Source organism: Streptomyces sp. NPDC093149, assembly GCF_044754145.1.
Classification (GTDB): domain Bacteria; phylum Actinomycetota; class Actinomycetes; order Streptomycetales; family Streptomycetaceae; genus Streptomyces.
This window is the reverse complement of the sequence record NZ_JBIVON010000004.1, coordinates 1-57671: the sequence shown is the minus strand read 5'-3', so window position 1 is coordinate 57671 and position 57671 is coordinate 1. Positions and strand designations below refer to the sequence as shown.

The following is a 57671-nucleotide window of genomic DNA, read 5'->3' as shown; positions in this document are numbered from 1 at the left end:
CTCGCCGACGAGTCCGCGACGAGCCTCGGGGCCGAGACCGTCCCTGCCCACGGCGCGCAGGAGGTCCTGCCACCGCTCGAACCTCTCCACGGCTGCGGTCAGCGCGGCTGAGGCTCCGGGGGCTTCCCTTACTGTGTCGGCCACGTCGGTGACGAGAGGGTTGAACACCTCGCGGAGCTCGTCCGCGGTGAGGACCACCTGGAGCTCGTACTCGAGACGCGACACGGCGCTCAGGTTCATCTCCAGGCCGGCCGCGCTGGGCAGCCGGGTCACGGACCGCACGATGTGGTCCGCGGAGCGGGCGTCGGTCCTGAGCACTAGCATCCGCCGCTGTGCCGGGTGGGAGACGGACAGGAAGACGTCCAACGGTGCGTCAGGATGTAGGCGGAGACGGGAACGTCCTGGGGCGTCCTGAGGTGCCTCCAGATCACGCCACTCGGCCTCGGTTACCGTCACTCCCCACCCTCCTCGTCATCGAAGGCATCGTCTAGGCCCTCCTGCCTCCAGATGCTGTTGACCACGTACTCCGTGTCCGACTGGTGCTCGGAACGAGGAAAGTTCACCTGGAAGCCCACGAGCGGAAGTTGCTTCTCGCCTTCGCCGCCCTTCGGCTCGATCACGTAGATCAGGAGCAGCGCTTGGTCCGGCCGGCGCTTGAAGCGTAGCTGCTCACCGGAGGGCGATTCCGGGACCCTCTCCCGGCCCTTCTTCTTCGCGACCAACCGTGTTGCCTCGCGGGCGGCATCGACCTGGGCCGGGTCGAGGCCGATCTGCTCGTCCCGAGGGCTTACCACTCGGCGGATGATGTACCGGCCATCAGTCTTGTACCCCGGGTCGTTCAGCGGAGTCCGGGTCACGGGCCCCACCCCATGGCCCGCGACGTCGTGGGGTTTTGCCGTCGACTTGCCGATCAGGCACACCGTCCACTCCGCCAGCTCGTCCACGCTCGCGCACTGATCGATGTACTTCGCGATGAACCTCGGGCGGACCCTCTGGGCCAACCCATCCGTCAGGTAGACCGAGAGGAAGTCCGAGACCGCCTCGCGGGGCACACCGCTCCACTTCACCGTTCCGCCGGGAACCTCTGCCTTGCCCACAGTGATGCCGTCGAGACGCCGGACGAAGCCCTCGAGTGTCTTGAGGTTGTGTTCCCTCGCCCGCTGCGAGAAGTTGAAGAGAGTCGTCTCCGGCCCCTCCCCGGAGTAGCTGAGCTTTACAGGCGTTCCCTGCCTCATCTTGTTGGGGGCGGTGATCGTGAGTCCGAGCGAGGAAGCGCGCACCTTCAACCCGAAGTCCTTCGGTGTGAGATTGAGCGCTGCCATCTCCTCGATCTCACGCCTCAGTTCGTCGGTGGCGGAGGTCACTTCGACGTACTTCGCCTGAAGGTCGGGCGTGGTGTACAGGCGGCACAGGTCCTCGTGGCCTGGTCGGTACCCGAACCACCGCCCCATCTGGAGGAGGGTGTCGTACGTGCTCGAGGTGCGCAGGTAGTAGCTGACGGTCAAGCCCTCCAGCGTCAGCCCTCGGGACAACTTCTGGCCACCGATCGCGATGACCGAGAGACCGTTCCGGCGGTGATCGTAGTAGTCGAGCGCGTCGCGCGAGGCACCGTTCACCGTCTTGACGACGACCTTGCGTAGGGCTGGCAGGAGCTGGCTGGACACCTCGTCCCACGTGACGGGCTCGGTCTCGTCCACAGGGAAGTGGTCCGTGGTGGGGACGAAGTCGCGCTCCCAGAGAGCCTGGAACTCCGCCATACGCTCAGCGGCCTGCCCATAGCGGTCACGGAGCGAGTCAACGAGGAGTCGCAGGTGGTCGTCCACTTGGTCACGCACGATCCCCTGGACCGCGGTGAAGCGGGTGACGTGCACGAGCATTGAGTTGTGTACCCGCATCTGCCCCCGCGCTCTCCGAGCGGCGGAGGCCAGAACGAACGAGGCGATGGACTCGCGCAGGGACTCCGGAAGGTTGTCGGAGGGAACGAACGAGGACTTGTGCTTGGAGGGGATCCAACTCTCCGCATCGTCCACGGAGCGGACGAGTGGCAGCGGAGCGATGTCGTCCTCGTCTTCGCTGTCGACATGGAGCCCGAAGACGCGTTCCGGACCGAGGTAGTTGGAGGGTGAGGGAAGTGTGCGAATGAAGCTCTCGGGGAACAGGTCGGAGCCGAAGGTGGCGTGTTCGACGTCGGGATCGATGTAGATGTTGGCGAACGGCGTTGCGGTGTACCCGACGTACGCCGACTTCTCGAAGCTCCTCATCAGCTCGCGGATCGCACCGTTGGTCTTGGTCGGGTCCGCCTCGGGATCACGCTTGGTGTTGATCGTGGCGTTGTCGGCCTCGTCATCGATGACGAACAGAGGGATGTCACGTACGACCTTGCGGCCCGCTTCGTCCTCCGTTCCTTGGACGTCCGTCACCCAGTTACGCAGGTACTCGAGGATCTTCCAGTGCTTCTTCACCACGAGCACGACCGGGAAGTGCCCAAGGTGAACCGAGTTGAATGCGCTCGCCGTCTGGCGCCCGAAGTCACCCTTTTCAGAGCTGTTAGTCGGTGACGCGATGACCAGCCTTTTGCCAGGCATCCGCCCCGCCCCCATGCGACTGGACTTCCCCGCCTCGTTGGAACGCTGCTGATGCTGGGAGTCGAAACCGAGAAGACCCTCGTCCACACGTAGTTGCGTCTGACTCCGCAGATCGTTGTGGATGCCGGCGAGAATCACCACGAGCTGATACCCGGCATCCACTGCCTTCGAGGCCAGCCCGATGTACTGTCCCGTCTTGCCCGACTGGACCTGCCCGATCACCAGCCCCGTCCGGCGCCATGAACCTTCTCGGCGCGGGTCCTCAAGCTGGCTCAGTACCTCATCAGTGCTCTGGTCCAAGCGGCGTACGACGAGCGGAGGCAGGTTCTTGACATCCTCGAGGTAGCGGCGGTAGCGCTCCCAGAAATCCCACTCGCGGTCGTTCTTGGCCTCCGGCAGCCAGGGCTTGTGGTCCGTGTCGCTTTCCAATCCGGAGGAACCCTCCTGGAAAACGGCCGTCATGGCCTCGATCTCCTTGGCCAACCGTTCCCGGTCCACTACCTCGCCCTGGCCGGCCAGCATTCCGAAGATGACCGTGACCGCGGTCTGTACTTCCTCGGGGGAAGGCTGGCGGTCCTGGGAGAACATCGCGAGCACCAGGCGACGTGCCCTGGCAAGCGACTCGTCGGATTCCTCAGGGGTGATACTCACAGCGGACCTCCGGTTTGCGGGAGTGGTATCGGGCAGGCTAAAGGCGGCCTCTGACAACGGGTCACCCGCTCCAGAAGCCCTGCATCTGGTCGAAGGGCGGCATGTGCCGAAGACGTTCACGGGCGGCGGAGGGCGAACGGCCATCGGAGACCATCGCCTCGTAGATCCGCTGCGCAACCTCTGTCGCTCCGGCATCGGCCGGCCCGGAGCCGCCGAAGGGCTCGGGGTCGTCGCTGGTGTCCGTCTCGTGCATGACGCGGAGGGCGGTGACCGGCACGGTCTCCTCGAGTAGACGGATCAGGGCACGCATGTCATCCGAGCTCGCACCACCAGGACGCAGAGCTGCCTTCACCAGGGGGTGCCCCCGGTTGACCCTGCAGGTGACCCGGTCGTCGACACGGCGGACGTTCCAGGCGTAGAGGAGAGGGTCCCCGTGCGTGCGCGCCGCGATCTGCCCGCGGTACCGCAGCACGTCGGCGGCCCTTCTCCTGGCCTGCAGGGCGATGCGGCGGAGGTGGGAACGCAGGGCGACGGGCGGGACGACGCTGGACTTCCGGACGTCGACCCCCCACTCGACGTCTGTCTCGGCGGGGATGTCCACGGCGATCCGTGCCAGGTTGTACTTCTCCTCGCGGCGTAGCCCGCGCTGTCCGAGCCAGTCGCCCGCCAGGATCAGACGGTCCCGGCGGTACACGTAGAACCCCTGCTGGTCGAGCCAGCCACGGGGGCCGCCAGCCTTCTCGTACTCGTCCGGGGCGAGCCTCTGTGCGCTTGGGAGGACGAACGCCTCCACCCGCACGGAACCCGATCCCAGCGGCAGGCGCTCCACGGGAAGCGGTTGTACGGACGGGTGGCGGGACAGGAAGGGGTCCCAGGGCTCGACGGGGGTACCGGACACCCGGAGGTTGCGGCGCCGGCCTCCGGTGAGGAACCGTGCGAAGACCATCCCCAGATGGGACTCCGTGCGGGCGGCCTCCGCGTAGAACTGCTTCTGGGTCCGCTCGTCTTCCACAGTCACCGCGTCGACGTGGTAGCCGTTGAGGCGCCGCCACAACACGACCGTGCCGTGGTTCGCCTCACCCCGGATCCTGTCGAGCAACTCGCTGGTCGTCTCGTCCGCGCCGCGTAGCAGTCGCCATTCGCCCGACTTCTCGACGACGTCGAGGTCCCACGTGCGCACGTGCCATTCGCCGGCGGTCGCGGTGGCGACGGTGAGCTGCCGGGCCTGTGAGAACGAGGCCGACTTGAGGCCGACGCCGAAGCGCCCCAGGTCCGTAGCGCTTCGGGGCGTCGCAGGGCCTCGCGCGGCCACGGTCATGGCGGTCACGAGCTCGCTGGCGGTCATCCCGGCACCGTCGTCGGCAACGGCGATCCAGGAGTCCTGCCCGGCCCAGGTGAACTCGACGTCGATCGTGGACGCCCCCGCGGAGATGCTGTTGTCCACGAGATCCGCGATGGCGGCAGGCAGGGAGTACCCGAGCGAACTGAGCGAGGCGACCATGCCCGCCGGCTCCGGAGCTGCTATGTCGTACGTCACGCCGAATGTCCAGCCTGTTTCCGGGTTCTGATACTGGTTGCGATTATCCACGTATGCCGTTCGGGCCCTGGATGGGTAGTCGAGTTGGGGTGTGAACGTTCCATACGCCTCTCCGCGTGCTGCGGAAGTGGGCCTCGGCTCATGAGGCGACAGGGCGGCGGTGCCGTCCTACCGGAACCGTGGGTGCCAACCGACCGGCGACACCTGGAGCGCGTCCATGTGCACTTGGCACCGACCCACGGGAAACGTTCTCTTCACCACGTTGTAGTGCAGTCCCTCGGTGGGGAGGTCGGGTTGCGTCAGGGCTGTCACCAAGGTGTCGAGGCCAGGCGGGGTTCCCAGGGCCTGTACGTAGCGGAGAGAGGTGGCGTGCATGTCCGGCGCCGGGATAGGGCGAAGACCGAGTTGTTGGGGTGTGCCGACACACCAGGTCCAGTCGATCGCGTCGAACGGTGGCCAGCCGGCCGGCAGCTCGGCCGTGGCCGTGCCCGCCCGCAGCTCTCCCCTCACACGGTCCAGCTGCTGGGCTGCGGAGGTGACCCAGTTCTCGACCTTCATGACCTCATGCAGGGAAAGTGCTTCGATCGGCCACTTGATCTCGAGGCACAGACCGAGACGCCTGCCCGGGTCCACGACGACCACGTCCAGATCACCAGCAGACCTGCCGTCGGTCCTGACCACCGGGACCCGTTCCGCGACCGAGGTGCCGGGCGTCGTGCGCAGCCAGGCAGCCCACGCTGCTGCGCGCTCGCCCTGTTCCCTGCCTATGCGACCGAATCCTCGGGAGGCATGGGCGGCCGAGCGAAGCATGATCGGGTCCACGGCCCTCGGAGTCACGAGGGGCGGGCAGACGATGAGGACATCGCCGTGTCGGATCAGCGGGGAGGTCCGGCACGAGCGCCCGGTCCGGTAAGTGAGTCTTTCCACCACCAGAGCCTGGTGTGCCTCCGAGACGTCCGGGCACATCTCCGCGAGGACGGCCATCAGCTGGGTGTCTGCCAGGTGGAAGAGCGTCGTCTCCAGCCGGGAGAGCCTGTGCGCTGTCTGCTCGCACAGGGAGGCGAGCCCCGTGATCACGGCCAGGACGCTGATCATGTCGCCGGCGGTCATCCCCTCACCCAGGGGAAAGGAATCAGGCACCTGTCCTTCGGGCACCGACTGCCGGTATGCCTCGATCGTCGTGGAGGCGCGCTGGACGGCAGCACGCAGGACCTCTGGTGGCGGGCTGGTCCGGGAGTCGACAGGCCGAGTGGAGATCCATCGGCGCTCCGTCTCGGACAGCTCCGGTAGTCGTGTGGGACGTGCGTTGCGTTCGAGGAACATGTCGGCTACCTCGGCCGATGCGTTCCAGCGGTGGCGCATCCGGAAGTTTCCCCTGGTCATCCGTACCTGATAGGCCCCGCTCCGCACGCCGGTCTCCACCAGGTCCAGCCGCTGGGCCGCCGCCGCGGCAAGGACGATCTCGGCTGCGTCCTTCTCCGAGCACGTCCCCGTGCCGACGGGATAGTCGTGGTGCCAGACGACGAGCTGGGCGAGGACGCTTTCCCACGGCAGGTCCGTCATCATTCCTGCACTGATCTCCATCGCGCGGAGTTTCGTCGCCGTCCGGAGAAGGTCGTAGATCCGCTCCGGTCCGGAGTTCCAGCCACGCATTGAGCGGACCTGGTCACGAGCGCTGGCGATGGTGTCCAGCAGGTCCAGTTCGGGTTTCACGCAGGCTCCACTTGTGGACGATCGGTGTTCGACGGGCCCTGCGACGTCTGGCGGGGCTGGTGGTGGGGAGAGCAGAGCGGGCCCTCCCCACCGGGCATTCACAGGGTGGGGTCCCAGTACCCGACTTTCGAGCCGTCCGGGGAACCGAACAGGTGCCAGCGGGAGAGGTTCCGGTTCCAGGACTGACAGGCCGTCTCGGGGAGCTGGAGGCAACCGTGGTCCGCACCCTCGTTCGTGATCATGCAGTTGGGGTCGTACAGACAGGAGTCGTTGTCGACGGCCCGGCTCACGACCGCGTCGAGGTTCTGCTCGAGTACGGTCCGCATGGCTCCGAGGCTGAACTCGCTCCCGCCGTTGGGATAGATGGCGAAGGCCAGGTCGTACGGGAACAGGTACTCGGAGAGGCTGGTCTCGCTGTAGCCACTGTCGACTGCCAGTGCCCGCAGGAGCTGATGCGACAGGGAGTGGAGCAGACCGAACAGCTCGTGGACGGGCAGGTCGGGATGCCCCGGTGCCGGGCGGGTCTCGTGGGAGAGGGCCTTGCCGTCGCTCGGACCGAGCTGGTGCACCAGCCACTGGGCGACGCCGCCGGCGTCATCGAGGGCGCGTTGACTCACGAGCTCGTTGCGGACCAGCCAACGGCTCACCCGTTCCCTGTCCACCGGGAAGAGCAGTGCCTCCGCCTGTGTGGGGTGCGCGTAGAGCAGGGTCTTCTCAGGGGTGCCCCGTGAGGCACGCCCCCGGTAGGGCACGAGGTCCGCCTCCTCGGGGCTGAAACCCGTCCGGCTGTAGCCGATCGCGAGGTAGGTGATCGGGAGATCGCTCACCAGACAGGTGTCCCGGCCGAGGCCGGCAGCCGCAAGCACCTCGGGGTAGCGCACGTACAGGGCGCGGCGCTCGGCGTTGCGTGCCTCCCGCTGGAGGCGGGGGACGCCCAGGCGCTCCAGGTTGAGGACCCGACGGTAGGTGTGCAGCTCGGCTGCGAGCCCGCGGGCGTCGTCGCTTTCGGTGTCGAGCCCGAGAGCCTTGCCCACCCGCTCCCTCAGATGGTCCACCTCGACGGGCATGAAGCGCGCCCGCAGCGCACGCGCCTGGTCGTGCAGACCGGCCTCCTCCATCACACGGATGCTCTCGACGACCTCGTCGGGGACGTCCACCGTGTGTCCGTCCGTGAGTCGCCGGAACTCCTCCTCGGTGATCTCACCGAGCCACCAGCCGAGCACGGCAGCCGTGTAGAGGGGGTTGCTCTGACGGGTGGCCTCTTCGGTCGTCGTCACGTTCACGAGCGTCAGGCCCTGGCCGACATGCGCTGTTCCCGCCGTGTGGAGCAGGGGATGCATGAACTTGTCCGTGTAGCTGCACGAGGAGTTGCTGCAGCTCCACTGCACACCCAGCGGGAACCCGCATGTCATGCACTCCCACCGGAAGTCGCGGAACCGACTCGCACGGTCGTCCAGTCTGAACCGGGTGTGTCCCCTCGGGCACTTGCTCGGCGGGAACATGGGCGACATCTCGCCGCACCTGTGCGCGAACACGAACTGGAGCTGCCGGTTGCCGACGGCGTTGCCGCACGCGGGACAGGCCGGCGGCCAGTCGTCCGTTCCCGGCCGGGGGTCACCGGCCGACCAGACGTGTCCGCACCTGCCGCTGGCGCAGCGCACCACCCGGGGCCAGATGCGGCAGAAGACCTTGCCGGGGACCACGACCTCGTAGTGGCGATCAGCGAGACGGTCCTCGTCTCCGGGAAACTCGGGTGCGCGGTCGGAGCCGGCGGCGAACGCACGGCCGGCGGCCCGCCACCTGCGTACGAACCGCATGGCCTCCTGGACCAGGTGCTCGCGGTCGAGCGAGGGACCGTCGAACTCCTCGTCCCGTCCGAACTGCACTACCTGGGCGGTGTAGCCGCCGCGGTGGTCGAAGGTCTGACCGGGGCGGTACCGGTAGAGGACCTGGCCCCGGTCGCGGGCCATGTCGTCGTTCCTCGGGTTGAACGCCATCACGACCTCCTGCCGTCGGACACGATGTGGAACGGGATGCCCTCGGAGACATCCCGGAGACTCGTCATGGGCCGGTATTCGAGGCCCAGGTAGTCGCCTGTGGCGCGGTATCCGCGGTTGTTGCCACCGGAGAGGCCGGCAGAGGCCCCGGCGGAGCGGAGGCTGGCCAATGCATGCTCCACCATGTCCTCGAGATCACTGTGGAGCTCCTGGCCCTCCGGGCGATCCGACTGGAAGACAGTGTGAAGTGCCTCCAGCAGTTCGGTGAGCTGTACACCCTCGAGCCCTCCGATCGAAGGATCACGGAGCGCGGCCTGCATCTTCGAGAGGTCGTGCAAGTGCCCTGGCGCGTTACCCGCCCGCCACCAGTCCCGGTTGGCGATCTGGAGGAGATGGCCCATCAGTATCCCGGGGAGGGTCCTGCGCACGGCGAACCGGCTCCAGCGGTTGATGGCCACCGGCTCGACCATCCGGTCGAGGTACTCGTGGAACTTGCCGTGGTACCGGTAGTGCGACCGGTCCCGCTCCCGCACCGGGTTGAAGAGCATGAACACGAGGCCGTGGTAAGCACGGCCGACCCGTGACGACGCCTGGATGTACTCGGCCATGGACCTGGGCATCCCGTTGAACAGCATGAGGTTCAACCGGTCCACGTCGACCCCGTGGCTGACCATGCTCGTCGCGACGACCATGCCCGTGTTGCCGTTGGTGCTGCCCAGGTCGTCCAGGACGCCACGCACCTCGTCCAGGCGCGTCTCGCCCTTGAGCTCGGCCACGCGGAGATCGGGGAACCCCTCCCTGCGCAGGGCCTCGTTGACCTGGGTGTCCAGCGAGCGCCGGATACGGCCGAAGTCCACGAGGGTCGTCGCATACGTGAGGCTCGTGCGGTACAGGTCGACGACTGCGCGGAGCTCCTCCTTCGGCCATGCTTCGAGAGCCGGGGGAAGGTCCCGACGCTGGTCGAGCTTCCACAAGGCCCGGTGTGCGGACGTCAGGATCCTGACCAGCGTCATCTCCGCCGTACCCCGTGTCGGCATGACCCCGACGAAGCGGCGCAGGGGAAGGCCTCGGTCGAGACGCCAGTAGAAGCTCTCGTCGAGGTTGGGGCCGGGAAGAGGAACCACCACCGACCGCAGGCCGAAGAGGTGTTCGCTCTGGCGGTCCTCGCCACGGATGGTCGCGGTGGTCGCGACCACCTTCATCCGGACGCCCCGTCCGTCGGGGCGCTGCCGGGCTGTCAGGGTGCGCTGAACCTCCGCCAGGAGCCCCTCGTAGTGCCCCGAGAACGCACCGAGTTCCTCGTTGACCATATGAAGTTCGTCGATGATCTCCAATGACGGGGAGGGGTCGTAGAGGGGAGCCTTCAGGGGCCTGGGAGGCGACTTCGGATGGCCTGGGGCATGTCGCTCGTGGCACTTGCCGCCCCGACCGAATCCGTGTGGAGTGCACCAGCAGTCGACGTCCCCGAAGAGAGCGCCGAACCGGTCCGACAGCCCGATGTTCGCGAGTTTGTCCAGAGTGCCGACCACGACGGTAGGGAGGTAGCGGTAGATCTCCGTGTCCACCACGACGATCGGGAGGACCTTGCCGCACCGTTCGTTGCCGCAGACGTGTTGCAACCTGAGGCGCTGGGGGTCGGGCGGTGGGATGCGCACCGACCGCTCACCGCAGAAGGGGCAGTCGTGCACCAGCCGGAACGCGTGCCGCTCCGCCTCGCTCGACCGAAGGCGGTCGAGCGTGCGGTCGGCGGTCAGGGAGTTCGGCGTGTTGCCGCCGCCGGCGTAGAACCCGATGAAGAACGGCCACCCGGGGTCACCGCCGACCCCCTTGAGCCTGTCGGCGTTCCGGTCCCGGACGATGTCCGCGGCAGCGACGACGTCGAGTTGCCGCTGTGTCTGCTGCAGGGTGAGCAACCTGAGGGGGAATCGGCACCAGGCCGAGACACCGACTGTCTTGCCCCTGGCGCGGTCGTAGAACATACACACCAGCACCAGTCCGAGGTACGCCTCGGTCTTGCCGCCTCCGGTCGGGTACCAGACGACGGTGGCTGCCTCGGTCGGGTCCACGCCTTGGTCGTCACCCCAGAGCCCGGGGGAGAAGAGGTGCTGCGGGTGCTCCCGCCAGGCCAGGGCGCCGAGCTGGCTGACGATGGCCACGAGCTGGAACAGTCGCCATCCCCGACTCGGCCGCTTCCGACCCTGGTTGAGTTCCGCCATGGACTCGTTCGCGAGCTGGAACGCCACCAGCAGGCGCTCGTCCCGTCGCAACCACGCGATGCCGTCGCGGAGCCGAGAGACCTCAAGGGCGGCGGCCCGTCGGTCGGCTTCCTTCCGATCGGCCAGTCCGGGCCTGTCCTGGAGGTCTGCTGTGCTCCAGGCCGGCGAGTCCAGGTACGCCTCCATCTCGTCGGCGAGGTCGTCGAGAACTGGAAGCGGGTCGGTTGCGAGTGCCGCGTATCCCCATCGTTCGTCGGTCCGTGGCACGGCGCGGTGGGTGTCGTGTTGTGGAACGGGCACACTGCGCACAGCCACGAGTCGCCCGTCGTGCCATCGCGGCTCGACACCGCAGTTGTTCGCGTATGCCCCGAGCTCCCCGGAGTAGCGATAGGCGTCGGCACCGAGGTCCATCGTGATCGGCAGCAGACGGTCGCCCTCGACTTCCAGGCCCGCGCGGAACAGGGCGTTGTCCCTGGCCTCGTCACGGCGCGTACGGCCGGCGTTGCTACCCCGACCTTGGACGGTCACGACGGGGTCTTTGGCGAGGTTCTGGAGTGTCGCCGTCACCCGGAGCCTGCCGGAGGCAACCGGCCTCGACGTGACGATGACGCGCGCGGCGGGGGACGGCACCACGGGGTCCCCGCCCACCTCCCGGGCCAGCCACTGCTCGAAAGCCTCGTCGTCCTTCATCGCACCGGGAGGAACCAGCCGCTCTCGGCGGTCGCTCCCGACGCGACGGTCGATCCGCGGGTCGCGGAGAGCCAGCTTGACGGCCTCCGCGAAGGCATTCCGGAACTCGGCTTCCAGGGTTTCCCGCAGACCAGCCTCGTGCCCCAGGACGATCTCCACTGGCCCGACCGACACGGCCAGTCGTTTGAACAACGGAGCCAGCCGGTACGGCTCCTCGCGTTCGCCGGCCCATTCCAGCTGCTGGACTCGGGTCGGCAGTGCCGAGTAGTAGAACGAGGCTTTGGCCTTGACCGTGACGGAGCTGGCGTTCTCGGCCTCGAACTCGAACCCGAGGCTGTCCGGGGTGGTCCGTCCGTACCGTGGAGCGGTGCCGCCCGGCTCGACGGTGTGGGGGCCGAGGCTTTCCATGAAGTAGCGCGCGCTGGGAGGTTCGCCCAGGCATACGTCGCCTTGGGTCTCTCCCGTCGCATCGCTGACCACCGCGCTCACGAGGTGCTCGACTAGCGCTGTCTGCTGGGCGACACTCGGCTCGAACAGGGGAGTGGTCACGGCGTCTCCCCGAGAGGCTGGGCGTGTGCCGCCGGAAGGGGGGAGGGGCTGTAAGAGAACCTGACGAGGCAGGTGTCGTCGCTCGGGAACTGGCGACGGGGGAGCCGAATCGGCTCCGATGCGCGTGCCGGGGATGGTGAACATGCCGAACCGGCCCGCAGCACAGGGGTGTCCACGGGAACTCCAAGGTCCGCGAGTCAGAAGCCGCCATCGCACGACGCCATGGCCGGACATCTTCTGCTTCTCCGAACCCAAGCAGCATCGGCCGTGAGTCCCTGAAGCCACAAGCGAATACGCTAAGTTGATCAAGTTTGACCTGATCTAGACTATTCGTTGCCCGAATCTGGCGATGGGTCGGGACGTGAGCTCTTTCCAACTTAATGGTGCTGGCCGCGTGTTGGACGGATCTGCGGAACGACGAAGCTCCTGGTAGACGGGTTCTCGACCAAGATTGCCCGCAGCCGCCAGGAGCTTCGCGTGCTTGTCTACCCGTCATCGATCGACCTGTCCAGTCGCACCCTGCGGTGTTTGAACGGACACCTCACTGTGCGTCGAGGGGAGATCGGGACCTGATGGCGGCGTCTGACCGCCGGTCGCCAGGTTCTCCTGGCCCTGGCCCATCTGCGGTGCGGAGACATGTACGCCCAGCTCGCCGCCGGGTTCGGTGTCGGCATCGCGACCATGTATCGCTACATACGCGAAGCAGTCGAGGTCCTGGCGGCTCTCGCACCCACCCAGGCCGAGGCCATGAACATCGCGCGGACAAAGGCGTTCGTGATCCTGGAAGGCACCCTCCTGCCGATCGACCGGATCGCCGCCGACACCCCGTACTATTCCGGCAAACACAAACGTCACGGCATGAACGTCCAAGTCCTCACCGACACCTTCGGGACGGCTATTGTGGGCCTCGCCCGCGCTGCCCGGCTCCACTCACAACCTGACCACCGCCCGCGCCCACGGCATCGTCGACGCACTCACCGACGTCGGCCTTAAGTGCTGGGCCGACAAGGCGTACCAGGGCGGCTCTATCCGGGTGTCCTTCCGCGGCCGTCGCCTCAAGCGGTGGCAGCGGCGGCACAACAGCACGCACGCCAGATCCGCTGCCTCGGCGAACAGGCCATGGCCCCCCTGAAGGGCTGGCGTCTCCTACGGAAGCTCCGCTGCAGCACCAACCGCATCACAGCGATCGTCCAGGCTGTCGTCGTCCCTCATCACGCGTCAGTGTGAGGTTGGAGAAGGCTCAGGGGCTACGGGGGAAGTCCTCTAAGCTGGTGAACTGACCTGGGGGGTGGGAGCGTGAAACCGCGTCTTGTGTTTGTCCACGGCATCGGAGATCTGCGTGACGCCAAGGCTGAAGAGGACGAGTGGCTGCGGGCTTTGGCAAATGGAGCCCAGCGCGCCGGGCAGTCCCGACATGTATCTGCCCTAGTCAGCGGCTGGGACTCCACAACGAGCTTTGCCTACTACGGCGACCTCTTCAAGAAGGCGGGGGTCCAGGGGGGCGCCGACTCGCAAGGAGCAGACGACGCGGCCGTCGTCGGGGAACTGCTTCTTGAGGCCATCGGCGATCAACTCGATGCCCCGGGCCTCGCCGGCCACGAGAAGTGGGTGCTACTCCACGCCCAGGCTCAGCTCGCACCGCCTGGACAGAGCCAGGGACTCGGGAACATCGGCCGCCGAACTCTGAACGCGTTGACCACCCTCATGTCGGCTCCAGGTCTGCGTTGGTTCGGCGGCATCGCGAGCTCCCAACTGACACTGACGATTCTCGGGCAGGTCGCTCGCTACTTGAACCGTGGGGAATCGGATGCTAATGGCGTTCCCCTCGACCGGAGAATCCGGGAACGGGTGGCGGGCTACCTCGGCCACGACGGGCCCACCGTGGTTGTCGCACACTCTCTCGGCACGGTCGTTGCCCTGGAGGCACTCCATGAACACAAGGGAGATGTGCCGCTGTTGGTGACACTCGGCTCGCCCCTCGGGATGCGGACGACTGTCCTGCCCCGCACTCGGCCACAGCCGATGGGGACGCCGGAGACCGTCGGCCGCTGGCTCAACTTCTGGGACCGCGACGATGTGATCGCTGCCCGCCCCATGCTGGAGCACTTCGTCCGCCCCAATACCGCCGGGGTGGGCCCAGTGAGTGACCGCGTCGACTCGGACGGACTCTGGGTGCACTCCGCCGCCAAGTACCTCGCCCACCCCGCTGTTGCTGGCCCTGTTGTCGAGGCCCTGGACACCTTCACGGGTCAGTGACCGGCAGCCGTTACGCCCTGGTGATCGCGGCGCAATGCCCTGATATGGGCTTCTTGAGTGAACTCGAGGATGCGGCAAAGTCTTTCCACGCCGTACTTACCGAGCCGAACGGGGGCGCCTGCGCGATCTCATACCCGACGCGGAACTTGCTGTACGGGGAGATCGACCAGTCGGAGATCGAACAGGCGATCCGTACTTGCGCGCAGGCGGCTGGGGAGGCGGGCGCGGTGCTTGTCCTCGCCCTGCTCGGGCATGGGATCACCTCCGGTGGCAACCTTTACTTCATGGCCGGTAATTCAAGGCGTGGCGAACTCACCACCACCGTCGACGTGGCCTCCCTGCTAAGACAGGTCGTTGAGACGCCCGGCCTGTCAGGGCTCATCACCGTCATAGACACCTGTCATGCGGCCGGCGCTACTCCCGACGTTAAGGCCATCGCTACCGGCATCCGGCAGGGCAACACGCGGCTGTCCCTGCTCATGGGCGCGGGCGCAGCCGAAGAGGCATTCGAGCTGCGGTTTAGCAGAACAATCACCAAGATCGTCCAGAAGGGGGTCGAGCAGGCAGCGGAACGTCTATCCCCCGAAGCCGTCTTGGAGGCCGTCCGTCTGGACGGAGGCACCGTCGGTCAGGATGTCCACCGGATGGACTGGGACGGAGCCCAGTTTGCGGAGACTGGTCTATGGCTGGCGTACAACCGGCGGCACACGGTGCGCCGGGCATGGCGACTGCTGGGCCCCCTGGCTCATTCGGACTTGGCTCAAGTGCTCCCTACTTGGCTGACCGTCTCTGGCGGCCTTGATGACGTGCGGCAGCTTGACGACGTCGAGAAAGAGACGACCTCCCTTGAGCCTCAGCAGGGTGCACGGGCGCGTGCGCTGATCGAGGCCGTTCGGCACTGCATTCGCACCCGGGCTCTATTGGCCACCTGGCCAGGCAGTGAACTGACCTCGAAAGTGCTGAGGCGGTCCCTCGTCGCTGCCATTCCGCAGACCGACAGACTGCCTACCGCCGCAGGCAACGATTTGCTGCGCGACGCGGTTGAGTACGTTCGACTGCGGGCGCCACGCGTGGGCCAACGTCCGGTGGTCCCCTTGGTGCACTTCGTGACATCCCTTGCCGTGGCGACGGGCGTGCCAGCCGGCCATCCGGACCTCCAGCAGTGGGCCGCTGATGTAGGAGCGGACATCGACCTCAATGACGCCTGGGAGCAGTGGGGGGAGCGTACTCGCGACATGCGGCTGCGGCTCATCGTCTCCCTGCACGCTGCCGTGAGCGACGAGTGGCCTGAATCCCTCACAGCATGGCTGCTCGATGGCAACATCCACCATCAGCACCGAGAGTTCCCCTGCCGACCTGACCGAAGTGGAGTTGAACAGCAGATCGGCTCGGCCCTGCGCTGGGCGTCCGCTCTCGCCGAGTCACTTGACGTCCCACTGAAGCGGGTCGAGATCGCGGCACCGGCCCCACTGCTCGTGCAGTGGCGACCTGAGGAGACCTACTACGGCAGGCGACTCGGCGACCGGCACGATGTGGTCCTGCGCTGGAGCGACCGAATGCAGCCACCCGAGCACCTCTTTTGGATCAACGACGAGGCCCGGGAGAATCTGCGTGCGATGGAAGCTGCGGAAGGCGGGCAGCGTGTCCACTGGCTCGAGGAGAGCGACACTCGCCTCGATGGAGAGCTGCAGTTCTGTCTCGACAGCCGTCCGCAGGGTCAAGCGGTGGCCCTTAGTCACCGTCCTGCGAAGCTCGGCGACATCATGGTGACCTTGTTGGCCTCCTCGCCAATCGTGTTGTGGCCGGAGGGAGGCAGCGGTCAGGTATCCGAGGACACACGCCGCTACATCGACGAAAGTTGGCACCACCTGCCGGGGAACTTCTCCACGGCGTACCGCGAGAGACGGCAGTCCGGGGCCGAGCAAGCCAGCGAAGGCTCCAGTCGGCCAGGCCAGGATGACCTACACCGGCTGCGCGCCGTCTGGGACGACCTGGATTATCTCGACTTCTGCCGCTGGTTCAAAAAGTACACGACCGAGGGGGAGACACCCTGATGACCTGGCAGCCCTTCTACGCGGGGCACGGCCGCGCTCCCGAGCAGGCCCGTCGGCTCGACCCGGCTCCGCCTTGGCGGGAGTTCCCCCGCCGACCTATGCACAAAGAGTTCGTGCCGCTGCCCGGACTGGTAGAGGCCGTGAACGCCGCGCTGTTGTTGCGCCGTCCGCTGCTGCTGACAGGCCCGGCCGGATCCGGCAAGTCGACCGTTATCGAGCAGGTCGCCGTCGAGCTCGGTCTGGGACCAGTGCTGAGGTGGCACATCACCTCGCGCTCCACCCTGAGCGAGGCCCTTTATCGGTATGACGCGCTCGGCAGGATCCACGCCCAGCGGCTGGAAGGCCGGAATGGTAGCGACGACATCGCCCCCTTCCTTCGCATGGGCCCGCTGGGCACCGCCCTATTGCCCTCGAAACACTCAAGGGCCCTGCTAGTGGACGAGATTGACAAGAGCGACCTCGATCTCCCCAGCGACCTGCTGGATGCGCTGGAACGTGGGGAGTTTGAGATCCCTGAGCTCGCCCGCTACACAGAGGACGTGGTCGCGATCCGCGAGTGGGACGGCGACCAACTGCACCCGATCGCGCGGGGCAGGGTGCAATGCACTGAATTCCCGTTCATCGTGATGACCAGTAACGGCGAACGCGAATTCCCCGCCGCGTTCCTGCGACGCTGCGTCCGCTTCACCATGCCGCGACCCACGGTCGAAACGCTGACAAGGGTCGTTGCCGCGCACCTCGACGAGGGCACCGCTGGGTCGGTCAGCTCGCAGCAGCTGATCGCCACCTTCGTCGCCCGTCTGGAACTGGGCGAGAACCTGGCGGTCGATCAGCTGCTGAATGCGGTCCATCTGTTGAGCACGGACAACGCCCCCGATGAGGACCGACGGCGGGACATCGAGGAGCTGCTGCTGCGCGAGCTGTCCCGTGCCTGAGATGCCTGGGGGCCTGACCCGGGTGCTTGCAGCGCTGCGGACGGTCGCGCCGGACTTGGACGGCACTGCCTTGGCAGAAGTGCTGTGGCTCGCCTCGCGTATGGCCAGCGATGCGGCCGCAGGCCTGGACCTGGCGGAGCCGCGGGGCCTCCTGCCAGCGACCGCGCCGGTCGCGCCGGCTCCTACACCCGCCGGTGCCGGACCAGCCCCCACGGCTGCCAATCCTGTCGTGCGGTCTGGCACCCTTCACCCGGATACCGCGGAAACCTCCCGGGTCGCCGACCACGCCCTGCATGTACGCCGCGCTGGCGGGCCGGACCGGCTCCGCGGTACCGCAGTCTCGGCCCCCCGTGCTGCAGCGCTGCCGCACGCCCTTGACCTGACCCATGCGCTGCGGCCATGGAAGCGGCGGTGGCAGGAAGGGCGAAGGACCGAGCTCGACGTCGATCTAACCGTCGCTGGCTACGCGCGCAGCGGGCACCTGATCCCCGCGTTCGCTCCTGCCCCCGAGCGGTGGTTCGACTTGACGTTTGTTGTTGACCGTTCCCCCGGCATGCGGGTCTGGCTAGAGGCGGTAACCGAGTTCGCTGCGCTCGTTTCCCGAACCGGTGCTTTCCGTACGCTGCGGATTCGCGACCTCTCGTTTCGGCGGGATGGCAGCCCCATCTCGCCGGGCCGACTCGGCTCCCCTGACGGCCGAACCCTCGTGGTCCTCGTTTCCGACTGTGCGGCCAGCGCCTGGCGGCGGCCCGAGGTGTGGCAGCTTGTGCACACCTGGGCGGGCACGACACCGATCGCCCTGCTCAACCCGCTGCCCACCCGGTTGTGGCGTGGCACCGGACTCGACCTTCCACTTGTAAGGGTCACCCCGACTGTCCCTGGCCCGTATGGCGCCAGGCTCCCATATGACGTCCCGCCGCTGCTCGATCAAGAAGCGTCCGGCGGTCCCAGCTCCTGGCAGCCGGTCCCCGTCCTGTCCATGTCACCCCACTCCATCGGGCGCTGGTCACGCGCAATGATGCGTAACGATCCGGCGGGCTGCACGGCCGTCCTCGTACCGCCTACGGGGCGCCTGCCTGTGCAATCCGTTCCAGCCACCAAACCCGTACCGCCCGAGGTCCTCGCACACGGGTTCCTCCGCACCGCGAGCAGGGCGGCGGTGCGGCTCGCAGTTCTGTGCTCCGCATTCGATCGGCTGCCCTTGGCCGTGCTGCACCTTGTCCGGGAGGCCCTCGTGGAGGACGCTGCCACGGCGGACGTGGCAGAGCTGGTAACCAGCGGGCTGTTCGAGATCACGGGTGAGGGCGACACGACCGAACTGTCACTCATCAGGGCTGCGCAGGAGGTTCTGCGGGAACGACTGGCTGTGGACGACGTGTGGCAGATGAAGGATGCACTCGACCGCCGTATCGCCAAGCGCTTCGGCGGGCAGGGGCTGACCTCTGTGCTGCCTGACCCGTCTGCTTCCCGGGAACTGCACGCAGAGCTCCTCCCGTTCGCCCGCGCCTCGCGGCAGACCCTGGAGCTGCTGGGTGTGTCCGCGCCGGAGCGGGTCGCCCCGTCGGAGACGGCCCCGCACCACGCGGACCCGGACCCGCATGGACTGACTCCGACCACATATGACGTCCAGTCTGGGACGAAGCTTGCGCTGCGACTTGTTCTTGCTCTGCTGCCCACTGACCGTCAACCAACTCCACAGGAAGTTACGGCTTGCGTGGACACCGTCGAGAGGATGCTGGTTGATCAGGGCACGAGCGTAGACCGTAAGGCCCTGCTGAGGGAACTTGAGGCCCAGGTGGCCGTATTTCAGGAGTCTTCGGCGGTTTTGGAGAACGCTCAGGGGCATCTGCCGTGGTTGGAGCGCTATACAGACAACCGTCAGTGGGACTTCTGGGAGCGGTATGAAAGATTTCTTCGCGAGATCCGGGGCGTGCCGCCTCTCGTGGCCCGGCGTCTCGACGAGAGTACGCATGACGTAATGGCCCTCCTTGAGGATCCACGGCGCCCCGGGGATTGGCGGCGTACCGGCCTGGTCATCGGGCAGCCTCAGTCAGGAAAGACCAGCCATTACATCGGTCTCGCCGCCAAGGCCGTCGACGCCGGCTACCGCCTGATCGTGATCATCACCAGCCCTCACAACGCGCTGCGGGCGCAAACGCAATTGCGCGTTGACGAGGGTCTATTGGGCTTCGACACGCAATATCAAATGCGTTCTGAAATGCGGAACGATGCCATCGGACGCAGGCTCGGCGTCGGCGCCCTGCCTCACGCTAAAGCGCTGAGTATTGCCTGCATGACTAACAGTAGCGAGAAGGGGGATTTTAATCCGAGGTTTCCTTGGAAAGTCGACCTTCGTGAGGGATGGTTCCCTGTCGTATTCGTGGTAAAGCGGAACCCGCGAGTCATGGAGAACCTCAGGGTGTGGCTGACTGATCAGTACGGAACGATTGACCCTGCTTCGGGGGAAGCTTCCATCTTGGATGTCCCCATCTTCATCGTGGATGACGACGTAGATAGGTCTTACGGACCTTTGACTAAAGCCCCGGATGACAGCCTCTCAGTCACAGGGCGGAGCATTCGCAAGATTCTGGCAACTTTCAAAAGGTCTGCGTACATCGGATATGCCTCCACCCCGCTCGCCGGAATGTATCTTGAAACCGACGAGCACGGTAAAGAGGTTGGTCCGAGTCTCTTTCCGGATAGCTTTTTGTATAGCCTTCGTGCACCGTCGAACTATCTAGGTCCGGAGCGCTTGTTCAGTACGCGGGCTGAGGATGGGCGCACGACGCCGACCGAAGCGCTACCCCTCGTGCGACATGTCACAGACTATGAAGGCTGGGTGTCATCACAGCACTCGGCGAAGCATGTGCTGGGTGTAGAACTGCCCGACTCGCTGAGCGAAGCGATTGACGCCTTCATCCTTTCCTGCGCCGCGCGTCGCGCGCGGGGCCAGATCTCGGTGCACAACTCCATGCTCGTGACGGTCAGCCGCTTTGTCCGCGTGCAGGACCAGGTGCGCGACCAGGTCGAGGCCCGCGTGCGCTTCCTCACAGACATTCTGCAGGACGGGCGCAGCCCCGCAGCGGTTCGACAGATGGCTTCCTTCCGCGACCTGTGGCTGTCAGACTTCTCACCTACGAGTGAAGCCTTCCCTTCTGCCGAGGCCGCGAGGATTTCATGGGAGGAAGTTGCGGAAAACCTGGGTCCTGCAATTAGGAAGATCCAAATCGGCGCGGTCAATGGCGGGTCTCGTGAGGTCCTCTCGTATTTTGAGAATAGATCCACGGGCTTGAGCGTCATCGTGATCGCTGGCACCCAACTTCCACTGGGTCTTACGCTTGAAGGCCTCACAGTCGGCTACGTCCTCCGCTCCTCACGCACATACGATTCCCTGCTCCACCTGGGTAGGTGGTTCGGATTTCGCGTTGGGTACGAGGACCTCTGCCGCCTCTATACAACTCCCGAGCTCGAGAGCGCCTACGTAGAGGTCGCCATTGCGGCTGACGAGCTGCATCAGAGCATCGAGGAGACGGCACGTCTCGGGCTTACACCCCGGCAGTTCGGGCTCCGGGTCCGCTCCCAGCTGTCGCCCGGTGGGTGAACGCGACCAACAATCGACACGCGCACGCTCGGACCCTGGCTGGCAGGGTCCCGCTCCTGCAGGGAACCAATCGATCAGACCGCGAGGTCGGCCGGTTTGACCATCTGGGCCGCAACCTAGCCTCGCGCTTTCATGAGCGGGCTGTCCGGCAGGCGGTCAGGGAAGCAGAAAGTGCCTCTGACCAGCAAGAATGAGGATTGTCGAGGTCCTTGTTCCTGCCGCTGCCGGAGGCACTTCCTAGGTGAAGCGCTCTATCGGGTCCTATCCCTGTGTCCGCGTCCAGGACAACGGCCGCCAGGTCGTCTCCCAGGCCGGGTCGGTCCTGCTGGTCGAAACGGTCCGCAAGACCGGCCTTGACCAGGTCGTATCGGCAGCGCTGGCGCCGTGGCGCAAGCCGCGGGCCGTTCACGATCCCGGCAAGGTGCTCCTGGACGTCGCTCTGGCGGTCGCGCTGGGCGGGGACTGCCTGGCGGACGTCGCGATGCTGCGGTGCGAGCTGGCCCTCTTCGGTCCGGCCGCCTCCGACCCGACCGTCTCCCGCCTGATCGACACCCTCGCCGCCTCCGGCGAGAAAGCTCCGCAGGCGATCCGGTCCGCACGCTCCGAAGTCCGCACTCGTGTCTGGTCGTTGGCCGGCGAGAACGCCCCCGACACCGATGGTCAGGTCGTCGTCGTCGACGTCGACGGCGTCCTCGTGATTGCCCACTCCGACAAACAGGATGCGGCCGCGACCTGGAAGAAGACCTACGGCCACCACCCCCTGACGGCCTTCGGCGACCACGGACCGGGCGGAACCGGTGAGCCCGTCGCGGCCCTCCTCCGGCCGGGCAACGCGGGTTCCAACACGGCCGCTGACCACATCACCACCGCCCAGCTCGCCTTGGCCCAACTGCCGAAGAAGTACCGGCGCGGGCGGCAGACGCTGATCCGCACGGACTCCGCGGGTGGCACCCACGACTTCGTATCCTGGCTCGCCAGGCGAGGACGATGGCTGTCCTACTCGGTCGGCATGACGGTCACTGAAGCGATCCGCGAACACGAACTGAAGGTCCCCGCCTCAGCTTGGACGGCGACCGTCGAGACCGGCGGTGAGGTCCGTGACGGGGCCTGGGGCGCCGAGTTTCACCGGCAAGCTGATGGACGGCTGGCCCATGGGCATGCGACTGATCGTCCGAATGGAACGGCTCCACCCCGGAGCTCAGTTGAGGATCACGGACGCGAACGGCATACGGATCACCTGCTTCACGACCAACACCGTCGGCCGGTCGATCGCCGAGCTCGAGCTCCGTAACCGGCTGCGGGCCCGCGCCGAGGACCGGATCCGGGCCGCCCGCGCGACCGGTCTGCGCAACCTGCCCCTGCACCACACCACGCAGAGCAGGGTCTGGCTGGAGGTCGTTCAGATCGCTCTCGACCTCCTGGCCTGGATGCCCATGCTCGCCCTGACTGGCACCGCACGGCTCTGGCAACCTCGTCGCCTGCGGTTTTGCCTGTTCTCCGCGGCCGCCCAACTCGTCACCACCACCCGCCGCAGGATCCTCCGACTCGCCCGGCATTGGCCCTGGACCGGCGAGAGCACCACCGCCCTCGGACGACTCGCGCTCCTGCCCAACCCCGGCTGACCAGCAATGGCCACCGTCCCGACCACAGCACCACCCGTCCCGGGAGTGGAACCCGGCGCCCACCCGACGCGACAGCCGGGCCACCGGCCTGCCCATCATCAGCTCCGGAAAGCGAAAGGGCCCACCGACTCCGTCGGCGGACCCTCAAGAAAGATCGAGCCTAGAACAGGGACGTCAGAGGGACTTTCATGTCTGTCCCAGGGGATTCCAGAGACTTTCCGCTGTGCAAGCAGGGAAGGCCCTGGCAGCGCTGAAAGTTGGAAACGCACCGGTCGGTGCCCAGAGCCTCAGCAATTGATGATGCTCACCGCGAGACCGCCCCGGGCGGTCTCCTTGTGCTTGACATTTATGGCATCATTCGGCACCGCTTTTCCAGCCATTGACGAACCTCTGACGGAGAGAACCGGAGCTGCTGGCCTACGCGGAAGCTTGGCACTTCTTCCTTGAGATGGTTGTCGTACACCCAAGAAGCCGGCTTCCCGAGATAGGCGGCAAGCGCCTTGACGTCCCACATCGGCTCACTCACAAACAGTTCCTCTACGCTTGCTTCAGCTGCTCGCGAGGACGGTAGTGAGGAATGGCGGCCGCACCAAGCGGGTGGAGGTCTGGCGGGTGATGAAGGCCCCAGAGTCAGCACCGATCCAGCACGACGCACCCGAACGGACCGGAACGGACGCTAGCGGAAGTCAGCACCAGGTCAGCACCAGCGCATCTGCGCTCGAATTGCCTCGCGCGATCCGCGTCTCTGACCTGCATGTTTGCGCGAGAGGGCGCCGCGTGGTATGCGACGCCCTCCCATTTGGAGAACATCTGGCTCCGGACCAAGCGCTACGACGCGAACGGTCAGGTCAGAAGCGGTACGGGCGGGGTCTGCTACCTGGACTGGCCTGCTACTGAGGTTGAACTCGTGATGTCGCTGGGTTACTCAGGTGGGTTTGATGGTCAGGCCGGTCTCGGCGGGGCAGCCGTCCATGAGGTCGCTGCGGTACTGGATGTGGCGTAGACCGCGTCGGATGCGCTGGACGAGGTGGTCGGGGGTGCTGAAGGCGACGTTGGAGAGCCGGCCGCGCCGCAGGAGTGACCAGGTCCCTTCTACGGGGTTGAGGTCGGGTGCGTAGGGCGGCGGGTAGTAGATGGTCGGCCGGTCCCGGGAGGCGGCGAACTTCCGCAGGCCGGCGGCCTTGTGGACGTTGAGGTTGTCCCGGACGAGCACGATCGGGCCGCCGAGCTGTTGGTGGGCGGCGATCAGCAGGTCACGGTAGTCACGCCAGGAGAAGCTCTTGCGGCCGTCACGTTGGCCGTCGTCTCTGCGTGGCCGGTAGATCAGCCGGGACCGGTGGCCGGGTCTGTAGTAGGTCGGCGCCGCGATCGATATCCGTCTGCGGGACCGGCCCCGCACCCGCACCACCGGGGTTCGGCCGCGCTGTGACCAGGTCTTGGCCTGCGGCGGCGTCATGGAGAATCCGGCCTCGTCCTCGAAGACCAGCCAGGCTCCACGGGCCGCCGCGAGCCTTCCGCGCACGGCCACACCTCCTTGACCCACCCGGCCACCGCCTCGTCGTCCCGCTCCATCGTGCGCCGGGCCGGGACCTGGCAGGACCAGCCGTTACGAACCAGCAGCTTCCGCACACCCTGGACCATGTAGGTCAGGCGGAAGCGCCGACCGATCACCGTCTTCACGCGGCTCAGGGTCCAGCGTCGGTCCTCCCAGCCGTGCACGGCCGGGCCCTTGGCCGGCTCTGCCTCCAGCCGGGCGTACTGCTTCTCGCTCAACCTCGGCAGAGACGCCGGCCCCTGCGACCGCAGGGCCCGTGGACCGTCCTTGCCCCACATCCGCCGCCACCGCTGCACCGAACGCACGCTGACCCGCAGGTCCTTGGCGATCACCGAGCTCGCCTCGCCCCGGGCGAACCCCTCGGCCGCCTTCAGTCGTAACTCCTCGCGGAACTACTGCCGTTCGGCGGTCAGCCCGCCCCCTTGTGGATACCGCATGCCCCGGTGATACCGCACGGACGGCCAGCCGTCAGCCCCTGCGACACCACGAGTTCAATCTCAGTAGCCCGCTTGAGTTCGGTGTTCTCCCTCTTCAGGCGCTCCAGCTCGTTCGTGTTCTACCAGAGGAACCCGGCTGCCACAAACCGCGATCCCTGCGGATCCTCGGAGCAGCTCGGTACCTGGGGCCAGTGATGCCCATGTCATGCTGCGATTTGGTGTGCCCGTCGCAGCACATGGATCACATGTCCCCGTAAATCACGGCTGCCCGAATGGCGAGGACTCAGTGGACACGACGACCGAAGAGCGTTGCTGGAATGACTTCTGGGAGGTGGTGGGCAGGGCAGCCCACCGTATCTGGAAAGAAGAGCGCACTGCTCAGGTGGTGCGGCAGGGCGAGTCAGACGCGGCCTGAGCGCAGACCCATCTACGCCGCCACCTCCCAGCGGGGGACGATGGAGATCCGGTTGTACTGCTTTCCTGGGGTTTTCTCGATCTCGATGTAGGCCACGACCCGGCTAAGGGCTGCGCGCTGCTCATCGGAATTCATCTGTGGCCACAGGGCGAGCAGATTTCCGAAGTCGGCGGCTGTCGGGATGATTCCTTCACCGGAATCTATTTCCAGGACGGCCAGCCGGTTCTCCAAGGTCGCGAGAGAAGTTGCCAATTGCTCCATGGCCTCGCGATAGTCATCCTCCGAGACCAGGTCCTTGAGGTACAGGTCGAGAAGCTTTTTCTTCTTGGACTGTGTCGCGATGATGTCCGCGCGGACCGACGGTATATCCGACTCGGCCTGGGCGCGACGGGCGCTGCGCTTCATCGCCATGAGGCCCATGTCCGCGCCCTTGGCGAACTCCTCCAGCCACACGAGCGTTGCCGCGTCCAGCCGTTTGAGTGTGATCGTGACTCCGGAGCACTCCTTCATCGCTATGCCCGGACAACGGAAGAGCTTCATTCCGGCGCCACCGTTGGACCGGATCAGCGCCGACGCGGTCATCCGACGGTTGCACTTGGCGCCTGTTTTGTCGGCAGCCCCACATCGCAGCAGCCCGGAGTACGCGTACTTTGCCTCAGTTGACCAGGGGATCGTCGCGGGGTTCTGACGAAGCTTCTTGTACCCCTCCCAGATTTCCATCGATATGATCGCTGCGTGCTTGCCTGGCGCCCAGTTGTCGTAGGTCTCCGGCCTTTTCGCGGCACGCCCGTGGAGTCGGCGGAAATCCGGGCCGCGCCAGCGGATCAGTCCGGCGGCGAAACCGGAGTCCATCACGATCTGCCACGCAGTCGGTTTCATCACCGCCCCGTTGAGCGATCGAATGCCGCGTTCCTTCATATCCCGTGCAATGCCTGAGATCGAAGCGCCGGCTACGTAGCGCTCGTACGCTTCGCTCAGGGCAGGCCCTCGAACAGGATCGACGACCAGGACACCCTCACAGGACTTGCAGTGGTGGAACTGGTTTGGGGAGTCCTCCTTCCGGCGACAGTCCGGGCACCGCATATACCCGAAGCGGGCCTGCCCTGTGTGGGGAAGTCCGGCGCGATGCCTGCGATCGTGTGCCTCCTGCCACGTCGCGCCGATGATGCCGGCCTGGAGATCGGCGACCAGGAGCATGTTGTCGCGACTGAAACGGCCGTGATACGTGTCGGTGTCGTAGTCTTCGGTGGCTGCAATGAGCCTCCCGCCGGCCTTCTCGAGTTCGTGCAGATTGACCTGTGATTCGCGGATATTGCGCCCGAAACGCGACCACTTCCACACCAGCACAATGTTGGCTTCACCGCTGCGGACACGCGCGATGATCGCAGAGATCTGCCGCCTGCTGGATGAGGTGCCCGAGAGATCGAGGTCTTCGACCGGTTCGCCAACGATCTTGATGCCGTTCCGTTGGGCGTACTGCTCGCAGCTGTAACGCTGTTGCTCGGGGCTCTGCATCTCCTCGCGTTCAGTGCTGACGCGGATGTAGATGATTGCCCGCTGGAGTGACTTGAAACTGGCAGGTATAGCCACGACGGGCAGGCCCCCTCCTATGTGGCAGCCGTGAAGGCGTGCGATCCGATCCCTACCGATGTATGTGTTTTATCATGAGCGACATGGGTCGGCATGGCCCACAACATCCCGTCGTGGCTGCTCGCCTCCGGTCTGGTGGCGCTCGGCATGGACTGGAAGCAGGCCGTCCTCACCATCGCCCTCGCCAACCTGATCGTGCTCGGCCCGATGCTCCTCACCGGGCACGCGGGACCCAAGTACGGCATCCCGTTCCCCGTGCTGGCCCGCGCCTCCTTCGGTCTGCGCGGAGCCAACCTGCCCGCGCTGATCCGGGCGGCGGTGGCCTGTGCCTGGTTCGGCATCCAGACCTGGATCGGCGGCGTCGGCATCTTCACCCTGCTCGGGAAGGTCTTCGGGGGCTGGGCGACGGCGTCCGGGATCGGCGGTCAGCCGTGGACGCTCTGGCTCTGCTTCATCCTCTTCTGGGCCCTCGAACTCGCCATCATCCACCGGGGGATGGACGCCCTGCGCCGGTTCGAGAACTGGGCGGCCCCCTTCGTCATCGTCGGCGCGGTGGTTCTGCTGGTCTGGGTCGCGGTCAAGGCGGGCGGGTTCGGCCCGCTGCTCGACCAGCCCTCCCGGCTCGGCTGGGGCAAGGAGTTCTGGCCGGTCTTCTTCCCCTCCCTGATGGGCATGATCGCCTTCTGGGCCACGCTCTCGCTGAACATCCCCGACTTCACCCGCTTCGGGGCCGGCCAGCGCGCCCAGATCCGGGGTCAGTCGCTCGGCCTGCCGACCACGATGACGCTCTTCGCGCTGCTCTCGGTCCTGGTCACCTCCGGCTCGCAGGCCGTGTACGGGGAGGCGATCTGGGACCCGGTCCAGCTCGTCGCCAGGACCGACAACGTCTTCGGGCTGCTGTACGCCCTGGTGACCGTGCTCGTCGCGACGGTCTCCGTGAACATCGCGGCGAACGTCGTGTCACCCGCGTACGACCTGGCGAACCTCGCCCCCAAGCTCATCGACTTCCGTACCGGAGCGCTGATCACCGGTGTCGTCGGCGTCGTCATCATGCCGTGGAAACTCACCGGGACCCCCGAGCTGTACATCTTCACCTGGCTCGGACTGGTCGGCGGGCTGCTCGGTACGGTCGCGGGCATCCTCATCGCCGACTACTGGATCGTCCGCCGCACCGTGCTCGACCTTGCGGATCTCTACCGTCCCGGCGGCCGGTACTGGTACGTCAACGGCTGGAACTGGCGGGCGGTCCTCGCGTTCGCCGTCGGCGGTGTCCTGGCGATCGGCGGCTCGCACTCGGCCCCCGGCACGGGCCCGTTCCCGTCCGGCGGACTGATCCCGTTCCTGAAGCCGCTCGCGGACTACGGCTGGGCGGTCGGGCTGGCCTCCTCGCTGGTGCTGTACGTGGTGCTCAGCGGACGGGCCGACGTCACAGCGGCGCCGACGTCGTACGGTTCAGCAGAGCACTGATGTCGTACGTCTGATCGGGCGGCGGCGTGGCCGTGGGCACCGGCTTGTCGAAGGCCGAGAGGTCCACCGCCGCGTTCGCCCCGCCGCCCCGCACCGTGATCCTCAGCGGGTAGGGCTTACCCGTGTCCGCGACGTACAGCGTCAGTGTCCGGCCGTCCCTGATCCTGGTCAGGGGCACCACCGGAGCCCCGTTCAGCGTGGTTTTCCTGCCCTTGTTCAGCGTTCCCCGGTCGTTGTCCGCGTTGTCGCCGACCAGCTTCTGGAAGGTGGTCAGATCGCATCCGGCGGCCACGTCGCGCAGCCTCGGGTCGGTGGCCGAGCCCTTCATGTAACGCCCGTTGAGGATCGCGGCGAAGGCCGAGCCGCCGTTGGGAACCTGGTTCTTCCAGAAGTCCGCGTCCGGCTTGACCCAGATGTCGTCGCCGCGCTTCACGATCCGGACCGATCCCTGTTGGTTGCCGAGATCCACCGAACCGTTGCAGTTGCCCTCCCGGTCCAGCGTGAGACTCAGGACCATCGACGGGTTGCCGCCGTCGAGGTCGCCACGCGCGCCGAGGTGCAGGGACCGGGCGCTCAGGAGGGCGTCGCGCGAGCGGTCGGCGATCTGCTGGGCGGAGAGCGTGTCGATGCCGTTGTCCGCGTGCGCCACACCGCCGCCGACGAGGCCGCCGCTCGTGATTCCCAGCACGAACACCGCCGTCAGGACGGTCCCGCGTGTGCCGATGGTTTGGCCGGTCACGGCGCCTCCCTCGAAGGGCCCGTCGGGCCTGCTCAGGTGTGCGATCCGATCCCCTTGAGCGTACGTCGGGGCGTGGTGGGCCGCGCGACGGAGGACCACCGGTGATGCGCATGCACAGTGTGATGTTCTGCGCTGTGTGCGTCATGGGTCGTGCGGCCGTCCCCGGCCGCCCTCCTCCCAACGGTTGAGCGGACCGCCCGTAACTCGTTACCCTCCGGTAAGTTCGTTCTCGCGTACAGGTGCGGGCGCGCGCACCTGCCATTCGAGGAAGGCGGGCAGCCCATGTCCTCAACGGAAGCCGTGGAAACCGGCGAACCGGCCGGCGCGATCGGGCTGACCGAGAGCGCACGTGAGCTGGCCGAAGGCCGAACCACCTCTGTCGAACAGGTACGTGCCGCCCTGGGCCGGATCGAAGCCAGCCAGGGCATCCTCAACGCCTTCCGGCACCTGCGGGCCGAGGCCGCGCTCGCCGAGGCCGCCGAGGCCGATCGCCGGCTCGCCGCGGGGGAGCGGCTGCCGCTGCTCGGCGTACCGGTCGCAGTCAAGGACGACACGGATGTCTTCGGGATGCCGACCTACTTCGGCTGCGACGGCGACCTGCCCGCCGCCACCGCCGACAGCGAGGCCGTGCGCAGACTGCGGGCCGCCGGGGCGGTGATCGTCGGGAAGACCAACTCCTGCGAGCTGGGCCAGTGGCCCTTCACCGAGGGCCATGCCTTCGGCGCCACCCGCAACCCCTGGAACACCGGACACACCCCCGGCGGCTCGTCCGGCGGTTCCGCGGCGGCCGTGGCGGCCGGGCTCGTCCCCGCCGCACTCGGCTCGGACGGCGCCGGATCCGTCCGTATCCCCGCGGCCTGGACCCACCTCGTCGGCATCAAACCGCAGCGGGGCCGGATCTCCGTCCACCCGCAGAGCGACGCCTTCCAGGGCCTGACCGTCAACGGGCCGCTGGCCAGGACCGTCGCCGATGCCGCCCTGCTCCTCGACGCGGTCGCCGGACCGCACCCCGACGATCCGCACCGGCCGCCTGCCGTCGAGGCCTCGGCCGCCGCCCGCCGCGACCCCGGCCGACTGCGTATCGCCCTCGCCTGGCGTCCCCCGCTCACGCTCACGGGCTCCGCGCCCCACCCCGAGGTGCGACGGGCCGTCACCGCGCTGGCCGAGGCCCTCGCCCGGCTCGGCCACGAGGTGGAGGAGGCCAGGCCCCGCTACGGGCTGATCGGCCTCGGCTTCGTCCCCCGCGCCACCGTCGGCATCGCCGAGCTCGCCGCCCGCCACCCCGACCCCGCTCTCCTCGATCCGCGCACCCGCAGCGCCCTGCGCACCGGCACCCGGCTCGGCGGCCGGGTGGTGCGGGCGGCCAGGGAGCGGGAGGTGCGTCAGCACCGCCGGATCGGTGCGTTCTTCCACACGTCCGGGACCCGCGCCGGATACGACGTGCTGCTCACCCCGACGACCGCCCTGCCGCCGCCCCCGATCGGCAGGTTCGACGGGCTGAGCGCCTGGCGCACCGATGTCACGATGGCCGAGGCCTGCCCGTACGCATGGCCCTGGAACGTACTGGGCTGGCCCGGCATCAACGTACCGGCCGGGTTCACCGCCGACGGGCTGCCCGTCGGCGCCCAGTTGCTCGGCCCCTCCCGCAGCGAGGAACGGCTGATCTCCCTGGCCGCCCAACTGGAGGCCGACCGGCGCTGGTACGAGCACCGGCCCCCCGAGCCGTCCCTCTCCGTCAGGCCGGGCGGCGGGCGCTGACGGACCCGTGCCGCGCGGTCGGCCGGAGGCCGCGTGCCGTGTGACGCGTGCGTCACACGGACACCACCCGACTGGAGCACCGCGCCCGGTTTCGAGAACCCCGTCCGCCCGGGGCGCCGGATCGCCGCCCGCCGCCCGCCGTCCCGCCTGCGAGGGGATCGGCGCACACAGGGTGATCGGCCGGTTCCGTGCGAAGGCCCGCATCAGCCGCGCCATGACGCAGCCGGGTCGCCCGCGACCGGGTCACAGCCCGTCGTTCCCGTGTCCGGGCCGTGGCTGATCCAGGGCCTCCCCTTCGGATGGCGCCGTGTCCCGCTCGGTGGGCCGGCGTGATCCGGACGAGGGCGCCGGGCCCGGGGGAATCCCGCCCGGGATGATCCGCCCCTGTGGTTGCGCCCCCGGAACAGCGGTCGCGGACATTCGCACCGGAGCGCCGCAGGCGGGAACATGGACTGGGACCGGAGTGGATGGGTGGTGACCAGTATGGCGTCCGCAGGCCCCCCGTCGACGCCCGGAGCCGAACCGCCGCGGTCCGGCACCGCCCCGCACTCCTTCGACACGGCGAACGACGCGACCGCGGTGGTCGCCGGGACCGGAACGGTCGTCGGCTGGACGCAGAGCGCGCAGGACCTGCTGGGGTACCGCGCGGCCGAGGTGGTCGGGCGCCCTGCCGGCTTTCTCCTCGCGATGCCCGGGGACCCGGTGCGCGTGGCGGGGATCGCCGAGCGGTGCCGCGCCGGTGTGGGGTGGAGCGGCGCCGCGACCGTGCGGCGGCGCGACGGCCGGGAGATCGATGTGGATCTGCGGGTCTCGGCCTCGTTCCACCTGGACGGCCGGGAGTGCTTCCTCGTCTCGGGACGCGAACGACGGCCGGAATGGACGGTCGGGCAGTCCGTGCTGGACGCCTTTCTGACCAGCTCACCGATCGGGATGGCGGTGTTGAGTCCGCAACTGCGCTACGTATGGGTGAACGACACCCTGGAACGCTTCGGCGGCGTCCCGCGCGAGCAGCGCGTGGGCCACCGGATGAGCGAAGTGCTCCCGGGACTGGAGGCCGACGCCATAGAGACCCTGATGCGCAGCGTGCTGGAGACCGGCGTCCCCGTCATCGACTACGAGTACCGGGGCTGGAGCTGGGCCGATCCGCACCGTCAGCGCGCCTACTCCACGTCGTTCTTCCCCCTGACCGACGGCGAAGACACCATCACCGGCATCTGCTACATGGTCCTGGACGTCACCGACCGGTGGAAGGCCCAGCAGCGCCTGGCCCTGGTCAATGACGCAGGAGTCAGCATCGGCTCCACGCTGGACGTGATGCGCACGGCTCAGGAACTGGCCGACTTCGCGGTACCGCGGTTCGCGGATCTCGTCCTCGTCGATCTGCTGGAGCCGGTCGCCAGCCCCGAGGAGCCGGGACCGTGGCCCGCCGGCACGGGGCTCTCCGGTACGGGGCTCCCCGACGCGGGCACCGCGCGTCCCGGCGCGAGCGGCGCGTCGTCGTCCCGGCCGAGGATGCGCCGCGCCGGGTTGCGTTCCGTACGGGAGGGCTGCCCGGAGGCGATCGCCCGGATCGGCGAACCGGTGGACTTCGTGCCCCCGCCCAACGACTTCCGCTTCCTCGTGGACGGCGAACCCGTCCTGATCCCGGTTCTCGACTCCGTGCGCCAGCTGTGGGCGGTCGAACAGCCCGCCAGGGCGGCGCGCATCCGGGAGTTCGGTCTCCACTCCCTCATCTGCGTGCCCATGCGGGCCCGGGACACGGTGCTCGGCCTGACCACCTTCATACGATCGGTGAACCTGGTCCCCTTCGAACCGGAGGATGTGCTCCCGGCCCGGGAACTGGTGGCACGGGCGGCGGTCTGCGTGGACAACGCCCGCCGCTACACCCGTGAGCACGCGGCGGCGCTGACACTCCAGCGCAGCCTGCTCCCGCACACGCTGCCCGGCGGAATGGCCCTGGACGTGGCCTCCTCGTACCTTCCGGCGGACGCCAAGGACGGTGTCGGGGGCGACTGGTTCGACGTGATCCCGCTGTCCGGCGCCCGGGTCGCCCTGGTCGTGGGCGATGTCGTCGGCCACGGCATAAGCGCCGCCGCGACCATGGGCAGGCTCCGCACCGCGGTGCACACCCTCGCCGACATGGATCTTCCCCCCGACGAACTGCTGGCCCACGTCGACGACCTCGTACTGCGTCTGAGCGAGGAGGAACCCGAGGGCGAGGCGAGCGGCACGACCGTGCTCGGTGCCACCTGCCTGTACGCCGTCTACGACCCGGTCACCCAGCTCTGCACGATGGCACGCGCCGGCCACCCGCCCCCCGTCGTCGTCTCCCAGGACGGGCGCGTCAGTTTCCCGGAGCTGCCCGCGGGCCCCCCGCTGGGCCTGGGCGGGATGCCTTTCGAGACGGCGGAGATCGAGCTGCCGGAAGGCAGCCTGATCGGCCTCTACACCAACGGCCTCATCGAAGGCAGGGACCGGGACGCCGAACTCGGGATGTCCCGGCTCGGTGGCGCCCTGTCCCAGCGCGGACTCTCCCTCGACACCCTGTGCGCGACGGTCGTGGATCAGCTCCTCCCCGTCCCGCAGCCCGACGACGTCGCCCTGCTGCTCGCCCGCACCCACGAGCTGAGCCCCGACCACGTCGTCTCGTGGGACGTGCCGTCCGACCCCGCCGCCGTCGCGGGCGTCCGGGCCCGGACGGCCCGTCTGCTGAGGACGTGGGGCCTGGAGGAGCTGGAGATGACCACCGAGCTGATCGTCAGCGAACTGGTCACCAACGCGGTGCGCTACGCCACGGGCCCGATCCGCCTGCGCCTGCTGCGTCAGTCCGTCCTGATCTGCGAGGTCTCCGACACCAGCAGCACTTCTCCCCGGCTGCGCCACGCGAGGACGACCGACGAGGGCGGTCGTGGCCTCTTCCTCGTCGCCCAGCTCACCCGTCGCTGGGGCACCAGGTACACCCCCGAAGGCAAGATCATCTGGACCGAGCAGGAGATCCCGGCCACACCGACCCGATGACGTTCCGGGACGCCGGTCCGACCGGGCACGCGGTCCATGGCTCCGTGCCCGTACGGCTCCGCCCGTGCGGGGCGCTCTCGCGCAACCGGCTCCGCGCCGTCACCCTGTGCGCAACCGCTTGTGCGCGGCCCGCCTTCGCGGGACCGGCTCGGCCGGACCCGCCTCACGGCAGCCGCTTCACGGCACCGGCTTCACGGCACCGGCTTCACGGCACCCGCGCGGTCCATTCCTCGGTGCCGAACTTCGTGCGTACGAGTTCCTCGGCCCGCTCCATCTCCTCGTCCGTCACCTTGCCCCGCGTGAGGCCGTGCCGGGTCCGGAAGGAGTCGATCATCCGCTCGATGACGGCCTCGCGCGCGAGCCCCGTCTGACGTCGCAGGGGGTCGACGCGCTTCTTCGCGCTCCTGGTGCCCTTGTCGGAGAGCTTCTCCTTGCCGATCCGCAGGACCTCCAGCATCTTGTCGGCGTCGATGTCGTACGCCATGGTCACGTGATGCAGTACGGCCCCCTCCCCGCCCACCACACGCTTCTGGGCCGCGCCCGCGATCTTTCCGGCGTCCGTGGCGATGTCGTTGAGCGGCTGGTACCAGGCCTTGATGCCCATGTCGCCGAGCGCGCCGAGCACCCAGTCGTCGAGATAGGCGTAACTGTCGGCGAACGAGAGGCCCGAGACGAGCGCGTCCGGGACCGAGAGCGAGTACGTGATGGTGTTCCCGGGCTCCACGAACATGGCACCGCCACCGGAAACGCGGCGCACGACCGTGATGCCGTGCCGTTCGGCGCCCGCCGGGTCGACCTCGTTGCGCAGTGACTGGAAGCTGCCGATGATCACGGCGGGTGAGGCCCACTCCCAGACCCGGAGCGTCGGCGGGCGCCGGCCCGCGGCGACCTCCGCGGTGATGACCTCGTCGAGCGCCATGTGGAGCGCGGGGGACTGCGGCGCCTCGTGGATGAGCTGCCAGTCGTAGTCGCTCCACTCGGTGGCCTGCGCGAGGGCCCGGCGTACGGCGACGGCCACACCCTCGGAGGTGAGGCCGAGCATCACGGTCGAGGCGGGGAGAGCCGCGTCGATCCGGGCGGCGAGCCCGGCGGTGTCGGTGTTGGCCGGAGCGCCTTCGAGCGCCGCGTCGATCGCGAGGATCGCCTCGTCCGGTTCCAGGAAGAAGTCCCCGGCCACCCGGACGTCCCTCAGTACCCCGCCCCGGACATCCAGGTCCACGACGACGAGCTTGCCGCCCGGGACCTTGTACTCACCGTGCACAGCCATGCCTCCACGTCCGCCCGACTCTTCCACTCCGGTCAGGCACAACACCGCCACCCTACGGTTTAGTCCGTGCCCTTCACGGCGACGGGTCCGCTGTCCGGGACCATCGTGCTCGCCGTGCTCGCCGTGCTCGCCGTGCTCGCCGTGCTTGCCGTGCGGAAGCGTTCCCGACCGGACCGTGAGATCCCCCTCCCGGTCCGGGGCCGGCGCCGGCGGGTGGAGCGGACCGGAGAAGAGCACCATGGAAGGGCGCGAGCACGATGCGGGGGTGACCTGGCAGGAGTCCGCCGGTGGCACGTGGACGGTTGCGGATCTACCTCGGGGCGGCCCCCGGGGTCGGCAAGACGTACGCCATGCTCGCGGAGGGGCAGCGGCTGCGTTCACTGGGCGCGGATGTCGTCGTGGGTTTCGTCGAGCCGCACGGGCGCCGGCCCACCGCGGCCATGGCCGACGGTCTGACGACGATCGCCAGGCGCACCCTGGTCCATCGCGGCATGGCCTTCACCGAGATGGATCTCGACGCGGTGCTGGCCCGCCGTCCCCAGGTCGCGCTGGTCGACGAGCTGGCTCACTCCAATGTTCCGGGGGCCCGCAACGCCAAGCGGTGGCAGGACGTCGAGGAGCTGCTGGACGCGGGGATCGATGTCGTCACCACACTCAACGTCCAGCACCTGGAATCCCTCAACGACGTGGTCCGGCAGATCACCGGGGTCAGGCAGCGCGAAACCCTGCCCGACGAGGTGGCCCGTCGCGCCGACCAGATCGAACTGGTGGATCTGCCGCCCGAGGTCCTGCGCCGCCGCATGGTGCACGGCGACATCTACCCCTCGGACCGCATCGAGTCCGCGCTCACCCACTACTTCCGGGTGGGCAACCTCACGGCGCTGCGCGAACTCGCCCTGCTGTGGCTCGCCGACCGGGTGGAGGAGGGTCTGCAGCGCTACCGGGCCGAACACGGCATCTCCGCCCCCTGGGAGACCCGGGAGCGGATCCTGGTCGCCCTCAGCGGCGGCCCGGAGGGCGAGACCCTCATCCGCCGAGCCGCGCGGATCAGCGCCCGCACCCCCGGTACCGAGCTGCTGGCGCTCCATGTGGTGCCCGAGGACGGGCTCACCGGGGTCGACCCGGCCGTGCTGGACGCCCAGCACGTCCTTCTGGAGTCGCTGGGCGGCAGCTACCACCAGACCACGGGCGAGGACGTCGTCGATGCGCTGCTCCAGTTCGCCGAGGCGGAGAACGTCACCCAGATCGTGCTGGGCGCGAGCCGGCACGGCCGGCTCGCCTCCTTCCTGAGAGCGGGTGTGGGGGAGCGGACGATCAAGGCGTCCGGTCCCGTGGACGTGCACATCGTCACGCACGAGGAGGCAGTCGGCCCTGCCGCGCCGAGGCTGCCGCATCCGAGCCGCGGCATGGGCCCGAGACGGTACTGGTCCGCGTTGGCCGGTGCTGTGGTGCTGCTGCCCGCACTGACTCTCCTGCTGACGTCGACGCCGCTGCGCGGTCGGCTCGGCCTCTCCAGCGACTTGGTGATCTATCTGCTCGCCGTCGTCGCGATCGCCCTGGTCGGAGGTCTCTACCCCGCTCTGTTCGCCGCCTTCGCCGCGGCGCTGCTCGCCGACTACTACTTCACGGCACCGGTGCACTCGCTGGTCACGGAGCGCCCCGACGAGATCGCCGCGCTTGTGGTCTTCGTCGCCACGGCGGCTCTCGTCGGCACAGCCGCGGGAGCGGCCGCGCAGCGTACGCACCAGGCTGTGCGTGCGACGTCGGAGGCGAGGGCGTTGAGCCGCCTGGCCGCCGCCATGATGCGTGGACAGGATCTGCCGGCACTCCTCGAACAGATCCGGGAGTACTTCGGCCTGGCCGCGATCAGTCTGCTCGAAAGAGATCCGGACGCCTCTCCCGTGCCCCGTTGGTACGTGGTGGCCAGCGCCGGGGAGCGGCCGCCGGAAAAGCCCTACGAGGCGGATGTGGAGAGCCCGGTCGACGACGATCTCACACTGGTCGGTCGCGGTGCCGGACTCAGCACTCAGGACCAGCGCGTCCTCGCCGCGTGCGCCGCCGAACTGGGGCTGTCCCATGCCCGGGGGCGGATCGCCGGGGGTTCCGGTGGCGAGGACACCCTCGCCGCCGCCGAACGCACCCGGGCATCTCTGCTCCTCGCGGCGGGCCGCGATCTGCCTGCCCCGCTGCACACCGCGGAAGAGGCTCTCGTGCGGCTGCGGCATCGACGCGCCGACGAGCCCGCCCCTCAGGAGGAGCAGCAACTGCTGGAGACGGCCCGCGCGGCCGTGCACCGCGCGGCGCAGTTGGTCACCGATCTCCATGACGTGAGCCGTCTGCACGCCGGTGCACTCGACCTCTATCTGCGTCCGGTCGACCTCAACGAGGTGCTGGGCGTCGTTCTGGACGACCTCGGGCCCGGCGGCCACTCCATCGATGTGCGCCTGCCGGAACAGCTGCCCGACGTGATCGCCGACGCCGCCCTTCTCACCCGCGCCCTGACCGCCCTCGGGGCCGACGCCCTGCGGCACAGCCCGCCGGACCGGCCCCCCGTCTTCACCGCCGAAGTCCGGGGCGACCGCCTGGGGATCCGCGTGCAGGACGGGACGCCCGACCGGGGCCCGGGACCGGGCGCGGCCGTCCCCCGGAGATCGGGCGCCGGGGCCGGCAGTCTGGCTCTGCGGCTGTCGCGCGACCTGGCCGAAGCCATGGACGGGGTCCTGGAGACGACCGCTGAGGAGGCCGGGGCGGCCTTCTCGGCGACGCTCACCCTTCCGAGCGCCGCGCCCGGCGGCAGTGCGACGTCCGACCGCGCCCGGTGAATCCGCGCGGCCCACCGCCACCCGATCGGCCCGTGGAGTTTCGGGGCAGTCCCGAAGCCGACTGATATAGCGTCAGAAGTGAATGATCACACCATGCTCCAGTCGAGGTGAACAGTCCCGCCTCTGATGCGCTGCGAGGTGACTCGCGTATGTCGGACGTCTCGTTCGTCGGCCTCACGGTCGTGGTGTTCGCCCTCATCGGCCTGATCGCCAAGGGGGTCGGACGCCTGTGAGCGCGGAGAACATCGTCGGCCTCGTCGTCGCGGTGTGCCTCGTGGTCTACCTGATCGTCTGCCTGATCTTCCCCGAGAAGTTCTAGTGCCGTGACCGGCAGTGTTTGCCCCGTGAGGAGTGTCGTCCAGTGCGTGCGATGGCAAGGCGGCCGGAAGTCCTTGTAGCGGAGCTACCAGGACTTTTGGCCGACGCCGCGAGTGTGCGTGCCGGACGCCGCCTGGCATGCGGGACTTTCGAAACATGCCCCAGGAGCGGGCCCGGATGAACGAGACCCTCGCGGGCCGGCTCCAGGTGCTCGCCCTGGTGATCGCGCTGTGCCTCACGTTCCGCCCGCTGGGCGGCTACATCGCACGCGTCCTGACCACCGGACACCATGGGCGGGTGGAACGCCTGATCTACCGGGCAGGCGGAGTGAACGGCGACGCGGACCAGAAGTGGTCGGTGTATCTGCGCAGTGTCCTCGCGTTCTCCGCCGTGTCGGTGCTCTTCCTGTACGCGTTCCTGCGCCTGCAGAACCACCTCCTGCTGTCCCTGGGGACGAAGCCGGTCAGCGCGGACCAGTCGTTCAACACCGCGGCGTCCTTCGTCACCAATACCAACTGGCAGTCCTACTCCGGCGAGTCGACCATGGGCCATCTGGTCCAGATGGCGGGCCTCGCCGTGCAGAACTTCGTCTCCGCGGCCGTGGGCATCGCCGTGGCCGCCGCACTGATCCGCGGATTCACGAGGAAGAGGACCGATCGCGTCGGAAACTTCTGGGTGGACCTGACGCGGATCGTGCTGCGCGTGCTGCTGCCCCTCGCCTTCGTCTTCGCGATCGTGCTGGTGTCCGCCGGTGTCGTCCAGAACTTCCACGGCATCCACGACATCACCACCATCGCGGGCGGGCACCAGCGCCTGACCGGGGGTGCGGTCGCCTCCCAGGAGGCCATCAAGGAGCTGGGCACCAATGGCGGCGGCTACTACAACGCCAACTCCGCGCACCCCTTCGAGAATCCCGACGCCCTCACCAGCCTGATCGAGATCTACCTGATGCTGGTCATCCCGTTCTCGCTGCCGCGGACCTTCGGCACGATGGTCGGCGACAACCGCCAGGGCTACGCGATCGTCGCCGTGATGGCATTGATCTGGGGTGCGTCGGTCGCCATCGTGACCGCGAACGAGTTGCACAGCGTCAGCAGCGCCGCCGGTCACGCCGCCGGCGGAATGATGGAGGGCAAGGAGACACGGTTCGGAATCCGGGCCTCGGCCCTGTTCGCCGTGTCCACCACCCTCACCTCGTGCGGAGCCGCCAACTCCTCCCACGACTCGTACACGCCGGGCGGCGGCGGAATGACGATCTTCAACATGATGCTGGGGGAGATCGCGCCCGGCGGCACCGGCTCCGGGCTCTACGGGATCCTGATCCTGGCGGTCGTCGCGGTCTTCGTCGCCGGACTGATGGTCGGCCGTACACCCGAATACCTGGGCAAGAAGCTCCGCGGCCGGGAGATGAAGTTCGCCTCGCTCTACATCCTGACCACGCCCGCGATCGTGCTGATCGGCGCGGGGCTGGCGATGGCATTCCCGGGCGAAAGGGCCGCCATGCTGAACTCCGGACCGCACGGATTCTCCGAGGTCCTGTACGCCTTCGCGTCGGCCGCGAACAACAACGGCTCGGCGTTCGCCGGGCTGAGCGCGAACACCGTCTGGTACAACACCGCGCTCGGAGTCGTCATGCTCGTCAGCCGGTTCCTGCCGATGGTGTTCGTCCTGGCACTCGCCGGCTCGCTCGCCGCGCAGCAGCCCGTGCCGGTCACCGCGGGCACCCTGCCGACTCACCGGCCGCAGTTCGTCGCACTGCTGACCGGGGTGATCCTCATCGTCGTCGGTCTCACCTACTTCCCCGCGCTCGCGCTGGGACCCCTCGCGGAGGGTCTGCGATGATGTCCACGACCGCAGCCCCCGCCCCCACCCCGCCCGGCGCCGGGAGTCAGCAGTACCGGGTCTCCGGCGGGCTGCTCGATCCCAAGCAGCTTCTGACGTCCTTCCCCGGTGCCCTGCGCAAGCTGGACCCGCGCCTGATGCTCCACAACCCCGTCATGTTCGTGGTGGAGGTCGGGGCGGTCCTGACCACGCTGTCGGCCATCAGGACACCCAGCGTCTTCGCCTGGGTGATCACCGCGTGGCTCTGGCTGACATCCGTCTTCGCCAACCTCGCCGAAGCCGTGGCCGAGGGGCGTGGCAAGGCCCAGGCGGACACTCTGCGCCGCGCCAAGACCATGGCGACGGCCCGCCGCCTCTTCGACTGGCGGCCGGGCGCCGCCGATGCCGCGGAGGAGGAGGTTCCGGGCGTCGCCCTCCGGCTCGGCGATCACGTCGTCGTCGAGGCCGGGCAGATCATCCCCGGTGACGGCGACGTGGTCGAGGGGATCGCGAGCGTCGACGAATCGGCCATCACGGGGGAGTCGGCGCCGGTGATCCGCGAGTCGGGCGGCGACCGGTCGGCGGTCACGGGCGGCACCAAGGTGCTCTCGGACCGGATCGTCGTGAGGATCACCTCGAAGCCGGGGGAGACCTTCATCGACCGGATGATCGCACTCGTGGAGGGGGCCGCGCGGCAGAAGACGCCGAACGAGATCGCGCTCAACATCCTGCTCGCGTCCCTCACGATCGTCTTCCTGACCGCGGTGGCGACCCTGCAGCCCTTCGCCGTCTTCGCGGGGGCCGAGCAGCCCATCGTCATTCTGGTCGCCCTCGTCGTGGCCCTGATCCCGACGACGATCGGCGCGCTGCTGTCGGCGATCGGCATCGCGGGTATGGACCGGCTCGTGCAGCGCAACGTGCTGGCGATGTCCGGGCGCGCGGTGGAGGCCGCGGGTGATGTCAACACGCTGCTGCTCGACAAGACCGGCACCATCACCCTCGGAAACCGCCAGGCCGCCGAATTCCTGCCGGTGGACGGCGTGGGCGTCGAGGAGCTCGCGGACGCCTCCCAGCTTTCGTCCATCGCCGACGAGACGCCCGAGGGCCGCTCGATCGTCGTCCTCGCCAAGCAGCAGTACGCGCTGCGCGCCCGCAGCGAAGGAGAGCTGGACCGGGCGCGGTTCGTCCCCTTCACCGCGCAGAGCAGAATGAGCGGTGTCGACCTCGACGACTCTCGCGAGAACCGGTCTCTGCGCAAGGGCGCGGCGACGGCAGTGATGCGCTGGGTCCGTGACAACGGCGGTCACCCCACGGCGGAGGTCGGCGGCATCGTCGACGGCATCTCGGCGAGCGGAGGCACCCCGTTGGTCGTCGGCGAGGTGTCCCGGACCGGTGATGCACGCACTGCCCGGGTCCTGGGCGTCATCCACCTCAAGGACGTCGTCAAGGCGGGCATGCGGGAGCGGTTCGACGAACTGCGCCGGATGGGCATCCGTACCGTCATGATCACCGGCGACAACCCGCTGACCGCGCGCGCCATCGCCGAGGAGGCGGGCGTGGACGACTTCCTCGCGGAGGCCACGCCCGAGGACAAGATGGCCCTCATCCGGCGTGAACAGGAGGGCGGCAAGCTGGTCGCGATGACGGGCGACGGTACGAACGACGCCCCCGCCCTCGCGCAGGCGGACGTCGGTGTGGCGATGAACACCGGTACCTCGGCCGCCAAGGAGGCCGGGAACATGGTGGACCTCGACTCGAACCCGACCAAGCTGATCGAGATCGTCGAGATCGGCAAGCAACTCCTCATCACGCGCGGCGCGCTGACGACCTTCTCGATCGCCAACGACGTGGCGAAGTACTTCGCGATCATTCCCGCGATGTTCGCCGTCGTCTACCCCGGCCTGGACAAGCTGAACATCATGCGCCTGCACAGCCCGACCTCGGCGATCGCCTCGGCGATCGTCTTCAACGCGCTGATCATCATCGCGCTGATCCCGCTCGCGTTGCGTGGCGTGCGCTACCGGCCGTCATCCGCCTCCGAACTGCTCGGCCGAAACATCTGGATGTACGGACTCGGCGGGCTGGTACTGCCCTTCCTCGGCATCAAGCTGCTCGACCTCTGCATCCAGTTCATCCCCGGCCTGCGCTGACAGACGGTCCGACGAGAGAAGACGGCGATCCCACCGTGCGCACCATCCTTCCCCCCGTACTCCATCACCATCTGGTGGCCCTGCGGATGCTGCTGGCGTTCACCGTGATCACCGGCATCGCCTATCCCCTGCTCGTCACCGGCATCGCCCAGGCCGGTCTCTCCCACCGGGCCAACGGCTCGATGCTGACGACGAACGGCAGGCCGGTGGCCTCCAGCCTGATCGGCCAGGAGTTCGCCCTGCCGAAGAAGAACCCCCACGACGCCCAGGAGCCGCTGCGCCCCGACCCCGGGTGGTTCCAGCCCCGCCCGTCCGCCGCCGGCTACGACCCCACGAACTCCGGCGCCTCCAACCTCGGCCCGAACAACACCGACCTGATCAGGAGCGTCGGGGAACGCCGTGCCGCCGTCGCCGCCTTCGACGGGGTCCCGCCCGCGTCCGTCCCCGCGGACGCGGTCACCGCCAGCGGCTCCGGGCTCGACCCGGATATCTCCCCGGCGTACGCCTACGAACAGGCCGACCGCGTCGCGAGGGCCCGCCACCTCGCCCCCGCCGAGGTCAGAACTCTGGTGTCCCGGCACGTCCGAGGACGTGTTCTGGGCTTCCTGGGTCAGGAACGCGTCAACGTCGTGGAGCTCAACCACGATCTGGCCGGGCTGGTGTGACCGAGAGGCTCCTTGCCCGGCAGCCCGTCACGGCCGAAGTCCCGGGCCGGGCGGTCCCGGACAAGGGAGCCGTCCTCCTCCCGGCGGGGCAGATGCCCCGCGCGGGTGCCGAACCACCCCGGCCACGCGCCGACGGTTCTCCGAGGCACCTGGGCGAAGCCTGGCGCGTCCTTGAAGGCCCACACCGCGGTGGTCCGGTCACACTGTCCCTGGACAGCCCCCCGCACCCTGCACCGCGAGGTCACCCATGGCGTACGGTCTGGCCCGCCGCCAACTGCGGCCGAGAGTTCCGCTCCAGCACGGGGAGGGTGGCAAGTACCACTTGACCAGCCTGGAGGGGCTTGCCGCGCTGTCGTTGGACGCGCTGAGTTCGGTCGCGTACGGACCCGAGGCCATCGTGCTCGTCCTGATCGCCGCCGGGACCGGGGCGCTGACCGCCACGCTGCCGGTGACGCTGGTCATCGCCGCGCTGCTGGCGGTCCTGGTGATCTCGTACGGCCAGGTGATCGCCGTGCACCCCGATGGCGGTGGCGCCTACGCGGTGGCGAAGAAGGACCTCGGGCCGAGGACCGGTCTGCTCGCAGCGGCCAGCCTGGTCGTCGACTACGTGCTGACCGTGACGGTCAGCCTCGCCGCCGGCGCCGCCAGCCTCGCCTCCGCGTTCCCCGCTCTCGGCTCGCACCTGCTCGCCGTCTGTCTCATCGGACTCGTCCTGCTCACCGCTGTGAACCTGAGGGGTGTGGCCGACAGCGCCCGGGTGCTGATGCTGCCCACCGTGCTCTTCGTCGTGAGCATCTTCGGCATCATCGCCCTGGGGCTGCTGCGCGGCCATCCCGCGGCCGTCGTCGGAAGCGCTCAACCCGTCCATGTCACCGAGGCGTTGGGGCCGTTGCTGCTCCTGAAGGCGTTCTCCTCCGGTTGCTCCGCGCTGACCGGCGTGGAGGCGATCGCCAACGGAGTGCCCGTCTTCCGCGAGCCCCGTGTCAAGCGGGCGCAGCGCACCGAGCTGATGCTGGGCGCGCTGCTCGGGCTGATGCTGATCGGCCTGGCGGTGCTGATCCGCCGCGACCACGTGGCCCCACGCGGGGGTGTGACCGTCCTCGCCCAGCTGACCGTCGGCGCGTACGGAACGGGATGGCCCTACTACGCGACCAACCTCATGGTCACCCTGGCCCTCGCCTTCGCGGCGAACACCAGCTTCGGCGGCCTGCCCGTCCTGATGAGCCTGCTGGCCCGCGACCACCGCCTGCCCCACCTGTTCGGGCTGCGCAGGGAACGACCCGTCTACCGCTGGGGCGTGCTGGCACTGGCACTGCTCGCGGCGCTGCTGCTGATCGCCGTGGACGGTGACACGCACCGGATGATCCCGCTGTTCGCGATCGGTGTGTTCACCGGCTTCACCATCAGCCAGATCGGGCTGGTACGGCACTGGGCGGGGCAACGATCGCCGGGCCGGCTGCGGCGCGCGGCGCTCAACGGCTCGGGCGCGGTACTGACGGCCGTGGCCGGAGTGGTCCTGTTGGCCACCAAGTTCCTCGAAGGCGCCTGGGTGGTGGTCGTCACCGTTCCCCTGCTGATGCTGCTGTTCGCCCGTGTCGAGCGTTACTACACGGCGGTCGGGAAAGAGCTCGGTCTCGGAGAGATCCCCCCGGCGCTGCGGCCCGCCGAGTCCCTGGTCATCGTTCCGGTCGGAGAAGTCAGCAAGCTCGCCCAGCACGCCCTGACGGCCGCCGGCGCCCTCGGGCACGACGTCGTCGCGGTCACCGTCCACTCCGACCCGGTCGAGGCTCAGGAAATGAGCGACAGATGGGAACGCTGGAACCCGGGCGTACGTCTGGACATCATCGACAGCCCGCAGCGCTCCCTGGTGCAGCCGATCGTCGAGTACGTCGAGCGGGCGGCGGAGGAAGGGCGGCAGATCGCCGTCCTCATCCCGGAGGTCGAGCCGCTCCACCGCCGCTACCAGATCCTGCAGAACCAGCGCGGCATCCTGCTGGCCGCCACGCTCATGGCCCACACCGATGTCGTCGTCTGCATGCTCCCGTACCGGCTCAGCCGGTGAACGCCGCATTCACGGCGCGCCTCATGACCGTGCGGCGCGCCGCGCACCCGCGGGGGCAGCCGACCTCGTCGGCGGGGCCGGCCTCCAGCTCGGGGCCGCTGCCCGAACCGACGGTGGCGAGGGGCGAGCCGGCGGACCCCCACGATCGCCTGACGCGTGTCGTTCGGGGTGTGACCACGATCCGGGTGGGCCGGACGCCGCTGCCGCCCGTGTCGTCGGCCGGGAACTGGAGGGTGAAGGCGGCCGAGTCACCGGGCTCGGGGGTGTCCGGGTACGCCTTCTCGCTGTTGCGCGCGACCGGGACGGTTCCGGCGTCGGTCCTCAGGCCGACGCCGGGGAAGCCACTGGTGCGGCAGTTCTGTCCGCCCCTGTCGAAGAGCTGGACCGTCACGACGCCGGTGTCCTTGTCGCCCGAGCCCGCGCTGCCGACGGCTCGGCATCGGCGGAGCCGGACATGCGGCGTGCCGGCTCATCGGTGGGTGCGGCCCCGGTGCGGGAGAAGTACCGCGGTGGTGGCCGGGGCGAGAAGCCGGCCGGGCGGTGGACGTGTTGTCCGTGCCCGGCCGGCTGTCCGACCGTCGGTGACGCGGTCGGGGTGCGGCACCGCGAGGCGGCAGCCCCTTTCAGGCTGTTGCCCTTTCCTGCTGCTCTCCGCTGTCGGCCTCGTCGGTGGAGGGCGTGGTGCGCAGCGTCAGCAGGGCGGCGAGAGCGCCGACCGCGGCGAGAACCGCGGCACCGAGGAAGGCGGCGGAGAAGCCGTTGGTGAGGGCCGTCGGGTTTCCGGGCTCGCGGGCACCGTGTGCGGCGGCGAGTGCGGTCATGGCGGCGAGACCGAGGGCGGAGCCGACCTGGTAGCTGGTGTTGACGATCCCCGAGGCGAGGCCGCCCTCCTCCGGACGGGCACTGGACAGTGCGGTGCCGAGCGACGGAATGAACGCCAGCGACATGCCCACGGCCGAGAGCAGGGAAGCGGGCAGGACGTCGACCCAGAAGGTCCCGTCCGGGCGGGCGAGGGACAGCCAGTACATTCCCGCGGCGAGAGCGAACAGCCCGAGGACGATGAGGGGCTTGGGCCCGAACCTCCTGATCAGGCGCGGCGCCAGGACGATCATCATGATCATGATGGCGACCGTCATCGGCAGCAGGGCGGACCCGGAGGCGAAGGCGCCCAGCCCCAGGACCTGCTGCAGGTACAGGTTGAGGAAGAACCACATGGGGATCCACGCGGCGGCCATGAGCAGCTGTGCGATGTTGGCGCCGGCCAGGTTGGGCGCCTTCCAGATCCCCAGTCGCATCAGCGGTTCGCGCCGCTTGGACTGGAGCGCGACGAATGCGGCGATCAGGGCCACGCCGGCCAGGAGGACCAGCCAGGTGTCCGCGGAGCTCCAACCGGTCTCGGGGGCGCGGACGACGGCGTAGACGGCGGCGGCCAGCCCTGCCGTGACGGTGATTGCTCCGGCGAGGTCGATCGAGCCGCGGCGTCCCGTGTCCGCGGGCATGACGGCGGGTGCGGCGGCCAGGACGATCAGGGCGATGGGGATGTTGATGTAGAACACCCAGGGCCAGCTTGCGTATTGCGTGATGATCCCGCCGAGGAAGACGCCGGCGGTGCCTCCGGCCGGGGCGGCCGCGCCGTACAGCGCGAAGGCCTTCGGCAGCTCCTGGGGCCGTGAGCCGAACAGCGTCATGAGAAGGGTGAGGGCGGACGGGGCGATCAGCGCCGCACCTATGCCTTGCAGGGCTCGTCCGGCCAGCTCTGCCCAGACCTGACCGGCGAGGCCCGCGGTCAGGGAGCCTGCGGCAAGGACGATCCAGCCAGCACTGAAGAGGCGCTTGGCGCCGAGCAGGTCCGACAGGCGTCCGCCGAGCAGCAGGGGCCCGCCGAAGGCGACGACGTAGGCGTTGAACACCCACGACAGGTTCTCCTGCGAGAAACCCAGGTCGGTCTGCATCTCGGGCAGGGCCACACCGATGATCGACGTGTCCATGATGACCACGAACTGGGCCAGGGCGATCAAGGCGAGCGCGGTCCATCGGCGCGAACCGGTCGATGCGGTCGGGGTGGTCATCGCAGTACTCCTATACGGGAGGGGGGTATCTGTGAATGAGGAATCTACCCCCTAGGGGTATCGATGGCCAGCCTGGTGGGCGAACGCCCCGTTGTTCGCCGCCGAGGTGGTCGCGTACGGGGCTCCGTGGGTCGCCGCACGTCTGTGCGGGCGGGTCGCGTCCGGTGGCGCCCCTTGCCTCCGCTCCGCGGGTGCGGGCGTGGGTCACTCCGTCGGCGTTGCGGTGAACTCCGCCGGCGGCACCGGGTGTTGGGGGTGCTCCCCACCGTCTCGCCGGCCGAGTTCCGTAGCAGACGCGCGGGGCTCACGCTGTCGCGACAAGGGATTTCACCCGTACGTCCGCATAAATGCGTATCACTCCATTTTTGACGATACGGTCGACGACGTGCTGTCAGCTGCTGCCCCGGGGCCGGGAGTCCGCCGCCTCGTCATCACTCTTCTCCTGAGCCTGGCGACCGTCGCCGTGGCTCACGTGCTGATGTGTGGTGTGCAGGCGCAGGACGGGCACCACGTGACACCGATCAGCGGCTCGCTGTCCGCGATCGCCCCTGATGCGCGGGGCATGGCGCACATGGGGGACGCCCCGGAACCCGCCGGCTGCGACGCGTCCGGGGCAGGGCACCATCCGGCGGCTCCCGGCGGGTGCTGCGATTCGGCCGTGCTCCTGGGCGAGGTGTCGACGCGATCCGTACTCCCTCTCCTGGAGGCCCTGCTGCTCACCCTGGCCGCGTGGGGACTGATGGAGTCGGGCCTTTCGGGTCTCGCGCACCGCCCCCGCGGTCTCGCAGCCGAGGGGGCGTCGCCCCCCACGGGATGCTCTCTGCTGCGCCTGGTCTGCGTCAGCCGTACGTGACACGGCTCCGTGCGCCCGGTCGCTCCGCCGACCGCCCGCACGAGCCGCGCCCCCACCCGTACCGCTCTCACGCAACGGCCCCGTCCCGTCGTGGCCGTGGAAGGACCAGGTCGGCATGACCACTGCTCTGGGCAGCATTTCCCCCGACGACGTGCACGCCTTCGTGGCGGCACACGAACTCCCCGAACCCGCGGGCGCCCCCCGCCGCACCCCCGCCGGAATGGTGGGAAACACGCCGGTCCTCTGGGTCGGAAGCCCCTTCAGCCCCGCCGACCGCGGCTTCTGGGCCAAGTTGGAGGGCGCCAATCCCGGCGGTATCAAGGACCGTCCGGCCCTCCACATGGTCGCGGCGGCCCGAGCCCGCGGAGAGCTCCGCCCCGGCGCGCCCGTCATCGAGTCCACCAGCGGAACCCTCGGACTCGGTCTCGCACTCGCGGGCATCACCTACGGCCATCCGGTCACGCTGGTCACCGACCCGGGCATGGAACCCCTCATGGTCCATCAGCTGCGGGCCCTCGGCGCCCGCGTGGAGGTCGTCGAGGAACCGAGCCCGGCCGGCGGCTGGCAGCAGGCGCGCAGGGACCGCGTCCGCTCCCTGCTCGCCGCGGCTCCCGGCTCCTGGTGCCCCGACCAGTACCACAACCCGGACAACCCGGCGGCGTACGCGAACCTCGCCCTCGAACTCGCCGTACAGCTCGGCCGGGTGGACGTGCTGGTGGCCGCCGTCGGAACGGGCGGACACTCCGCCGGGATCACCCGTGCCCTGCGCGCGATCTCACCGGGCGTGCGGCTGGTCGGTGTCGACTCGGTGCGCTCCGCCATCTTCGGCCAGCCCGCCGGAGACCGCCTGATGCGCGGCCTGGGCAGCAGCATCCATCCCTGCAACGTCGACCACGCCGCGTTCGACGAGGCCCACTGGGTCGCACCGGGCGAGGCGGTCTGGGCGGCCCGGCGGCTGGCCAGACACCACTACACGAGTGGCGGCTGGAGCGTCGGCGCCGTCGCGCTGGTGGCCGGCTGGCTCGCCCGCACCCATGCCCCGGGCACCCGTATCGCGGCGATCTTCCCCGACGGAGTCCATCGATACTGGGACACGGTCTACAGCGACGACTACTGCCGTGCGCACGACCTCCTCTCACGCCCGCCCGCGGACGACCCCGACGAGATCGGCCATCCCGGTGAGCGCGCCGTGGAGCGCTGGACACGCTGTGCGAACATCACCGCGCCGCACGTGGACGAGGTGGCCGCGCGATGAGGGGACTCGTCCGGCAGTTCCGCTCCTTCGACGGCGCCGTCCGGCTGCTGATGGTCCAGCAGTTCACCATCAACACGGCGTTCTACATGCTGATGCCGTACCTCGCGATCCACCTCTCGGGCGGCCTGGGCATGGCCGCCTGGGCGGTCGGACTGGTGCTCGGCGTAAGAAACTTCAGCCAACAGGGCATGTTCCTCATCGGCGGCACGCTCGCCGACCGGCTCGGCTGCAAGAACGTGATCGTCACCGGATGCGTGCTGCGGACCGTCGGCTTCGCACTGCTCGGCCTCGTCGATTCGCTGCCCGCCCTGGTCCTCGCGTCGGCGCTGACCGGCTTCGCGGGCGCGCTGTTCAACCCGGCCGTGCGGGCCCATCTCGCACGGGAGGCGGGGGAGCGCCGCGTGGAAGCGTTCGCACTGTTCAACGTCTTCTACCAGGTCGGCATGTTCGTCGGTCCCTTGATCGGTCTCTCCCTGATCGCGCTGAACTTCCGGATGGTGTGCGCGGTGGCGGCGCTCCTCTTCCTCGGGCTCACTCTCGTACAGATCAGGGCCCTGCCCGACCGAGGACGTCCGTCCGAAGCGGGCGAGGGGCGCCAGGGAGTGCTCGCCGACTGGCGCGCCGTGGCGTCCAACCGCCCCTTTCTGCTCTTCTCGGCGGCGATGATCGGCTCGTACGTCCTGTCCTTCCAGGTCTATCTGGCGCTGCCGCTCCAGGCGCAGCGGGTGGCTCCGGGGAGCGGGGACGGCGTCACCACCGCGCTCTTCGCCGTGTCCGCCGGTGTCGCGGCGGCCGGGCAACTGCGCATCACCGCCTGGGCGCGGGCGCGCTGGTCGCCCGGCCGCTCGGTCGTGTACGGCCTGGCGCTGATGGGCGGCGCCTTCACACCGCTCGTGGTCGCCGGGGCACCGCCCGGGGGAGAGGGACCGCTGATCCGGGCGGCGGCCCTGGTACCGCTGTTCCTCGCGGCCGCCCTGCTCGCCCTCGGTACGGCCCTGGTGTACCCGTTCGAGATGGACACCGTCGTCACGCTCTCCGGCGACCGACTGGTCGCCACCCACTACGGTCTGTACAACACCGTCTCGGGCGTCGGGATCACCGTCGGGAACCTCGCGACCGGAGCCGTGTGGGATGCCTCCGCCGAGCAACCGCGCCTGCCCTGGCTGATGTTGTGCGGCGTGGGCCTGATGTGCGCCGCCGCGGTCGCCGCCTTGATGCGGACCGGGAGGCTCGGTCCGTTCCGGGCCGGCCGGGCGAGGGAACCGGTTCCGCAGCGGTGAAGGGCGTGGGCGGCCACGGGGACCGCGCCGCACGATGCGCGCCGCACAGGTGAGGGGCGCAGGGCGAGCGGTCTTCGTCAAGCCGGCGTCAAAGGCCGGGTGTGCGGGGTCAAGAGGCCGCTAACAGGGAGGCACGCCCCCGGGTGGGCGGGCATAGCGTCACCGGTGCGTCCCGGTCCTCGGCGATCCGGGGCGCTGTGTCCGTCTCCAGGAGAAGGACCCGGCTCGCGAGCCCGTCTCCTGCGTCGACCTTCCACCGACCGGGGGGAACTCCATGACCATGCCCTTGCCGGGACCGTCGGCGCCGTCTCCGGCGGTGCCCGCGCCGCCGGACCACGCCGACGGCCTGTCCGTCTGGCCCGCTTCGGCACGACTCGCCTCCCACGGCGATGTCGAGGTGGGTGGCGTCTCCCTCGTCGAGGCGGCGTCACGGTTCGGCACCCCGGTCTATCTGCTCGACGAGGCCGAGGTACGGGAACGCTGCCGCACCTACCTGCGGGCCTTCCCGGACGCCGAAGTCGTCTACGCGGCGAAGGCGTTCCTCTGTCGCGCCCTGCTGCACTGGGTGCGGGAGGAGGGCCTCGGCCTCGACGTCTGCTCCGCGGGCGAGCTGGAGCTCGCCGTCACCACCGGGTTCCCGCCCGAGCGCATGGTGCTGCACGGCAACGCCAAGAGCCCCCAGGACCTGAGCGCCGCGCTGCGCCTAGGCGTCGGAAGGATCGTCATCGACAGCGCGTGGGAGATAGCCCGGCTCTCCGCACTCGTCCCCGACGGCGCCCGGCAGAAGGTCCTGGTGCGCGTCGTTCCGGGCGTGAGCGCAGGCAGCCACGCGGCGATCCGCACAGGCACGGACGACCAGAAGTTCGGGCTCTCCCTCACCGATGGGAGCGCCCGGCACGCCATCGCCCGGATACTCGACCAACCGCGGCTCGAACTGGTCGGCCTGCATTGCCACATCGGCTCGCAGATCACCACCGTCAAGCCCTACCTGACCGCGCTGCGACGGATGGTCGGGCTGCTGGCCCAGATCCACCACCAGTACGGAATCGTCCTGCCGGAGCTGGACCTGGGCGGCGGTCACGCGGTCGCCTACCGGCCGGGGGAGACCGCGCTCGACATCCCGTCCCTCGGTGCCCGCATCCGCGGCGAACTGGCCACGAGCTGCGCCGCGGCCGGTATCCCCGTACCCCGGCTCGCCGTCGAGCCGGGCCGCGCGCTGGTCGGGCCCGCGGGTGTGGCGCTCTACCGGGTGCTCGCGGTCAAGCAGACCGGCGACCGCGTCTTCGTCGCGGTGGACGGCGGGATGAGCGACAACCCACGGCCCGCGCTGTACGGGGTCCGTTACGCACCCCGGCTCGTCGGCCGCCGCTCGACGGCCGGGCCCCGTACGGCCACCGTCGTCGGCCGGCACTGCGAGGCGGGCGACGTGCTCGCCACCGATGCGCAGATGCCGGGCGACATCCGTCCGGGCGATCTGGTGGCCATCCCCGTCGCGGGCGCCTACCACCTCTCCATGGCGTCCAGTTACAACGCGGTCGGCCGCCCGCCCGTGGTCGCCGTCCACGACGGCGGCGCGCGGCTCCTGATCCGCCGCGAGTCCCTCGCCGACATCAAGGGCCGCGACATCGGTCTCTGAACCACGCATCCACGTCGGTGGAACGCCCCGCAACGCGTGGTGGACCGGGGCCGTGAGCGATCCGGGGCCCGGCCCTGCCCGGGCGGCAGGCTGAGAACACCGACGAGGAAGGCGACGCCGAGCAACGCCGGAGCACCGAGCAGACCCAGCAGATACGCGGCGGGGATCGCGGCCAGTGCCGGAGCGCGGCCCAAGTCCGCCAGCATCATCACGTCGCGGGAACGCCGACGGCCCACCCACGCACCGGCGAAGAGCGAGATCAGCAGGATGGGTGCCTGTTCCACCGCACGCATGACTCCGACTTCGGCGGCGCCGGCGTCCAGCGTCACCACGGCGATGAGCGGCAGGACCACCTGGGCGGCCTGTGCCCCGAGTTGAGAGGCGGTCTGCCCCGCCCAGAGCCTGCGGAAGTCACCGTCCCGCCACAGGCTCGGCAGGGCCGGCCGACCGGAGCGGGCCGCCTTCACCGCGGGCCTCCTGCCCGCGGACCGCCGGGCAGGCCCGGCCTGCCGGGCGCCAAGGTCACACGGAGCCCCGAAGGGCGAGCCGCGTCGAAAGCCCCCTCGGAAGCGGGACCGCGTGTGCGCCGGACGATGCGACGGTGTGCGGGCACGGCAGGAGAATCGGACGGCACAGGGCCCCCTTGAGCTGCTGAGAACGGCGCCCGCCGCGCGGCGCACAGCAGGTGCGCCGGCCCGGGCGAGGGAGGGTTCGCCGTGCCGCGGATCGAGGGCAGCACGCGATGACGGGCCGGTCGCGGCCTACAGGGTCAACGCGCGCTCGGGTGACCGGGCATCTCAGCTCCTCAAGGGTCTTCGGGTGCCGAAGGCAGACGGACGGCAGCCTTTCGACGAAGGGAATTTCGCCGGGCACCGAGGAGGAGAGGGAGGACCACGGCCCGACGCCCTGCCGGAAGTTGAGGCCGTCATCCCCCTGGCCCGCCCGCCCGGCTTGTGGGCGCCGCTCACCACAACGCTAGAGTGGGTGCGCCGTGGTGTTCGGGAAGACCGGTGACAGACTCCGAGGAGTCTCAGGCCGGAGCGGCCCTCGCCACTGTGATCGGGGAGTATCCGTCCCAACGACTGCCACTGGCCGCAGAGCGCGGCTGGGAAGGCAGGGGCGGACACGAGCGCGAGCGAACCCGTCAGCCAGGAGACCGGCCACGGCATCTCACGAAGTCATCCACGAGGTGCTGGAGCGTGACCGTATGACCCTGCCCGATTCCGCCGTGTTCACGTGGCGGCGCGAGGACACCGTTCGAACCGTGGGGCTGCTCGCGGTGATAGCCGCCCTGCACGTGGTGGCGTTCGGTGTGCTGTTCCTGCTCGTCCTGCCACAGCACTACGAGGTCGGTTCCAAGGCGTTCGGCATCGGGCTCGGGATCACCGCGTACACGCTCGGCATGCGGCACGCCTTCGACGCCGATCACATCGCCGCCATCGACAACACGACCCGCAAACTGATGGCCGACGGCAAGCGCCCCGTGTCGGTCGGCTTCTGGTTCGCGCTCGGACACTCCAGCGTGGTCATCGCCATGGCCGCGCTGGTCGCCGGAGGAGCGCGGCTGGCCGGGGTACTGATCAACGAGAACTCGGGCACACACCAGGTGCTCGGTGTGGTGGGTACGACCGTCTCCGGATCCTTCCTCTATCTCATCGCCGCGTTGAACCTGGTCGCACTCGTCGGCATTCTGCGCGTGTTCCGGGCGATGCGGGCGGGCCGGTTCGACGAGGCCGAGCTGGAGCAGCATCTGGACTCGCGCGGGTTCATGAACCGGATCCTCGGCAGGTTCACCCGGTCCATCACGAGGCCGGGCCAGATGTATCCGCTCGGCTTCCTCTTCGGTCTCGGCTTCGACACCGCCACGGAGGTCACCCTGATGGTCATGGCGGGCAGCGGGGCCGCGGCGGGCCTGCCCTGGTACGCGATCCTGTGCCTGCCGCTGCTGTTCGCCGCCGGAATGAGTCTGTTCGACACGCTGGACGGGACGTTCATGAACTTCGCCTACCAGTGGGCCTTCTCCAACCCGGTGCGCAAGGTGTTCTACAACCTCGCCATCACCGGCCTGTCGATCGCCGTCGCCTTCCTCATCGGCACGATCGAGCTGGTCACCATACTCCACGACAAGCTCGGTCTGCGGGACCCGGTCACCGGCTGGATCTCCGGCCTGGACCTGGGCAACGTCGGCTACATCATCGTCGGACTCTTCGTGATGGTGTGGGCGGCGGCCCTGGCCTACTGGAGGATCGCGAAGGTCGAGGAACGCTGGACGGGCCGCGCTCCCGGCGGTGGCTGATGCCGTGTCGCACACCGCCGAGAGCCCCGCGCCGTCGAGCCGCCCGGTCCGGCCCGCGGTGGGACGGGCACGGTCACACGGCCGACCGGTGATCGAAGGCGATCAGCGGATCACCGGTCAGCGGATGCTCGACCACCGCCGCCCGCACGCCGAACACCTCCGCCAACAGGGCCGGAGTGAGCACCTCCAGGGGAGTGCCGGACGCCACCAGCGCTCCTTCGTGCAGCACATGCAGGCGGTCGCAGACCGAGGCCGCCGCGTTCAGGTCGTGGAGCGAGACCAGTGTGGTGCGCCCCTGCGCCCGCAGCAGTGACAGCAGCTCCACCTGGTGGCGCACATCGAGGTGGTTGGTCGGCTCGTCCAGCACCAGGACATCCGGGTCCTGCGCGAAAGCCCTGGCCAGCAGGGCCCGTTGGCGTTCGCCACCCGACAGCGCGGAGAATCGGCGGTTCCCGTACCCTGCGAGACCGACCCGTCCCAGGGCCCGGGTGACGACGGCCCGGTCCGTCCCGTCCTCACCTGCGAAGGCCCGCTTGTACGGGGTGCGGCCCATCACCACGATCTCGTGGACGGTCAGATCGAAGTCCCCACCGCGCTCCTGCGGCAGAGCGGCGACATGCCTGGCCGCTTCGGCGGGCGGCAGCACCCCGATGTCCGTACCGTCCAGGAGCACCCGGCCCGCTACCGGGCGCAGATGCCGGTAGACGGTGCGCAGCACGGTCGACTTGCCGCTGCCGTTGGGGCCGACCAGCCCGGTGATCTCGCCCGAGGACGCGATGAGATGCAGCCCCGAGACCACGGTACGGCCGTCGTAGGCCACCCGGAGGTCGTGTACGTCGATTCTCATCGGCCGTGCTCCGAACGCCGGTCCAGCAGAAACAGCAGGACGGGCGCGCCCAGCAGCGCCGTGACCACACCGATGGGAAGCTCCTGATCCGGCAGCACGGTGCGGCAGAGGGTGTCGACGACGACGAGGAGCACCGCACCGGTCAGCGCGGACACGGGCAGCAGCCTGCGATGGTCCCCTCCGACCAGCAGTCGGCACAGATGCGGCACCAGCAGCCCCACGAATCCGATGGCGCCGGAGACGGACACGAGCACGCCGGTCAGCACACTGGTGACCACGAACATCTCGCGCCGCAGCCGCACCACGGAGACACCGAGCCCGGCCGCCGTCTCGTCACCCATCAGCAAGGCGTTCAACGCCCTGGCCCGGCCCTGAAGCACGGCAAGGCCCAGCACGACGGCCGCCGTGGGCGCGGCGAGCGAGCTCCACTGCGCACCGCCGAGGCTGCCCATCAGCCAGAACAGCACGCCCCGGGTCTGCTGCTCGTCACCGGCCCGCAACACCAGATAGCTGGTGAACCCCGCCAGGAACTGTCCGATCGCCACCCCCGCCAGCACGAGACGCAGCGGCGAGAAGCCACCGCCTCGCCGGGCCACCGTCCAGACCAGAGCGAACGACAGCAGCGCTCCGGCGAACGCCGCGCCGCAGACGCCCAGCCCGAACAGACCCCCGGTGCTCGCGCCGAGGACGATCGCCGCCACGGCCCCCAGAGAAGCACCGTTGGAGATGCCCAGAAGGTGGGGATCGGCGAGCGGATTGCGCACCAGGGCCTGTACAGCGGTGCCGACGACGCCGAGTCCGGCACCCACGACGGCCGCGAGCAGGGCTCGGGGGACCCGCAGCTGCCACACGATCAGGTCCCGGGTGCCCGGCCGCGCGGCCCCGCCGGTCAGCCGGTGCCCCACCGTCGACCACACCTCGGACACCGCCACGTGCGAGGAACCCCAGGAGACGGCGGCCGTGAGCCCCAGCAGCAGTGCCACCGCGAGAGCGGCGGCCACCCACCGGGCGGGAAGGGGCCGCAGCACGTATGCGGATCCCCCGGCGCCGGGTGCTTCGGGCCCGACCGGGCCAGGACGACCGGCCGCCTTGCCGGCCGAGCTGTCGAGGGCCATCTACCGTCCGCCCTCGAACCGGTCGGCGTGCACCGTGCGAGCGATCTGCTCGACCGTGTCCGCGTTGCCGACGCCGGCGATGGTGGTCCGTTCCGAGCGAATGCGCAGAAACCTGCCCTCCTCGACCGCGGTGAGTCCGCGCGTCGCCGGGAACGACTTGAGGAACTTCTCCGCCTCGTCGAAAGCCCTGTCGTCGGACGCGGCACTGCCCCGGTTCCTCACGGCCAGCTGGATCCAGTCGGGGTTCTTCTCGACGACGTCCTCCCAGCCGACCTGCTTGTGGTCGCTGTCGCAGTCGCCGAAGACATTGCGCGCACCGGCCAGCCTGATCACCGCGTTGGCCACCTGTTTCCCGCACACGGCCATCGGCTGTTCGGTCCCGCCGTCGAAGTCGAAGACGAAGTACGTCGGCCGCCGGGACTCCGGCAGATCGCCCAGGGCCCTGCGCACCGCGGAGATCTTGCCCTCCATGGCGTCGACGAGGGCATCGGCCCGTTCCGAGGTGTCCGTGAGCGCCCCGAGCCGCCGGATGTCGTCCGTCACGTCGGACAGATCGTTCCTGGGCCCTTCGCGTATCGATGCGCAGGCGGTCGACCGGAGTTGCACCACCTTGATTCCGGCGGCCCTGTACTCCTCAGGCCCGGGGACCGTGTTGTCGCCCCCCATGCCGCCCATCGAGGAGAACGTCTCCAGATAGACGTCAGCACCCGAACCCAGCAGTCTCTCCTTGGGAATCACCGTCCTGCCGAGCACCGGTACCTCGGCGGCCTGCGCGGCCAGCCCCTTCGGCAGCGCGCCCCTGCCCGGAGGGAACCCCGTCCCGATGACCCTGTCCGACGCACCGAGCCGAAGCAGTAGTTCCAGACCGGAGGCGTTACTCGTCACGATCCTGCGCGCGGGCGCCTCGAAGGTGGTACGGACCCCTGCGCAGTCCTCGACGACCATGGGGAAGCCGGCCGCCGAGCCCGTCGGGCGGCCGTCCGGACCGGCCCCGGAGCCGGTCGGGCCGCAGGCTGCAGCGAGCAGTCCCAGAACGACGAGGCCACCACATGTCCGACGACCGCTCAACACAATCCCACCCTCGACATCGCGCTCGGAACGAGTCGCTGATCGCGACTTCGATGAGGTGGTCGTGGAGCCGGCGGCGCGAGTTCCCCCGGACACCGTGCGTCTTGCGTGGGCCGAAAGGCTCCGGGCGCTCGAAAGCGGTCCGGGGCCGTGTGGTGAGTACACACCACACGGCCCCGGACCGTCGGGACGCCATAGGGGACGCAGGGTCAGCCCTTGCGGGACTTGACCTCGTCGGTGAGCTGGGGCACGACCTGGAAGAGGTCGCCGACGACGCCGTAGTCGACGAGGTCGAAGATCGGGGCCTCGGCGTCCTTGTTGATCGCGACGATCGTCTTGGACGTCTGCATGCCCGCCCGGTGCTGGATCGCACCCGAGATGCCCGACGCGATGTACAGCTGCGGGGAGACGGACTTGCCGGTCTGCCCGACCTGGCTGGAGTGCGGGTACCAGCCCGCGTCCACCGCGGCACGCGACGCACCGACCGCCGCACCGAGCGAGTCCGCGAGCGCCTCGATGACCGCGAAGTTCTCCGCACCGTTGACACCACGGCCACCGGAGACGACGATCGCGGCCTCGGTCAGCTCCGGACGCCCCGTCGACTCACGCGGCGTACGGGAGAGCACCTTCGTGCCGGTCGCCTGCGCGGAGAACGACACCGCCAGCGCCTCGACCGCACCCGCCGCCTCAGCCGCCTCGACCGGAGCCGAGTTCGGCTTGACCGTGATCACCGGCGTACCCCTGGAGACCCGGGACCTCGTC

35 protein-coding genes, 6 pseudogenes and 1 riboswitch (1 of these 42 running past the window's edge) are annotated in these 57671 nt (G+C 68.9%); of the genes and pseudogenes, 21 read left to right on the top strand and 20 right to left on the bottom strand.

Going from position 1 to position 57671, the window contains the following annotated elements; all coding sequences use genetic code 11:
* The 6 genes from ACIQCZ_RS13840 to ACIQCZ_RS13815 form a co-directional block, all read right to left on the bottom strand.
* On the bottom strand, window positions 1-456 hold the 5' end (the start) of the coding sequence (locus tag ACIQCZ_RS13840) for a PD-(D/E)XK motif protein (RefSeq protein WP_402282235.1). It extends 555 nt beyond the left edge of the window; 456 of the gene's 1011 nt are visible here — the first part of the coding sequence; it begins with the start codon at window positions 454-456; the stop codon falls past the left edge of the window.
* Window positions 453-3293, bottom strand: a complete 2841-nt coding sequence (locus ACIQCZ_RS13835; protein WP_402282233.1) for a Z1 domain-containing protein — start codon at window positions 3291-3293, stop codon at window positions 453-455. The genes ACIQCZ_RS13840 and ACIQCZ_RS13835 overlap by 4 nt, the downstream gene beginning before the upstream one ends.
* A 4-nt stretch (window positions 3294-3297) precedes the next feature.
* Complete coding sequence (locus ACIQCZ_RS13830) at window positions 3298-4773, bottom strand: ATP-binding protein (protein WP_402282231.1); 1476 nt, start codon at window positions 4771-4773, stop codon at window positions 3298-3300.
* Between the two features lie 168 nt (window positions 4774-4941).
* A complete protein-coding gene (locus ACIQCZ_RS13825; RefSeq protein WP_402282229.1) occupies window positions 4942-6486 on the bottom strand; it encodes a hypothetical protein in 1545 nt (514 codons plus the stop codon).
* A 98-nt stretch (window positions 6487-6584) separates the two neighbouring features.
* The gene (locus ACIQCZ_RS13820; RefSeq protein WP_402282227.1) at window positions 6585-8483 is read right to left on the bottom strand and encodes a hypothetical protein; all 1899 of its coding nucleotides are present in this window, start codon (window positions 8481-8483) and stop codon (window positions 6585-6587) included.
* A complete protein-coding gene (locus tag ACIQCZ_RS13815) occupies window positions 8483-11938 on the bottom strand; it encodes a helicase-related protein (protein ID WP_402282225.1) in 3456 nt (1151 codons plus the stop codon). Before ACIQCZ_RS13815 ends, ACIQCZ_RS13820 begins: the two co-directional genes overlap by 1 nt.
* A gap of 477 nt (window positions 11939-12415) precedes the next feature.
* Here ACIQCZ_RS13815 and ACIQCZ_RS13810 point away from each other — a divergent pair.
* From ACIQCZ_RS13810 to ACIQCZ_RS13785, 6 genes and pseudogenes are all read left to right on the top strand, one after another.
* Window positions 12416-13165, top strand: a pseudogene (locus ACIQCZ_RS13810) (transposase family protein).
* Window positions 13166-13234: 69 nt separating this feature from the next.
* A complete protein-coding gene (locus tag ACIQCZ_RS13805; protein WP_402282224.1) occupies window positions 13235-14194 on the top strand; it encodes an alpha/beta hydrolase in 960 nt (319 codons plus the stop codon).
* Window positions 14191-16248, top strand: a complete 2058-nt coding sequence (locus ACIQCZ_RS13800; protein ID WP_402282222.1) for a hypothetical protein — start codon at window positions 14191-14193, stop codon at window positions 16246-16248. The genes ACIQCZ_RS13805 and ACIQCZ_RS13800 overlap by 4 nt, the downstream gene beginning before the upstream one ends.
* Window positions 16248-17183, top strand: coding sequence for an AAA family ATPase (locus ACIQCZ_RS13795; protein WP_402282220.1), 936 nt, complete (start codon window positions 16248-16250; stop codon window positions 17181-17183). The genes ACIQCZ_RS13800 and ACIQCZ_RS13795 overlap by 1 nt, the downstream gene beginning before the upstream one ends.
* Complete coding sequence (locus ACIQCZ_RS13790; RefSeq protein ID WP_402282218.1) at window positions 17125-20784, top strand: SAV_2336 N-terminal domain-related protein; 3660 nt, start codon at window positions 17125-17127, stop codon at window positions 20782-20784. The genes ACIQCZ_RS13795 and ACIQCZ_RS13790 overlap by 59 nt, the downstream gene beginning before the upstream one ends.
* A gap of 241 nt (window positions 20785-21025) precedes the next feature.
* A pseudogene (locus tag ACIQCZ_RS13785) lies at window positions 21026-22406 on the top strand (IS1380 family transposase).
* Window positions 22407-22752: 346 nt separating this feature from the next.
* Here ACIQCZ_RS13785 and ACIQCZ_RS13780 read toward each other — a convergent pair.
* The 5 genes and pseudogenes from ACIQCZ_RS13780 to ACIQCZ_RS13760 form a co-directional block, all read right to left on the bottom strand.
* Window positions 22753-22920 carry a helix-turn-helix domain-containing protein gene (locus ACIQCZ_RS13780; protein ID WP_402282915.1) on the bottom strand — a complete coding sequence of 56 codons (168 nt, stop codon included), beginning with the start codon at window positions 22918-22920 and terminating at the stop codon, window positions 22753-22755.
* A gap of 411 nt (window positions 22921-23331) precedes the next feature.
* Window positions 23332-23862 carry a transposase gene (locus tag ACIQCZ_RS13775; protein ID WP_402282914.1) on the bottom strand — a complete coding sequence of 177 codons (531 nt, stop codon included), beginning with the start codon at window positions 23860-23862 and terminating at the stop codon, window positions 23332-23334.
* Complete coding sequence (locus tag ACIQCZ_RS13770) at window positions 23859-24077, bottom strand: winged helix-turn-helix domain-containing protein (protein ID WP_402282913.1); 219 nt, start codon at window positions 24075-24077, stop codon at window positions 23859-23861. The genes ACIQCZ_RS13775 and ACIQCZ_RS13770 overlap by 4 nt, the downstream gene beginning before the upstream one ends.
* 99 nt (window positions 24078-24176) lie before the next feature.
* A pseudogene (locus ACIQCZ_RS13765) lies at window positions 24177-24338 on the bottom strand (helix-turn-helix domain-containing protein); the annotation flags it as partial.
* Between the two features lie 487 nt (window positions 24339-24825).
* Window positions 24826-26403, bottom strand: coding sequence for a recombinase family protein (locus ACIQCZ_RS13760; RefSeq protein ID WP_402282216.1), 1578 nt, complete (start codon window positions 26401-26403; stop codon window positions 24826-24828).
* A gap of 78 nt (window positions 26404-26481) precedes the next feature.
* Here ACIQCZ_RS13760 and ACIQCZ_RS13755 point away from each other — a divergent pair.
* Window positions 26482-27870: pseudogene (locus ACIQCZ_RS13755) on the top strand (NCS1 family nucleobase:cation symporter-1); the annotation flags it as partial.
* Here ACIQCZ_RS13755 and ACIQCZ_RS13750 read toward each other — a convergent pair.
* On the bottom strand, window positions 27830-28609 hold the full coding sequence (locus tag ACIQCZ_RS13750; protein ID WP_402282214.1) for a hypothetical protein: 780 nt from the start codon (window positions 28607-28609) through the stop codon (window positions 27830-27832). The pseudogene ACIQCZ_RS13755 and the gene ACIQCZ_RS13750 overlap by 41 nt on opposite strands.
* 282 nt (window positions 28610-28891) lie before the next feature.
* Between ACIQCZ_RS13750 and ACIQCZ_RS13745 the strand changes: the two genes are divergently transcribed.
* Window positions 28892-30367, top strand: coding sequence for an amidase (locus ACIQCZ_RS13745; protein ID WP_402282213.1), 1476 nt, complete (start codon window positions 28892-28894; stop codon window positions 30365-30367).
* Between the two features lie 483 nt (window positions 30368-30850).
* On the top strand, window positions 30851-33385 hold the full coding sequence (locus tag ACIQCZ_RS13740) for a SpoIIE family protein phosphatase (RefSeq protein WP_402282211.1): 2535 nt from the start codon (window positions 30851-30853) through the stop codon (window positions 33383-33385).
* Window positions 33386-33590: 205 nt separating this feature from the next.
* On the opposite strand, the gene ACIQCZ_RS13735 is transcribed toward ACIQCZ_RS13740, so the two are convergent.
* Window positions 33591-34646 (bottom strand): biotin/lipoate A/B protein ligase family protein, encoded by a 1056-nt coding sequence (locus tag ACIQCZ_RS13735; RefSeq protein ID WP_402282912.1) that lies wholly within the window; start codon window positions 34644-34646, stop codon window positions 33591-33593.
* Between the two features lie 293 nt (window positions 34647-34939).
* Between ACIQCZ_RS13735 and ACIQCZ_RS13730 the strand changes: the two genes are divergently transcribed.
* The 7 genes from ACIQCZ_RS13730 (at window position 34940) to ACIQCZ_RS13700 (ending at window position 44490) form a co-directional block, all read left to right on the top strand.
* On the top strand, window positions 34940-37474 hold the full coding sequence (locus ACIQCZ_RS13730; RefSeq protein ID WP_402282209.1) for a DUF4118 domain-containing protein: 2535 nt from the start codon (window positions 34940-34942) through the stop codon (window positions 37472-37474).
* A 107-nt stretch (window positions 37475-37581) separates the two neighbouring features.
* Window positions 37582-37707, top strand: coding sequence for a hypothetical protein (locus ACIQCZ_RS13725; RefSeq protein ID WP_402282207.1), 126 nt, complete (start codon window positions 37582-37584; stop codon window positions 37705-37707).
* The gene (gene kdpF, locus ACIQCZ_RS13720; protein ID WP_402282205.1) at window positions 37704-37793 is read left to right on the top strand and encodes a K(+)-transporting ATPase subunit F; all 90 of its coding nucleotides are present in this window, start codon (window positions 37704-37706) and stop codon (window positions 37791-37793) included. The genes ACIQCZ_RS13725 and kdpF overlap by 4 nt, the downstream gene beginning before the upstream one ends.
* Window positions 37794-37969: 176 nt before the next feature.
* Window positions 37970-39634, top strand: coding sequence for a potassium-transporting ATPase subunit KdpA (gene kdpA / locus ACIQCZ_RS13715; protein ID WP_402282203.1), 1665 nt, complete (start codon window positions 37970-37972; stop codon window positions 39632-39634).
* On the top strand, window positions 39634-41763 hold the full coding sequence (kdpB, locus tag ACIQCZ_RS13710; RefSeq protein WP_402282910.1) for a potassium-transporting ATPase subunit KdpB: 2130 nt from the start codon (window positions 39634-39636) through the stop codon (window positions 41761-41763). Before kdpA ends, kdpB begins: the two co-directional genes overlap by 1 nt.
* A 35-nt stretch (window positions 41764-41798) precedes the next feature.
* A complete protein-coding gene (gene kdpC / locus ACIQCZ_RS13705) occupies window positions 41799-42428 on the top strand; it encodes a potassium-transporting ATPase subunit KdpC (protein ID WP_402282201.1) in 630 nt (209 codons plus the stop codon).
* A 247-nt stretch (window positions 42429-42675) separates the two neighbouring features.
* Window positions 42676-44490, top strand: coding sequence for an APC family permease (locus tag ACIQCZ_RS13700; RefSeq protein WP_402282199.1), 1815 nt, complete (start codon window positions 42676-42678; stop codon window positions 44488-44490).
* Here ACIQCZ_RS13700 and ACIQCZ_RS13695 read toward each other — a convergent pair.
* Together ACIQCZ_RS13695 and ACIQCZ_RS13690 are read right to left on the bottom strand one after the other, a co-directional pair.
* A pseudogene (locus ACIQCZ_RS13695) lies at window positions 44480-44896 on the bottom strand (DUF4232 domain-containing protein); the annotation flags it as partial. The gene ACIQCZ_RS13700 and the pseudogene ACIQCZ_RS13695 overlap by 11 nt on opposite strands.
* 217 nt (window positions 44897-45113) lie before the next feature.
* A complete protein-coding gene (locus tag ACIQCZ_RS13690; RefSeq protein WP_402282198.1) occupies window positions 45114-46559 on the bottom strand; it encodes an MFS transporter in 1446 nt (481 codons plus the stop codon).
* Window positions 46560-46944: 385 nt separating this feature from the next.
* On the opposite strand from ACIQCZ_RS13690, the gene ACIQCZ_RS13685 reads away from it, so the two are divergent.
* The 4 genes from ACIQCZ_RS13685 to lysA all read left to right on the top strand — a co-directional run bounded on the left by ACIQCZ_RS13685 (window position 46945) and on the right by lysA (window position 51583).
* Complete coding sequence (locus tag ACIQCZ_RS13685; protein ID WP_402282197.1) at window positions 46945-47412, top strand: hypothetical protein; 468 nt, start codon at window positions 46945-46947, stop codon at window positions 47410-47412.
* Between the two features lie 115 nt (window positions 47413-47527).
* A complete protein-coding gene (locus tag ACIQCZ_RS13680; protein ID WP_402282195.1) occupies window positions 47528-48667 on the top strand; it encodes a PLP-dependent cysteine synthase family protein in 1140 nt (379 codons plus the stop codon).
* The gene (locus ACIQCZ_RS13675) at window positions 48664-49947 is read left to right on the top strand and encodes an MFS transporter (protein ID WP_402282194.1); all 1284 of its coding nucleotides are present in this window, start codon (window positions 48664-48666) and stop codon (window positions 49945-49947) included. Before ACIQCZ_RS13680 ends, ACIQCZ_RS13675 begins: the two co-directional genes overlap by 4 nt.
* Before the next feature lie 280 nt (window positions 49948-50227).
* Window positions 50228-51583: a diaminopimelate decarboxylase gene (lysA, locus tag ACIQCZ_RS13670; RefSeq protein ID WP_402282908.1), complete on the top strand. Its 1356-nt coding sequence runs from the start codon at window positions 50228-50230 to the stop codon at window positions 51581-51583.
* A gap of 86 nt (window positions 51584-51669) precedes the next feature.
* Here lysA and ACIQCZ_RS13665 read toward each other — a convergent pair.
* Window positions 51670-52050 (bottom strand): annotated as a pseudogene (locus ACIQCZ_RS13665) (MFS transporter); the annotation flags it as partial.
* Between the two features lie 508 nt (window positions 52051-52558).
* Window positions 52559-52763, top strand: a riboswitch (cobalamin riboswitch).
* Between the two features lie 27 nt (window positions 52764-52790).
* Between ACIQCZ_RS13665 and ACIQCZ_RS13660 the strand changes: the two are divergent.
* Window positions 52791-53879 carry a HoxN/HupN/NixA family nickel/cobalt transporter gene (locus ACIQCZ_RS13660; protein ID WP_402282192.1) on the top strand — a complete coding sequence of 363 codons (1089 nt, stop codon included), beginning with the start codon at window positions 52791-52793 and terminating at the stop codon, window positions 53877-53879.
* 73 nt (window positions 53880-53952) lie between these two features.
* Here the strand turns inward: ACIQCZ_RS13660 and ACIQCZ_RS13655 are convergent, their stop codons facing one another.
* The 4 genes from ACIQCZ_RS13655 to ACIQCZ_RS13640 all read right to left on the bottom strand — a co-directional run.
* On the bottom strand, window positions 53953-54726 hold the full coding sequence (locus ACIQCZ_RS13655) for an ABC transporter ATP-binding protein (protein ID WP_402282190.1): 774 nt from the start codon (window positions 54724-54726) through the stop codon (window positions 53953-53955).
* On the bottom strand, window positions 54723-55754 hold the full coding sequence (locus tag ACIQCZ_RS13650) for a FecCD family ABC transporter permease (RefSeq protein WP_402282189.1): 1032 nt from the start codon (window positions 55752-55754) through the stop codon (window positions 54723-54725). The genes ACIQCZ_RS13655 and ACIQCZ_RS13650 overlap by 4 nt, the downstream gene beginning before the upstream one ends.
* A gap of 87 nt (window positions 55755-55841) precedes the next feature.
* The gene (locus ACIQCZ_RS13645; protein WP_402282188.1) at window positions 55842-56909 is read right to left on the bottom strand and encodes an ABC transporter substrate-binding protein; all 1068 of its coding nucleotides are present in this window, start codon (window positions 56907-56909) and stop codon (window positions 55842-55844) included.
* 209 nt (window positions 56910-57118) lie between these two features.
* The coding region (locus ACIQCZ_RS13640) for an electron transfer flavoprotein subunit alpha/FixB family protein (RefSeq protein ID WP_402282187.1) at window positions 57119-57671 on the bottom strand (553 nt) is incomplete at its 5' end.

Excerpts from the sequence above, each read along its gene's own strand:
- ACIQCZ_RS13655 (WP_402282190.1), bottom strand. The coding sequence starts at position 54,726 with ATGAGAATCGACGTACACGACCTCCGGGTGGCCTACGACGGCCGTACC.
- ACIQCZ_RS13790 (WP_402282218.1), top strand. The coding sequence starts at position 17,125 with ATGAGGACCGACGGCGGGACATCGAGGAGCTGCTGCTGCGCGAGCTGT.
- ACIQCZ_RS13675 (WP_402282194.1), top strand. The coding sequence starts at position 48,664 with ATGAGGGGACTCGTCCGGCAGTTCCGCTCCTTCGACGGCGCCGTCCGG.
- ACIQCZ_RS13775 (WP_402282914.1), bottom strand. The coding sequence starts at position 23,862 with ATGACGCCGCCGCAGGCCAAGACCTGGTCACAGCGCGGCCGAACCCCG.
- ACIQCZ_RS13820 (WP_402282227.1), bottom strand. The coding sequence starts at position 8,483 with ATGGCGTTCAACCCGAGGAACGACGACATGGCCCGCGACCGGGGCCAG.
- ACIQCZ_RS13660 (WP_402282192.1), top strand. The coding sequence starts at position 52,791 with ATGACCCTGCCCGATTCCGCCGTGTTCACGTGGCGGCGCGAGGACACC.
- ACIQCZ_RS13740 (WP_402282211.1), top strand. The coding sequence starts at position 30,851 with ATGGCGTCCGCAGGCCCCCCGTCGACGCCCGGAGCCGAACCGCCGCGG.
- ACIQCZ_RS13700 (WP_402282199.1), top strand. The coding sequence starts at position 42,676 with ATGGCGTACGGTCTGGCCCGCCGCCAACTGCGGCCGAGAGTTCCGCTC.
- ACIQCZ_RS13690 (WP_402282198.1), bottom strand. The coding sequence starts at position 46,559 with ATGACCACCCCGACCGCATCGACCGGTTCGCGCCGATGGACCGCGCTC.
- ACIQCZ_RS13780 (WP_402282915.1), bottom strand. The coding sequence starts at position 22,920 with ATGTGGGACGTCAAGGCGCTTGCCGCCTATCTCGGGAAGCCGGCTTCT.
- ACIQCZ_RS13745 (WP_402282213.1), top strand. The coding sequence starts at position 28,892 with ATGTCCTCAACGGAAGCCGTGGAAACCGGCGAACCGGCCGGCGCGATC.
- lysA (WP_402282908.1), top strand. The coding sequence starts at position 50,228 with ATGCCCTTGCCGGGACCGTCGGCGCCGTCTCCGGCGGTGCCCGCGCCG.
- ACIQCZ_RS13680 (WP_402282195.1), top strand. The coding sequence starts at position 47,528 with ATGACCACTGCTCTGGGCAGCATTTCCCCCGACGACGTGCACGCCTTC.
- kdpB (WP_402282910.1), top strand. The coding sequence starts at position 39,634 with ATGTCCACGACCGCAGCCCCCGCCCCCACCCCGCCCGGCGCCGGGAGT.
- ACIQCZ_RS13795 (WP_402282220.1), top strand. The coding sequence starts at position 16,248 with ATGACCTGGCAGCCCTTCTACGCGGGGCACGGCCGCGCTCCCGAGCAG.
- kdpA (WP_402282203.1), top strand. The coding sequence starts at position 37,970 with ATGAACGAGACCCTCGCGGGCCGGCTCCAGGTGCTCGCCCTGGTGATC.